The 57671-nt window shown below is 73.4% G+C and carries 38 protein-coding genes and 1 pseudogene (2 of these 39 running past the window's edge); 17 read left to right on the top strand and 22 right to left on the bottom strand.

The features are described 5' to 3' along the window. The 3 genes from IF09_RS0120510 to IF09_RS0120500 all read left to right on the top strand — a co-directional run. Nucleotides 1–372 carry the end of a SpoIIE family protein phosphatase gene (locus IF09_RS0120510; protein ID WP_030297755.1) on the top strand. Its footprint begins 2295 nt before the window's first position, so the window shows 372 of its 2667 coding nt (coding positions 2296–2667); the start codon falls outside the window, past its left edge; its stop codon occupies nucleotides 370–372. Nucleotides 373–494: 122 nt separating this feature from the next. Next, nucleotides 495–1640, top strand: a complete 1146-nt coding sequence (locus IF09_RS0120505) for an ABC transporter substrate-binding protein (RefSeq protein WP_030297752.1) — start codon at nucleotides 495–497, stop codon at nucleotides 1638–1640. A 94-nt stretch (nucleotides 1641–1734) separates the two neighbouring features. Then, complete coding sequence (locus IF09_RS0120500; protein WP_051832687.1) at nucleotides 1735–4203, top strand: SpoIIE family protein phosphatase; 2469 nt, start codon at nucleotides 1735–1737, stop codon at nucleotides 4201–4203. Nucleotides 4204–4218: 15 nt separating this feature from the next. On the opposite strand, the gene fusA is transcribed toward IF09_RS0120500, so the two are convergent. From fusA to IF09_RS46380, 5 genes are all read right to left on the bottom strand, one after another. After that, the gene (fusA, locus tag IF09_RS0120495) at nucleotides 4219–6309 is read right to left on the bottom strand and encodes an elongation factor G (protein ID WP_030297748.1); all 2091 of its coding nucleotides are present in this window, start codon (nucleotides 6307–6309) and stop codon (nucleotides 4219–4221) included. A gap of 385 nt (nucleotides 6310–6694) precedes the next feature. Further along, nucleotides 6695–7231: a hypothetical protein gene (locus tag IF09_RS40425; protein ID WP_051832685.1), complete on the bottom strand. Its 537-nt coding sequence runs from the start codon at nucleotides 7229–7231 to the stop codon at nucleotides 6695–6697. A gap of 70 nt (nucleotides 7232–7301) precedes the next feature. Beyond that, on the bottom strand, nucleotides 7302–8333 hold the full coding sequence (locus IF09_RS0120485) for an SCO0930 family lipoprotein (RefSeq protein ID WP_030297745.1): 1032 nt from the start codon (nucleotides 8331–8333) through the stop codon (nucleotides 7302–7304). 154 nt (nucleotides 8334–8487) lie between these two features. After that, nucleotides 8488–9936, bottom strand: a complete 1449-nt coding sequence (locus tag IF09_RS0120480) for an NADH-quinone oxidoreductase subunit NuoF family protein (RefSeq protein WP_030297742.1) — start codon at nucleotides 9934–9936, stop codon at nucleotides 8488–8490. Beyond that, nucleotides 9933–10994, bottom strand: a complete 1062-nt coding sequence (locus tag IF09_RS46380) for a hypothetical protein (RefSeq protein WP_199920457.1) — start codon at nucleotides 10992–10994, stop codon at nucleotides 9933–9935. Before IF09_RS46380 ends, IF09_RS0120480 begins: the two co-directional genes overlap by 4 nt. A 531-nt stretch (nucleotides 10995–11525) precedes the next feature. Here IF09_RS46380 and IF09_RS0120470 point away from each other — a divergent pair. After that, nucleotides 11526–12812 carry a PucR family transcriptional regulator gene (locus IF09_RS0120470; RefSeq protein WP_030297737.1) on the top strand — a complete coding sequence of 429 codons (1287 nt, stop codon included), beginning with the start codon at nucleotides 11526–11528 and terminating at the stop codon, nucleotides 12810–12812. A gap of 181 nt (nucleotides 12813–12993) precedes the next feature. On the opposite strand, the gene IF09_RS0120465 is transcribed toward IF09_RS0120470, so the two are convergent. From IF09_RS0120465 to IF09_RS0120450, 4 genes are all read right to left on the bottom strand, one after another. After that, nucleotides 12994–13812: an RNA polymerase sigma factor gene (locus IF09_RS0120465; protein ID WP_051832683.1), complete on the bottom strand. Its 819-nt coding sequence runs from the start codon at nucleotides 13810–13812 to the stop codon at nucleotides 12994–12996. Between the two features lie 149 nt (nucleotides 13813–13961). Beyond that, entirely contained in the window at nucleotides 13962–15377 is a 1416-nt protein-coding gene (locus tag IF09_RS0120460; RefSeq protein WP_030297733.1) for a DUF1996 domain-containing protein, read from the bottom strand. A gap of 9 nt (nucleotides 15378–15386) precedes the next feature. Continuing rightward, entirely contained in the window at nucleotides 15387–16052 is a 666-nt protein-coding gene (locus tag IF09_RS0120455) for a DUF4142 domain-containing protein (RefSeq protein ID WP_234321089.1), read from the bottom strand. A 246-nt stretch (nucleotides 16053–16298) separates the two neighbouring features. Continuing rightward, a complete protein-coding gene (locus tag IF09_RS0120450; RefSeq protein WP_030297729.1) occupies nucleotides 16299–18395 on the bottom strand; it encodes a SpoIIE family protein phosphatase in 2097 nt (698 codons plus the stop codon). 207 nt (nucleotides 18396–18602) lie between these two features. Between IF09_RS0120450 and IF09_RS0120445 the strand changes: the two genes are divergently transcribed. Then, a complete protein-coding gene (locus IF09_RS0120445; RefSeq protein ID WP_030297727.1) occupies nucleotides 18603–19724 on the top strand; it encodes a PP2C family protein-serine/threonine phosphatase in 1122 nt (373 codons plus the stop codon). A 239-nt stretch (nucleotides 19725–19963) separates the two neighbouring features. Further along, entirely contained in the window at nucleotides 19964–21517 is a 1554-nt protein-coding gene (locus IF09_RS0120435) for an alpha/beta hydrolase (RefSeq protein ID WP_030297725.1), read from the top strand. A gap of 115 nt (nucleotides 21518–21632) precedes the next feature. Here IF09_RS0120435 and IF09_RS0120430 read toward each other — a convergent pair whose 3' ends face one another. The 3 genes from IF09_RS0120430 to IF09_RS0120420 are packed head-to-tail and all read right to left on the bottom strand — an operon-like array spanning nucleotide 21633 to nucleotide 25421. Continuing rightward, on the bottom strand, nucleotides 21633–22931 hold the full coding sequence (locus IF09_RS0120430; protein WP_051832682.1) for an MFS transporter: 1299 nt from the start codon (nucleotides 22929–22931) through the stop codon (nucleotides 21633–21635). A 6-nt stretch (nucleotides 22932–22937) separates the two neighbouring features. Continuing rightward, nucleotides 22938–23351, bottom strand: a complete 414-nt coding sequence (locus tag IF09_RS0120425; protein ID WP_030297722.1) for a PaaI family thioesterase — start codon at nucleotides 23349–23351, stop codon at nucleotides 22938–22940. A 45-nt stretch (nucleotides 23352–23396) separates the two neighbouring features. Next, nucleotides 23397–25421, bottom strand: a complete 2025-nt coding sequence (locus IF09_RS0120420; protein WP_030297720.1) for an NADPH-dependent 2,4-dienoyl-CoA reductase — start codon at nucleotides 25419–25421, stop codon at nucleotides 23397–23399. A 246-nt stretch (nucleotides 25422–25667) separates the two neighbouring features. Between IF09_RS0120420 and IF09_RS0120415 the strand changes: the two genes are divergently transcribed. Then, nucleotides 25668–26393: an alpha/beta fold hydrolase gene (locus tag IF09_RS0120415; RefSeq protein ID WP_030297718.1), complete on the top strand. Its 726-nt coding sequence runs from the start codon at nucleotides 25668–25670 to the stop codon at nucleotides 26391–26393. Beyond that, nucleotides 26390–27160, top strand: a complete 771-nt coding sequence (locus IF09_RS0120410) for a hypothetical protein (RefSeq protein ID WP_030297716.1) — start codon at nucleotides 26390–26392, stop codon at nucleotides 27158–27160. The genes IF09_RS0120415 and IF09_RS0120410 overlap by 4 nt, the downstream gene beginning before the upstream one ends. A 22-nt stretch (nucleotides 27161–27182) precedes the next feature. Here the strand turns inward: IF09_RS0120410 and IF09_RS0120405 are convergent, their stop codons facing one another. The 5 genes from IF09_RS0120405 to IF09_RS0120385 form a co-directional block, all read right to left on the bottom strand. Beyond that, complete coding sequence (locus IF09_RS0120405) at nucleotides 27183–30206, bottom strand: alpha-mannosidase (protein WP_030297714.1); 3024 nt, start codon at nucleotides 30204–30206, stop codon at nucleotides 27183–27185. Nucleotides 30207–30268: 62 nt separating this feature from the next. After that, nucleotides 30269–31120 carry a carbohydrate ABC transporter permease gene (locus IF09_RS0120400; RefSeq protein WP_030297712.1) on the bottom strand — a complete coding sequence of 284 codons (852 nt, stop codon included), beginning with the start codon at nucleotides 31118–31120 and terminating at the stop codon, nucleotides 30269–30271. Beyond that, the gene (locus IF09_RS0120395; RefSeq protein ID WP_418953063.1) at nucleotides 31117–32052 is read right to left on the bottom strand and encodes a carbohydrate ABC transporter permease; all 936 of its coding nucleotides are present in this window, start codon (nucleotides 32050–32052) and stop codon (nucleotides 31117–31119) included. Before IF09_RS0120395 ends, IF09_RS0120400 begins: the two co-directional genes overlap by 4 nt. After that, nucleotides 32049–33383 carry an ABC transporter substrate-binding protein gene (locus IF09_RS0120390; RefSeq protein WP_051832680.1) on the bottom strand — a complete coding sequence of 445 codons (1335 nt, stop codon included), beginning with the start codon at nucleotides 33381–33383 and terminating at the stop codon, nucleotides 32049–32051. The genes IF09_RS0120395 and IF09_RS0120390 overlap by 4 nt, the downstream gene beginning before the upstream one ends. Nucleotides 33384–33738: 355 nt before the next feature. Further along, the gene (locus tag IF09_RS0120385; protein ID WP_030297706.1) at nucleotides 33739–34104 is read right to left on the bottom strand and encodes a hypothetical protein; all 366 of its coding nucleotides are present in this window, start codon (nucleotides 34102–34104) and stop codon (nucleotides 33739–33741) included. A 167-nt stretch (nucleotides 34105–34271) separates the two neighbouring features. Between IF09_RS0120385 and IF09_RS48500 the strand changes: the two are divergent. Continuing rightward, nucleotides 34272–34595: pseudogene (locus IF09_RS48500) on the top strand (universal stress protein); the annotation flags it as partial. Between the two features lie 51 nt (nucleotides 34596–34646). On the opposite strand, the gene IF09_RS0120380 reads toward IF09_RS48500, so the two are convergent. Then, entirely contained in the window at nucleotides 34647–35582 is a 936-nt protein-coding gene (locus IF09_RS0120380; protein WP_030297704.1) for a serine/threonine dehydratase, read from the bottom strand. Beyond that, the gene (locus tag IF09_RS0120375) at nucleotides 35531–36241 is read right to left on the bottom strand and encodes a TetR/AcrR family transcriptional regulator (protein ID WP_037635470.1); all 711 of its coding nucleotides are present in this window, start codon (nucleotides 36239–36241) and stop codon (nucleotides 35531–35533) included. The genes IF09_RS0120380 and IF09_RS0120375 overlap by 52 nt, the downstream gene beginning before the upstream one ends. 177 nt (nucleotides 36242–36418) lie before the next feature. Between IF09_RS0120375 and IF09_RS0120370 the strand changes: the two genes are divergently transcribed. The 6 genes from IF09_RS0120370 (at nucleotide 36419) to IF09_RS0120345 (ending at nucleotide 44115) form a co-directional block, all read left to right on the top strand. Continuing rightward, the gene (locus tag IF09_RS0120370; RefSeq protein WP_234321083.1) at nucleotides 36419–38101 is read left to right on the top strand and encodes an alpha-galactosidase; all 1683 of its coding nucleotides are present in this window, start codon (nucleotides 36419–36421) and stop codon (nucleotides 38099–38101) included. Between the two features lie 490 nt (nucleotides 38102–38591). After that, on the top strand, nucleotides 38592–38975 hold the full coding sequence (locus tag IF09_RS0120365) for a hypothetical protein (RefSeq protein ID WP_199920456.1): 384 nt from the start codon (nucleotides 38592–38594) through the stop codon (nucleotides 38973–38975). Continuing rightward, entirely contained in the window at nucleotides 38968–40002 is a 1035-nt protein-coding gene (locus tag IF09_RS0120360; protein ID WP_030297697.1) for a polyprenyl synthetase family protein, read from the top strand. Before IF09_RS0120365 ends, IF09_RS0120360 begins: the two co-directional genes overlap by 8 nt. 34 nt (nucleotides 40003–40036) lie before the next feature. Beyond that, nucleotides 40037–41218: an oxygenase MpaB family protein gene (locus IF09_RS0120355; protein WP_030297694.1), complete on the top strand. Its 1182-nt coding sequence runs from the start codon at nucleotides 40037–40039 to the stop codon at nucleotides 41216–41218. Between the two features lie 160 nt (nucleotides 41219–41378). Further along, complete coding sequence (locus IF09_RS0120350; RefSeq protein WP_030297693.1) at nucleotides 41379–42983, top strand: molybdopterin-dependent oxidoreductase; 1605 nt, start codon at nucleotides 41379–41381, stop codon at nucleotides 42981–42983. Between the two features lie 61 nt (nucleotides 42984–43044). Continuing rightward, nucleotides 43045–44115, top strand: a complete 1071-nt coding sequence (locus IF09_RS0120345; RefSeq protein ID WP_030297691.1) for an alpha/beta hydrolase — start codon at nucleotides 43045–43047, stop codon at nucleotides 44113–44115. Here IF09_RS0120345 and IF09_RS0120340 read toward each other — a convergent pair whose 3' ends face one another. The 3 genes from IF09_RS0120340 to IF09_RS0120330 form a co-directional block, all read right to left on the bottom strand. Continuing rightward, nucleotides 44116–45366: a cytochrome P450 family protein gene (locus IF09_RS0120340; protein ID WP_030297688.1), complete on the bottom strand. Its 1251-nt coding sequence runs from the start codon at nucleotides 45364–45366 to the stop codon at nucleotides 44116–44118. Nucleotides 45367–45455: 89 nt separating this feature from the next. Further along, the gene (locus tag IF09_RS47100; RefSeq protein WP_051832678.1) at nucleotides 45456–46742 is read right to left on the bottom strand and encodes an Ig domain-containing protein; all 1287 of its coding nucleotides are present in this window, start codon (nucleotides 46740–46742) and stop codon (nucleotides 45456–45458) included. Nucleotides 46743–46853: 111 nt separating this feature from the next. Continuing rightward, nucleotides 46854–47747, bottom strand: a complete 894-nt coding sequence (locus IF09_RS0120330; protein WP_030297684.1) for a LysR family transcriptional regulator — start codon at nucleotides 47745–47747, stop codon at nucleotides 46854–46856. A 638-nt stretch (nucleotides 47748–48385) separates the two neighbouring features. On the opposite strand from IF09_RS0120330, the gene IF09_RS0120325 reads away from it, so the two are divergent. Beyond that, nucleotides 48386–55576: a type I polyketide synthase gene (locus tag IF09_RS0120325; RefSeq protein ID WP_063607403.1), complete on the top strand. Its 7191-nt coding sequence runs from the start codon at nucleotides 48386–48388 to the stop codon at nucleotides 55574–55576. Next, nucleotides 55569–57671 carry the beginning of a type I polyketide synthase gene (locus IF09_RS0120320; protein ID WP_063607402.1) on the top strand. Its footprint extends 2532 nt past the window's final position, so only the first 2103 of its 4635 coding nucleotides appear in the window; the start codon lies at nucleotides 55569–55571; its stop codon lies beyond the right edge, outside the window. Before IF09_RS0120325 ends, IF09_RS0120320 begins: the two co-directional genes overlap by 8 nt.

Here is a 57671-nt window from a genome sequence, read left to right as displayed (position 1 = left end):
GCCCGCCGGCTGGTGGACTGGGGCCTCGAGGACATCGTGTTCACCACGGAACTCATCCTCAGCGAGCTGATGACGAACGCGATCCGCTACGGCACCGAGCCCATCCGGGTGAGGCTGCTGTACGACCGGTGCCTGGTCTGCGAGGTCTCCGACGGGTCCAGCACGTCCCCGCACCTGCGCCGGGCCGCGGACACCGACGAGGGCGGCCGCGGCCTGTTCCTCGTCGCGCAGTTCGCCGAGCGCTGGGGCACCCGCTACACCGCCCGCGGCAAGATCATCTGGAGTGAGCAGGCCCTCCACGACGGGCCTGCGCCGCCCGGGGCGGATCTCGGGAACGCGCTCCTGGAGGGGTGGGACGACGAGGGGGTCTGAGGACGCGCCGGTACGGCAGCCGCACGCAAGACGGCGGACACCACCGTCTGGGACTGCGCCGCCGAGGCCGCCGCCCGTACGCTGGCCTCGATCAGTACGCGACCGCCCGTTATGGAGCCTCTGTGCCCGCACCCCGTCTCCGTACCGCCTCCGTCGCCGCCTGCCTGGCCCTCACGGCGGCGCCCCTCGGTGGCTGCGGGGACGAGCCCGCCGCCGTGCCCAGAACGCCCGCGGTGGCCACTTCCGCGGCAGACGCCGGCGGCATGGCGGCACTGACCGCAGCAGCGAAGAAGGAGGGCGCACTCAACACGATCGCGCTCCCGAGGGACTGGGCCAACTACGGCGCGCTGATCGACGGCTTCGAGAGGAAGTACGGGATCAAGGTCACGGCGGAGAACCCGGAGGGCACCAGCCAGGACGAGGTCAACGCCCTGAAGGAGCACAGGGGCGAAGGCCGCGCCCCCGACGTGATCGACGTGGGGGGCTCGTTCGCGCAGTCCGCGGCTCGGCAGGGCCTGCTCGCTCCGTACAAGGTCGCCGCGTACGACCAGATCCCCGAGGAACAGAAGGACCCGCAGGCCCGCTGGTACAACAACTACGGCGGCTACATCTCGATCGGCTGTGATGCCAAGCGCGTCAAGACCTGCCCCTCGACCTTCGCCGATCTGCGCAAGCCCGAGTACAAGGGCCAGGTCGCGCTCAACGGCAATCCCACCAGGTCCGCCTCCGCCTTCGCCGGAGTGTATGCGGCGGCCCTGGCGAACGGGGGGTCCTTCGACGACATCCAGCCCGGTATCGACTTCTTCGCCGAGCTCAGCAAGAACGGCAACTTCATCCCCGTCGAATCGTCACCGGCCGCCATCGCGGAGGGCCGGACCCCGATCAGCATCGACTGGGACTTCCTCAACCTCGGATACGCCGACGCGTTCCGCGAGAAGGGCACGGACGTCGACTGGCGGACCGCCATCCCCTTCGACGGCAGCTTCGCCGAGTACTACGCCAACGGGGTGAACGAAGACGCCCCGCACCCCGCGGCGGCACGTCTGTGGCAGGAGTACGTCTTCAGCCCGGAAGGCCAGAACATCCGGCTCGGCGCCTATGCCCGCCCCGTCCTGATGGACGCGATGAAGAAGGACGGCACCCTCGACAAGGCCGCTGCGGAGAAACTGCCGACGGTCGAAGGCACCCCGGCGTTTCCGACGGAGGCACAGACGGAGAAGGCGAGGGACACCGTCAACCGCGGCTGGGCCAAGGCCGTCTCGGGCTGAGGTCCCGACCCACGCTGCACAAGCGGTGACGCAGAGCGATAATTGCACGGGTAGGGCAGGAGTCGTTCCGCAGATCCGGAAGTGGGGCGCAGCGATGCACGACCCGGTGTTCCGCGATGCCTCCGGCGTGTTTTCGGATGCGGACGAAGACACCTACGCCCTCCTCGACGCGCGCGGCGTGGTCATCGGCTGGGGCCCGGGGGCGGAGCGGCTGCTCGGGTACACCGCCCGGGAGGTGCACGGGTGGCGCGGGTCGGATCTGCTGGTCAGGCGGACGGAGCTCGGGCACGCCGTCCTGCGGCACCGCAGCGGGCGCGGGGTCGAGGTGGCGCTGCACGCGCGTCCCATGGTGTCCACCACCGGTGACCGGCAGTGGCTGATCCAGGCGACCGACACCGACGCCACGCGCCGGCAGGAGCTCAGCGAGGCCCTGATCAGGGGGCTGTTCACCGAGTCCCCTTTCCTCATCGACATCTTCGACACGCAGCTGCGCTTCATCGCGCAGAACGACGCCCTGCGGCGCGGCGGGGGGTTCGCGAACGAGGAGTTCGTCGGGCGGACCATGTCCGAGGTGGCGCCGCCCGATCTGCTGGACATGGCGGCCCTCGAGGCGCGGCAGCGCCATGTCCTGGAGACCGGTGAGGCTCTGGTCCAGACCGAGGTACGGGGCCTGCTGCGGGGTGATCCCGACCGGCAGCACGTCTGGTCCGAGACCATCCTGCCGCTGCGCAGCAGCTCCGGCGAGCTGATCGCGCTCGCGCACGCCGTGGCCGACGTGACCGAACGGGCCCGGGCCCGTGAGCGGTTGGCGCTGATCAACGACGCGAGCACGCGCATCGGCACCACGCTGGACGTCCTGCACACCGCGCAGGAGCTCGTCGACGTGGCGGTCCCGGAGTTCGCGGACCACGCCTACGTCAACCTCCCCGCCCAGGTCTTCGGCGGCGTGGAGCCGCTCGTCGGCCCGGTGGGCGAGGCCGAGACGCTGCTGCGCGCGGCGACTTCCTCCGCACCCGGGATCCCGGTGAAGGCGGCGGTCGCAACGGGCGATCCCGACCCTTTCACCACCGGGCCGGGCTCCCTGTTCACCCGGGCCATGGCCAGCGGCGAGCCGCTGCTGCTGACGGGCGAGGAGCTGATCGCGGAACTCACCCCCGTCGACCCCCGGCAGGCCGGGCGGGTCCGTGCGTACGGAGTCCACTCCTGGCTGCTCGTACCGATGTCCGCCCGCGGGGCGGTGCTCGGCGCCGCCGTCTTCGTACGCCACGCCCGCGCCCACGGGTTCGAGCCGGACGACGTGCTGCTGGCCGAGGAGATCGCGGCCCGCGCGGCGGTGTGCATCGACAACGCGAGCCGCTACACGCGGGAGCGGACGGCCGCCCTGGCCCTGCGGCGCAGCCTGCTGCCCCAGCGGCTGCCCGTCCTCGGCGCCCTGGAGGCGGTGACCCGCTACCTGCCGGCGCACGGCCACGCGGAGCTGGGCGGGGCCTGGTACGACGTGATCCCGTTGTCGGGCGCCCGGGTGGCGCTGGTGGTGGGCGACGCGCAGGGGCACGGCCTGAACGCCGCGGTGACCATGGGCCGGCTGCGTACCGCCGTACGGACCCTCGCGGACCTCGACCTCTCCCCCGACGAGCTGCTCTCGTACATGGACGACCAGATCCACCGGTTCGTGGACGAGCACGGCCAGGACGAGTTCAGCGGCCCGCGCCCCGGCGGGGCGGCCGGGACGACCTGTGTGTACGCGGTCTTCGATCCGATCTCGCGGCAGTGCGCCGTGGCCCGCGCGGGACATCCGCCGCCGGTGCTCGCGCCGGTGGGCGGGGAGCCCGCCCTCGTCGCCCTGCCCGCCGGGCCTCCCCTGGGCTTCGGTGGATCGCCGTTCGAGAGCACCGAGCTGACGCTGGACGACGGGGACGTACTGGTGCTGTACACGCACGGCCTGGTCGCGGCGCCCGACCGGAGCGTCGACCTCGGCCTCGAACGGATCCCGGAGGCGCTGGCGGGCATCCCGCTCGCCGCGCCGTCCGGACCCGGTCGCCGTGGGAACGGACTGGACGAGGCCTGCGACGCGGTGATCGGCCGGCTGCTGCCGGTGCTCCCGCAGGACGACGTGGCGGTGCTGATGGTGCGCCTCCACGAACTGGACGCGGGCCACCACGTCACATGGGACCTGCCCGCCGAGCCCGAGGTCGTCGGCCGCGCCCGCACGCTCGCGACGCGCCAGCTGACCGTATGGGGGCTGGAGGAGCTGGAGTTCACCACCGAGCTGGTGGTCAGCGAGCTGGTCACCAACGCGATCCGCTACGGGAGTCCGCCGATCCAGCTGCGCATGATCCGCGACCGCGAGCTGATCTGCGAGGTCTCGGACGGCAGCAGCACCTCCCCCCACGTACGGCGAGCGGAGGAGACCGACGAGGGAGGGCGCGGGCTGTTCATGGTGGCGCAGCTCGCCCAGCTCTGGGGCACCCGCTACCACGCCCGCGGCAAGACCATCTGGGCCGAACAGCCCTTCCCCGCGGGGTTCCTGGAGGAGGCGGATGCCTCCTCCAGGAATGGTTGAGCGTCGTGCCGCGTACTAGCCGGACAGGGCCTGCTGGTACGCCGCCGCCGGGACGGGGGCGTAGCCCGTGGGGCGGGCGGTGAACGTGCCCCGGCCCTGGGTGCGGCTGCGCAACCGGGACGCGTAGCCGAACAGTTCGGCCAGCGGCACGGTGGCGGTGACCGCCGTGGTCCCCGTCCTCGCCGCCGAGCCCGAGACCCGTCCGCGCCGCGCGGCCAGATCGCCCAGCACCCCGCCGACGGCGTCGTCGGGCACGGTCACCACGACCTCGACCACCGGCTCCAGCAGCTCCATCTCGGCGGCGCGCAGGGCCTCGCGCAGCGCGAACCTGCCCGCCGCCCGGAACGCCATCTCCGAGGAGTCCTTGGGATGGGTGGCCCCGTCGGTCAGGGTGACCCGCAGCCCGGTCACCGGATGGCCGCCGAGGGGGCCCTCGGCGAGCGCGTCCCGGCAGCCCGACTCCACCGCGCGGACGTACTCCTGCGGTACCCGCCCGCCGACGACGGCCGACCGGAACTCGAACGCGCCGTCACCGCCGGCCCCGCCGCTGCCGGCGTCCCCGTCCTCCAGGGGCTCGACGTCGAGGACCACATGGGCGAACTGACCGGCGCCGCCGTCCTGCTTGACGTGCCGGTACACCAGACCCGTCACGCCGCGCGCCACCGTCTCCCGGTACGCCACGCGCGGGCGGCCCACCGCGATGTGCAGCCCGTGGCTGCGGCGGATCTTCTCCACCGCCACCTCCAGGTGCAGCTCGCCCATGCCCGACAGGACCGTCTGGCCCGTCTCGGGATCAGTCCGGACCACGAGCGAGGGGTCCTCCTCGACCAGTCCGGCCAGTGCCGAGGACAGACGCGCCGTCTCGGTGCTGTTGCCCGCCTCCACCGCCACGGACACCACCGGTGCGGCGGCCTTCGGCGGTTCGAGGACGAGCGGAGCGTCCGGTGCGCACAGCGTGGAGCCGGCGCGGGTGCCCTTGAGGCCGACCACGGCGACGATGTCTCCGGCCACGGCCCGGTCCGCCTCGGCGTGCCGGTCGGCCTGCACGTGCAGGATCCGTCCGATCCGCTCGGTCCGGCCGGTGCCCGCGTCGAGCACGGTGTCCCCCTTCCTCATCGTTCCCGAATAGACCCGCAGGCAGGTCAGCCGGCCGGTCGCCGTCGCGCTCACCTTGAAGGCCAGCGCGGCGAAGGGTGCCGACGGATCGGCGGCCCGTTCCTCCACCGCCGCGCCGCTGGTCCCCCGTACCGGAGGCATGTCGGCCGGCGAGGGGAGGTAGGACACGACGGCGTCGAGCAGCGGCTCGATCCCGCGGTTGCGGTACGCCGAGCCGCACAGCACGACGACGCCTTCACCGCTGCGGGTCAGGTCGCGCAGCGCGGCGGTCAGCGTGGAGGCGGAGAGCGCCGACGTGGCGCAGTATTCCTCCAGGGCGGCCGGATGGAGCTCCGCCACCCGCTCCTCCAGCAGCCGTCGCCGGCGGCGTGCCTCGTCGTAGAGGGCCTCGGGTACGGCGCCCGTCACGAACGGTTCGGGCCCCTCACCCCAGACCAGCGCACGCATGTGGACGAGGTCCACCGCCCCGGTGAAGCCGTCCTCCTGCCCGATGGGCAGCTGGACGACCAGCGGGACCACGTGCAGCCGCTCCCGTACGGACGCGACCGCCTGGTCGAGATCGGCGCCGACACGGTCCATCTTGTTGACGAACACGATGCGCGGCACGCCGTGGCGGTCGGCCTGCCGCCACACCGACTCGCTCTGCGGTTCGACTCCGGCGACGGCGTCGAACACCGCGACCGCCCCGTCCAGTACGCGCAGCGAGCGTTCCACTTCGTCGGAGAAGTCGACGTGTCCCGGTGTGTCGATCAGGTTGATGCGGTGGCCGTCCCAGGTACAGCTGACGGCGGCGGCGAAGATGGTGATGCCACGGTCGCGCTCCTGGGGGTCGTAGTCGGTGACGGTCGTGCCCTTGTGGACCTCGCCGCGTTTGTGGGTGGCCCCGGTGGCGTAGAGGATCCGCTCGGTGACGGTGGTCTTCCCGGCGTCGACGTGCGCGAGGATGCCGAGGTTGCGGACGGTGGTCGAGGTGTTCTGGTCGGTGCGCATGGCCCGAGGTCTTTCTGCCGGATCGAGAAGAGGGCAGCGCGATTTCCGGACGAAGGAAGGACGAGGACGTACGTACCGGGACAGGGCCTGACCACGGCCCGGGCAAGCCCGGGCACACGGGGCCGGCATGCCTGCCGATCAAAGGGTCGTGTCATCCGTCGCGGACATCCGATGGCGGCCGCGCAGCCGTCATCGGGAAGGCGAAGACACCAGGATCACGTCGTACCGGGACCGGGGAACGAAGACGGCGATGCGGTGACACACGGCCCGGCTCCCCTCGATCGACGAATCGCACACCACATCCCGTGGCGGCATGAGAGCGAGTGTAGGGACACGGCAGCGGCCCGGCACCGCAATTAACCGCGGTGCCGGGCCGGACGCCCCCTCAGGAGGCGGCGGGACGCGGGGAGTCGTGCCCGCCGGTGTGGGAGGAGCCGTGGGGGGCGTCGTGTGGGGCATCGGGGGACGCGCCGGGACCGGCACCGGGGCCGGCCGCGGCGGCACCGTGGCCCGGAGCGGTCTCGATGGTTCCGCCGAGGCGGCTGCGGGCGGGGGCCAGGGCCTCGGCGGATGCCGCCGTGACGACCCAGGTGGGCCCGACGAGGTAGGTGCCGCCGTACATCTGCGCCTCCGTCAGCCAGGTCTGCCGGCCCTGCTCGGTGGTGAAGGTGGCCATCCGGAAGCCCTCCTGGCCCGCTCCGCACGCCCCCTCCCGGAGTTCCTCCGCGTCGACCGTGATCTCGGGCGTGCAGCCGAGGGCGGCGGCGATCTCCTGGAGCGGGGCGGGGCGGGCGGACGAGGCCGGGGCGGACGAGCTCGCGGCGGGATCCTGCGGACCGGCGGCCACCCGGGCGGCGCAGCCGCCGCACAGCAGCGTCGCGAGCAGCGCGGCGGCAGCGGCGATACGGGGTGAACGGGGCATGGCTGGCTGCCTCACAGGGGTCGGGGCGGGATCGGGGCCTGCGGCGCGGGACACGACGGCCCGGGGCTCGTCACGCCGTCGGGGGCACCTTCTTGCCCTCGGGGGTGACAGCGAACCAGAGCCCCTGCTTGTTGTGCCCGTTCGTCTGGCCGGGCTCGGTGTCGCCGGTGAACGTGTAGACCGGCCAGCAGTCGATCGTCAGCTGCTCGCTGCCGTCGGGCCGCTTCACCGATCCGACCAGCTTTCCGGCAATTCCCTCGGCCTTCGCCTTGTCCACGGCGGGGGCGGGCTTCCACGTGTCCAGGCAGGCACCGAGGCAGCCGAACTTCATGGGCCACGCGCTGTCCTTGTCGAATCGGTAGAGCGTGCGCCATTTCCCGTCCACCAGGATCTTGCCGAGTTTCTCGTTGTCGGCCACGGAGAGTTCCGTGCCCGCCTTCATATCCATCCCCCCCGTTCCGCCGCCGCCGTCCGTCTTCTGTTTCTTGTCGATCGCCTTCTTGCCGTCCGGTGCCAGTGCGTGCCAGGTGCCGCCGACGCCTTCGCCCTTCGCCTCGCCCGCCTTGGTGTCCTTCGCGTAGCGGTACACGGGCCAGCCGCCGAGGGTCAGCTGCTTGCTGCCGTCGGCCCGGGCGACGGAGCCGAGGAGGGCGGCGTCTATCCCGGCGGCGGCCGACGCGTCGTCGGCCGGGACGGCGGGCCATGTGGTGGCGCAGTCCCCCTCGCAGTTGGACTTGGGGGGCTGGGGCGTGTCCTTGTCGAAGCGGTAGAGGGCCATTCCGGCGCTGTCGGTGACCACGCTGCCCACGCTCGCGATGTCGCGTACGGACAGCTGTCCCGCCGGCCCGGCCTTGCCGGAGCCGGTGCCCGAGCCTGCACCCGAGCCCGAGCCGACGTCCGAGCCCGACCCGGAGCCGGCGGCGGCGTCCGCCCCGTAGCCGCCCGCGCCGCCGTAGCCCGTGTCGTATGCGCCTCCGAGGGGCTTGCCGGCCCCCGCCGGCTGTACGGAGTTCGAGTTGCGCGCAGTATTGTCGCCGCTTCCGCAACCCGCCGCCAGCAACAGAACCGCGGCCACCGATCCGACAGTTGTCAAACGACGCATCTTGTTCACGATCACTCCTTCGGGTTGAACCCGGGGGGTTCGTCTACTGCCTTATTCATAAGGCCTGAGAAGGGCGCCGAATTCGAATGAACGGGAATTTGTCAGATGACGCTAACGCTTGAACTCCCGCCACCGGCAGTCGTTTACCGCGGGCTCATTCCTGAATGCGCAGGGCGAGCGCGGGACAGCGCCGCACCGCGCGGAGGGCCTTCGGCCGCAGCCTTCCGGGGACCGTCATGACGGCCTCGGCCGGGTAGCCGTCCCGGTCGAGGCGCACCACGTCGGGCAGCACGTCCACGCAGAGCCCGTGGCCCTTGCACAGCGTCCAGTCCACGACGAGCCGTTCGGGGTTCTCGTCCTCGGGCAGGGGCAGCGCCCCGAGGACACGGCGCCCGCAGCCGCTGCCGAGGGCATGGTCGCGCATCTCGTCGGGGAAGACCGCGAGCGCGGAGGCCATGAAGGCCGAGGTGCCGTCGGGATGGCTGCACGCACCGCGGCGCAGCACCCCCCGCATCCGCACCTCGACCGCCTCCAGGGCGGCCCGGCCTCCCCCGGCCACCAGGGCCTCCACGGCGTCGGCGAGCGAGGGCAGCCCTCTGACGCACGGACCGCACTGGCCGGCGGTCTCGTCCGCCATCCAGCGCATCACGCGGGCCACTTCGCCGGCCGGGCAGGTGTCCTCGGGCAGCGGCAGGACCGCGCCCGCCCCCAGCGTGGCCTTGTACGAGGTCAGGGACTCCCGGGAGAGCAGTGCCGTCCGCGCCGCCGCCGCCGTCAGCCATTTGCCGTGGTACCCGCCGACCAGGACTCCCTGGCCGGGGGACGAGCCGCACAGGTCCAGGACGTACGCCAGGGACGTCCCGAGCGGCGCCTCGACGACCGTCGAACCGCTGATCGTCAGCATGACGGTACCCGGCTCGCCCGGCAGGCCGACCGAGCGGAATCCCGGCACCCCGAGCCGGGCCGCGACGGCGAGTTGGGCGTACGTCTCGGTGTTGGAGAGCAGGGTCGGCAGGCCGCTCAGGCCCCGCTCGCTGGTCCGGACCTTCTGCCCGTTCGGAACGGCGGCCCCCCCGTTGAGGCCGTTCACGAGGGAGGTCCCCTCTCCGGTGACGAAGCGCTCGGGGAGCCTGCCGACGCGGACGCGGCTGCCGGCGAGGCCGCGCTCGGCGACGGCGGCCCGCAGTGACCGCTCCACGTCGTCCCTGGTCACTCCGATGGCCACTTCCTCGGCCCCGATCGCGTCGGCCGCCAGCAGCGCGCCGTCGAGCACGAGGTGCGGGGAGTGCAGCAGCATGGCGGCGTCCTTGAGGCAACTCGGCTCGCCCTCCGTGCCGTTCACGACGACGGCGGTCCGCCCCTCCTTCGTCCGGGCGGACCGGATGACGGCTTTGAGCTTGCGGGCGAACGGAAAGCCCGCTCCCCCGCGGCCCCGCAGGTCTATGCCCTCGGCGAGCTCCACGAGATCGTCCGCGTTGTACTGCGCCACCGGGCCGTGCACCACCAGGTGGTTGGCGCGATCGAGCCGCGGCAGCGCGTCGAGTCCTGCCAGCAGCCTGGGCTGGCCGACGCACCCGAGGGCGGGATCGACGATAGAGGTCACTGCCGGCCCCGCATCCCGTCGAGCGGCTCACCGAACCGGTCCGTGGCCGGCCCGGCCCCGATGCCGCTAGGGATGAACACCGTGTCGTACGGATCGGCGCCGTACGCCGCGCCGTACGGCGCCGATCCGTACGGCGGGAGGATCTCGGTCGTGGCCTCCAGGGACTGCCGGGGCGAGGGCACGGGGCCGAGGCCCGCCGGGGCGCGGACCGGGTCCGGCTCCCGTCCGACGGCCCGTCGGCCCGACTGCCGGGCGAGGCGCGCCGTCAGCCGTTCGGCGGCCCATTCGGCGGGCTGCCGGACGAACCGCTGCGGCGCCGTCCTGGGCCGGGGCGGCGCCGCCGGGGGGGCGGGCGCCGGTGCGGCGGCCGGGCGCGGCGGCGCCGCGCGCAGCCTGGCCCGGAGCCGGATGGCGAGCACGCCGGCGACCCCGATCAGGCAGAGGGCGTACGCCACGGTCACCCATCCGCTGGCGGCGCGGCCGGACTTCAGCCCGTGTACGAGGGACGCTCCCCACGCCGGGTACGCGCCCACGTGCAGGGCGCGCCACCACACGGAGCGGCCCTTGGTGGCGAAGGCGCTGCGGACCGCGCCGGAGACCGCCGTGGAGACGAAGACGTATCCGGCCAGGGTGCCGAGGCCGATGAGGACCGGCCGGTCCTCATCGGTGAACGGTATGAAGGCGGAGGCGACGCCCGTCTGCGCCTCCGCGACCTTGACCCAGATGTGCAGGAGGAGGAAGCCCAGCCCCGCGACGGCGAGGCCGCGGTGGGCCCCCTGGGCGACGAGCCGGTGCCCGGAGGTGAGCACCGTACGGTCCGTGGCCGCGAGGCCCCACAGGACGGCGGAGGTGAGCGAGACGAGCGAGAGGACGCCCGCGCCGAAGTCGAGGAAGTCCCAGAGGTTGGTCAGGGTGACGCCGGCCCGGGCCGCCACGGCCAGGGCGAGCAGGCCCGCGAGGGCGGCGGTGACGAGGGTGGCGGGGCGCACGCCTCCGGCCGGGGACAGCAGGGGCGGCCTCCGGACGGCCCGCCGGCCGGCGGCCGCGGCAGCGGCCACGCCCGCATGGCGTCTGGTGCGGCTGGCCCGGTGTGAGCGGGGCGTACGGGCTGGGGACAGGGGCATCTAGTTCTCCCATACGCCCAGGCCCGAGGCACTCCACCGCGCACTCGGCGCCCGGGGTAGTCGACGGAACTGCTCCGCGGTGGGCGGGAGATGAGGTCTCAGGTCTCACCGACCGGGAGCGGGGGCCGGAGTGCAGAAGCATCGTGGAGCTTCGCAACGCCTCCACAGTATTTATCTAATCGTGACAAGTTCTTGCGCGCGTGGCATCGTCACACCGAACGTCCGCGGAAGATTCCCTTCCAACCGGTGCGGTGGCACCCCCTAGACGTTTCGTCCGCCACCACACCTCCCCGACGGCAAAATGAAAGCAAAGCCGCGGGACTGCAAGTGGATGGCACTCTCCTGGAGGGTGTACGAGACGCTCAACTCACCCGTCCGCACTGGCGCCGACGGGGAGGGAGGCGGCTCGGCAGGCTTGTCACCCTCCCACGGGGCAGGCCGTACCCCGGCATGAACGAGGTAACAATGTGCGAACTTCTGAACCGCATCTGGGCCCGTCCCCGAGGCGAATGGACCCGGGTCCTGCGCAGGGAACTCCCCGCGCTGGCCGCAGGGATGGTGGAGGAGCTGAGGGAGGAGCTCCCCGGGTTCTCCGCCTTGGTCGACGACCTCGACGAGGAGGTGGTCAGACAGCGGCTCGAGGTGGCCCTGCTCACCGCCCTCGGGTACCGCGAGCCCGCGCCGCAGAAACAGGCGCGGCCGGCGGCCCCGCATCCCGGCCCCCGTCCTGACTGCGATCTGGGCTCCGGTCCGGATCCCGACCTCGACTCCGACTCGGACCCGGTCCGGGACGAGGAGGAGGACGAGCACGACTACGCAGCCGAGCTCGACCACCCCGACGACGAGGTGGAAGAGGAGGAAGAGGAGCACCGCGGCCCGCCCCGGCTCCGCGACCCGGGCCGGCGAAGGCAGTTGGCCCCCCTGAAGGTCGTCCCTCCCGAAGGGTTCGCAACCCCCTCCGAACGCGCTCGGCGTGAGCTGTTCTCCGCTCTTACAAGTGACATGCCCATGGCTGAAATAGCCCTCTCCGAGCTGGCCGCCGCGGCCGACTGGCCCCTCCCGGCCGAGATACGCGCCATCGCCCTGGCCACACCGGGCGAGACCCAGCAGCTCGCGGCCGTCCTGGACGACGGACTCGCCGGCATGGTCGGCGGCCAGCCGTGCCTGCTGGTCCCGAGTCCTGACCCGGAGACCCGCGCCGCCCTGGAGGCCCTGCTCCGCGGCCGGTTCGCCGCCGTGGGCCACCCCGTCGCCCCCCGGGACACCGCTTCCTCCCTGCGGTGGGCCCTGCGGCTGCTGTCCCTGACCCCGAACCGCGCCGGCCTGGAGGCGCGGGCCCTGTTCGTCGACGACCACCTCTCGACCCTCCTGCTGCTCCAGGACGAGCCCCTGGCGCACGCACTGGCCGCACGCTGGCTGCGGCCGCTGGCCAACCTGACCCCCCGCCAGAGCGAACGGCTCGAAGTGACCCTGCTGGCCTGGCTGGAGGGCGGCGGCGCCCCCGAGGCCGCGAAGGCGCTGAGCGTGCACCCCCAGACCGTGCGCTACCGCATGCGGCAGCTCGAGAAGCTCTTCGGTCCCGGGCTGCGGGACCCGCGTACGCGCTTCGAGCTCGAGATGGCCCTGCGCAGCCGGCGCCTGATGGCCCAGGTACGCCGCCAGAACTCCCGGGTGAGCCGCAAGGTACGGGTCGCCACGACGGACTTCCGGCCGCTGGGCGTGGGCCGCATGGCCCGCGTCAACGGCCTGTAACCCCCCGACCTCCCCACCCTCGAACCCCCGAACCCTCAACCCCTCAAACCCCTCGACCCTCGACTCCCCGGAACCCCCGGAACCCCCGGAACCCCCGGAACCCCCGGAACCCCCGCAGCAAGCATCCGGCCCCGGTCCCCTCCCCGCCCACGCGGAGCAGGAGGACCGGGGCCGCCGCGTGTCACGGGCCGACGAGCACCCCCGACGCCCCCGCCCGCAGCGCGGCATTGAGGTCGAGGAGTTCGGCGTACGCGCGGGAACAGGACCGGCAGCCCGCCAGATGACGGGCGAGGCCGCGGCCCCGAGGCGCTCCGCGGCGCCTGATCACCGCCCCGAGCACCCGGCCGTAGTGCCGGCACCGCTCGTCGGCAGCCGTGTCCAGATGCGCGCGCAGGTACGCCTCGCGCAGCCCTTCGCGGGCCCGGAAGGCCAGCGAGGTCACGGCGCTGGGGGTGATGCCGAGCAGCAGGGGGACGTGGTGCGGGCAGTCGTCCTCGACGAGGGTGTGCCAGAGGACGGCCTTCCAGCGTTCGGGCAGGGCCTGGAAGGAGCGGGCGACGAGCCGGCGGTCCTCGCTGTCCAGGAGCCGGCGCTGCGGGTCGTCCCCGTCGGGTCCGGGGCTGCACCAGGCCTCGACGTCGGGCGTCAGGAGGGTCCGGCCGGCGCCGTCCCGCCACTCGACGGCCGTGTGGCGGACCACCGACAGGAGGTACGGGCGCCAGTGGTCGCGGGGCCCGGCGCCGGATCGGACGGCCTGCAGGGTGCGGATGAACGCCTCCGAGACGAGGTCCTCGGCGTCCTGCGGAGTGCGGCAGCAGCGGCGCGCACATGCAAAAGCGGCGGCACTGTGCCGCCGGTACAGGAGCTCGCAGACGGCCGGATCCCCGTCGCCCGCCGCGTACGCCGTTCTGAGCTGCTGTATGAGGTCGTGGTCGGAGGGCGCTGGCTCGGGCCCGGACTCGCGTTGCGGACCGGGCGTGGTGTGACGAGAGCCGGACATGGCACTCCTCGTGTGGGTCTCAGGGCCGCGGGCCCCTTCGGGCAGTGGCACAAGCGCGAACGCGGTGCCGGCCCGAAGTCGGCTTCGGTCCGGCACCGCTCTCGGGGCGACGCTGGGGAGGTGGGAGGGGGAGCGTCACCCCGAGGGACTCAGCGGCAGGCGCGCCCGTCGTTGATGCAGCGCACCGCACCGGCCATCAGGCCGTTCGACATGACGTTGATGAAGTCTCCGTGGTCGGTCGCCGGCTTGTGGAGCTGCTCGGGGAAGCTGTCCACGGCGAACCGGGAGCCGGGCGGAACGCTGTACACGATCCGCTGCACCAGCTGCGGGATGGCCTTGAAGCCCTTCTTGCAGTTGCCGTTGGCATCGGCGAAGGCCACGTGGGTGCGGTGGTTGGCGCTGTCGATGTTCTTGCCGTCCCAGCAGCTCTGGAAGTTGAACGTCCGTACGACGTCACTGCCCTTGGGGCACACCGGGTACTTGTCCTTCAGCTGGCGGTTCTCGAAGCCGGTGCAGCTCCACGACGCGTTCGCGTTGGCGTTGCCGTTGGTGAGGGCCTTGGCGTCGCCGGTGATGATCCGCATGAAGCGGGGCATCGCCGCGACCTTGCTCACGGGGCTGCCCTTGAACTCGATGGTCACCTGCTTCGGCTTCAGGATCGTGCCGACGTTCGCGTCCTGGCCGCCGCCGGGCGCCTTGGCGTCCTTCTCCGCCTTGCCGTCGCGCAGGCGCAGCACCGGCCAGTAGTACGTCGACTGGTCGCCGTTGGTGCAGGTGGTCCCGGACTGGGCGAGGCTGTTGTTGGTGGAGAAGGCGTCGGTGGTCTTGTTGCCCACGTAGTCGTGCATGTGGTGGGCGCCGTTGCTCACACCCGGCGCGACGATGACGTTGTCCGGGTTGAAGTGGCCGTTCTCGTTGCGCCCGCACTGCACGGCGAAGGATCCGGTGGAGGCGCCCCCGCGGGCGGCGGGCTTGCGCACGTTGGGCTTCACGTTGCCGATGGCCACGAAGTCGCTGCGGGCCGGTCCGCCCTTGGCCTGCTGTTGCTGCTGTTGCTGTTGCTGCTGCTGTTGCGGTGCGCTCTGCTTCGCGGCGTCCTGGCCACCGTTGTCGGCGGCCGGCTCGTCCGCCGGGTCGGCGGCCGCCGCCTCCTTCATCACGCACCCGCTGAGCCCCTGCAGTCCGGCGGGCTTCTGGCCCGCCTTCCCGAGCGTGTCGGACAGGTTGGTGATGGTCTTGTCGCGCTGCTGCTTCAGTCCGCCGAGCAGCGCCTTGCGATTGGCCTGGCCGGAGGAGAGCTGCTTGTAGGCGTCGGCGACCTGGGTGTCGAGCTGCGCCAGGTTCGCGTCCACCTCGTTGCGGGCCGGGTCGGGAACGTTGTCGAGCTTGTCGCCCACGTCCGGGCAGTCGATGGTGGCGGTCACGGGCGCGTTACGGGAATCCTGCCCTGCGAAGGCGCCCTGCGAGACGAACACGACCCCACCACCGCCCAGGACCAGGGCGGACATCGCGGCGAGGATCTTGTGCTTCGGCCGCAGACGGCGTTTGTGGCCCTTTTGACTCATGCGATCACTTCACTTCGTCGGTCGGGAATTGGGGGAGAAGGCGGGGGGCGGCGCGGAGGGGGTGCCCGGCGGGGCGTCCGCGAGGCCGTCGAAGTCGACCAGCCCGCTGGCCTCGAGGACCGAAATGTGGTCCAGGACGGTGTTGTTGGCGTCCGTGGCCAGGGCCCGGACCATGGAATTGCGGGTTTGTGCCCGGATCTGGGCCACGACGGTGAACACCTTGCCGTGGGCCCTGCGCAGCAGCTGGACGAACAGCTGCTCGTACTGGGGTCCTTGGGCCTGGTCCATCTGGTCGAGCCAGCCCTGCTGCTGTGCGCTGGGTCTGCTGGGGAGTTCCATGCCGAGGGCCTGCCCCACCTCCAGGACCCTGCGGTCCAGTTCGGTGTGGCCGTCGACGAGGTGCTCCCCGGCGGTGCGGATCGCGGGCCGGGTGCCGCGCTGCAGGGCTTGGCGCCCTGCGGGCAGCTCCCACAGGCCGGCGAGCCGCACCTTGCGGACGAAGTCCCGGTCCTGGGGGGTGAGCGGCCCGAAGGCCGTGCTCTGGATACCGGCGCCGTCGTCCTCGGCCGCCGGAGCCGTGGCGGCCGCGGCGTTCCTCCCGCCGAACTTCTGCACGGGGATCAGCAACGCGATCAGGGTGAAGGCGAGGGCGCCGATGACGACGCCCGTAGCCATCACGTGTCTCGAAGCTACCGACATGCTGCCGACGGCCGACCGACGGAAAGACAGCACTGTGCCTCCTTGCTGCGTGGACCGGGAGGGGCTGCGGCCGCTCGGGCTCCGGCAGTTGACCGTGCCGTGGCACCCGCGCTCCCCGGGTGCCACGGGACGCTAGTGCCAGTTGTGGTGCCTGTTTGGAAGGACCATCACGAATGGACAAACATCCGGGCAACGCCTCGAAAGGCTGGTACCGTGCGGGCGCTACTCCCCCGGCGCCTCGGACAGCGGGCGGGTCCGGGCGATGAGCAGGGCCACGTCGTCGCGGTCGTCCGGCTGCCGCAGTTCACTCAGCAGCAGGTCACAGGTCTCCTCGAGGGGACGGACCGGGTCGCCGAGCAGCGAAGTGAGCGCCTCCAGGCGAGTGTCGATGTCCTGGTCGCGGGTCTCGACGAGCCCGTCGGTGTACAGGACGAGCTCGTCGCCGACGCCCAGGTCGAGGGCGGTGGCCTCGAAGGGTACGCCGCCGACGCCCAGAGGCGCCCCGGTCGGCAGGTCGAGGAGCTCGGTCGGGCGCCCGGGGCTCGTGCGTACGGGCGGCAGGTGGCCGGCGGTCGCGATGCGGCACCGGTTGCGGTGGGGGTCGTAGACGACGATCACGCAGGTGGCCATGGTGTGCCCGAGCCCGGTGGTGGTGTGGTCGAGCCGGGCCAGGACGGTGGCCGGGTCGAGGTCGAGCTCGGCCAGTGTGCGGGCGGCCGTGCGCAGTTGGCCCATGGTGGCGGCGGCGTTGATGCCGCTCCCCATGACGTCCCCGACCACGAGGGCGGTCTTGTCGTCGGGCAGCGGGATGACGTCGAACCAGTCGCCGCCGACTTCGCCGGCGGCCCCGGCGGGCTGGTAGCGGTAGGCGATCTCCAGGCCCGGGGTGGGAGTGGGGTGGTGGGGCAGCAGATGGCGCTGGAGGGTCAGGGCGGTCCGGCGCTGCTTCTGGTACCAGCGGGCGTTGTCGATGCAGACGGCGGCGCGGGCCGCCAGTTCACTGGCGAGCAGGACGTCGTCCTGGTCGAACGGCAGCGGGTTGTCGGTGCGTTGGAGGCCGAGGGCCCCGATGACCTCGCCGCGGGCGATCAGCGGCACCGCGAGGTACGAGTGGAGCCCGGCCTCGGCGAGCAGGGTGGCGGCCGCGGCGTCCCGGGCGACGCTGGGGAGGTCGCCCTTCGTGAGGTCCGCCAGGAGCACGGGGCGGGCGGACTGTACGCACTGGGTGACCACCCGGGTGGCGTCGTAGCGGGCGATCGAGCCGACCGGGTCGGCCGCGAGGGTGGCGGGGGTGGGGCGCGAGGCCTTGACGGCGAGGGCGCGGAAGCGCACGGTCTCGTCCGTCGGGTCCCCGGGCGGGTGGTCTCCCGTGAGCACGGCGTCGAGGACGTCGACCGTCGCCAGGTCGGCCAGGTGCGGCACGGCGATGTCGCCGAGCTCGCGCGCCGTGACCCAAAGGTCGAGGGTGGTGCCGATGCGCACGGAGGCGTCGGCGATCAGGGCGAGCCGCTGGCGGGCCAGGGCGACGGCCACCGAGGTCTTGTGCTGCTCGGTGACGTCGACGACGGACGCGGCGACCCCGATCGGCCGCCCGGCCGGGTCGTCGAGCCGGTAGAGGGAGACGGACCAGGCGTGGTCCTGGTCGGGATCCGCGGGGGTACGGCCGACGGTGAACCGATCCAGCTGGGGCCTGCCGGTGGACAGGACCGACCGCATCGATTCCTCGATGGACGCTGCGTCCAAACGGGGCAGCACCTCATGGACCTGGCGGCCGATGTGCTCGGCGGCGGACAGGCCGTTGATGCTCTCCAGGGCCGGATTGACCAGGACGTAGCGCAGGTCGGAGTCCAGGACGGCCAGGCCGATCGGGGACTGGGCGACCAGCCGCATCGACAGGGCCAGGTCGCGCTCCACACGCCGCAGGGTGGCCTGGTCGGAGGCGATGCCGAGGGCGTAGAGCCGGCCTTGGCCGTCCTCGAGCCGCATGTTGCGGAATTCCGCCACCCGGCTGCTGCCGTCCTTGTGCACGACGGGGAACGCCCCGGCCCAGGGCTCTCCGCCGGCCATCACGTTCTCGAAGAGGGAGAGGACCAGCCCCAGGTGCTCGTCGTCGACGAGCAGCTGCGCCGCGAACCGGCCGAGCGCCTCGTCGGCGGTGTAGCCGAACAGCTCCTCGGCCTGCGGGCTCCAGAGCGTGATCCGCCCCTCCGCGTCGAGGACCACCGCCGCGACTCCGAGCACGTCGAGCAGGCCCGGCCCGGTGGAGGGGCCGATGTGCGCCGGTTCCGCATCGGCCGGGAAGGCGTCCGCCGTACTCATGCCGGCCGCTCCTTCCCGTCCGCTGCCCAGGGGCGGTACATCGGCCCGCTCGCTCTCCGCGCCCGGGGTCCGCGCCCCGGGGTGTCTCCCATCCTCTCTCCACTCCCCCGCACCGGCAGCACAGCCGCACCCCGATGGGGCCGTACGACGGAGCGAGCGGCCGGACGACGGAGCGCGGGAAGAGGGGGCGCGGTGTATGCAGGAGTCATGGACCCCCGGCCGCCGCATCCGAGTCTCCGCCAGGTCGGCGAACCGGGCCTGCCCCTGCTGGCGGTTCCCTTCGCGCTGATCGCGGTCGTCACGGTGGTCGACGTCCTCGCGCCGCCCGATGTCCATCTGGGTCCCTTCCTGGTCGCGGCCCCGGCCCTCACCGCCTCCTTCGCCGGGCCGCGGATGACGGGATTCGTCGGCGCGGTGGCCGTCCTGGCCCAGGTGACGGTCGCCGTGACGCGGACCACCGTGACCGATCTGAACCACACCTTCCAGATCATTGCCCTGGTCCTGATCTCGGTCTTCGTGACCCTCTTCGCACATTTGCGCGAGGCCCACGAGAAACAGCTGATCCAGCTGCGCTCGGTCGCCGAGGCCGCCCAGGAGGTGGTCCTGCGGCCGCTCCGCGACCGGATGGGTCCACTGCGGCTGGCCTCCGTCTACCTGGCCGCGGAGGCCGAGGCCCAGATCGGCGGGGACCTGTACGCCGCCACCCGCACCCCGCACGGCACCCGGCTGATCATCGGCGACGTCCGCGGCAAGGGCCTGGAGGCGGTCGGGGACGCCGCGCTGGTCCTCGGCGCGTTCCGGGCCGCCGCCCACCAGGAGGCGGACCTGCCCACCCTCGTCGCCCACCTGGAGGCCGCCGTGGCGGCGGACCCGGACGGCACGGGCGAGCCGGCCGACGACCCCGGCGAGGCGTTCACCACGGCGGCGGTCCTGGACATCCCCGATCAGGAGATGACCGTACGGCTCATCAGCTGCGGGCACCCGCCGCCGCTTCTGCTGCGCGGTGGCCGGATCGTCCCCCTCGAGGTGGACCACCCGGCGCCGCCACTGGGCCTGACGCAGTACGTGGACACCGGCTTCGCCGCCCAGTCCTTCTCCTTCGAGCCGGGCGACGTCATCCTCCTGTACACGGACGGCGTCATCGAGGCCCGCGACGCCGCCGGCGAGTTCTACCCCCTGCCGGAGCGCGCCGCGCACTGGCAGGGCGACGGCCCGGACGCCCTACTGGGCCACCTGTGCGCGGACCTGCTGGCCCACTCCCCCGGCGGCAGCCTGGGCGACGACGCGGCGATGGTCGCCATCGAACGCGTCAGCGGCCGCTCCTCCTGACCCGGCAGCCCTCCCGCGCCCGGTTCTGCTCCCGCTGCTCCGCTGCTCCCGCCCGCCGCGCGCTGCCCGCGGACGGGCCCACCGACATCGACTCCTTCCGCGTGTCGGCCAGTTGTCCGGATGTGAGCTCGTTCGTGAGGAGCATACGGACCGACCCTTCGGGATGATTCGCCCGGAGCCCGCGTGCAACAAGGTGATGAGGCCATCGAATTCACGGAAGGAAACGGCTCTTCGTGAACATGAAACGCCTCGCACCGGTACTCGCCGCAGCCGGTCTGATCGCGACCACGATCCCCCTGCTCTCCGCGACCGGGGCGGTCGCCGCCACGACCGCCGAGTACACCCCGCAGAAGCCCGCGTGGCAGCGCTGCAGCACCGACCAGCCGGCCTCGTACGAGTGCGCGACCATCAAGGTCCCGCTCGACTACCGGCGCCCCCAGGGCGCCACGATCGACCTCGCGATATCGCGGATGAAGAGCGAGAACCCGGCCGCGCGGCACGGTGCCATGCTGCTGAACCCGGGCGGGCCGGGCGGTTCAGGGCTCGACCTGCCGCTGATGATGAACGAGCTGATGCCCAAGGACGGGCGCGACCAGTACGACCTGATCGGCTTCGACCCGCGCGGCGTCGGCGCCTCCAGCCCGATCACCTGCGGGCTGACCGACGCCGAGCAGAACATCGACCGGCCATACAAGGAGGAGACGTTCCAGGCGGACGTGACCTGGGCGCGTACGGTCGCCGAGAAGTGCCGCGAGAAGGCGGGCTCGGTGCTGCCGTTCATCACCACCCGCAACACCGCACGCGACATGGACGCGATCCGCGCCGCGCTGGGTGAGAAGAAGATCTCGTACGTCGGATACTCGTACGGCACGTACCTGGGCGCGGTGTACACGCAGATGTTCCCGAACCGCAGCGACCGCTTCGTGCTCGACAGCGGCGTGGACCCGCAGCGCGCGTGGCGCGGCATGATCCAGGTGTGGGCGACCGAGGCGGAGCCGGCGTTCCAGCGGTGGACGCAGTGGACGGCCGAGCGGGCGGCCGAGTTCCAGCTCGGCGACACCCCGGACGCGGTCTCCAAGACCTTCTGGGACCTGGTGGCCCGGGCGGACAAGCAGCCGATCGAGTTCGACGGCATCAAGCTCACGGGCGACGACATCCGCACCGCGCGCGGAGCGTTCTTCTACCCCTCGCAGGCGGCGCCGCTCGTCAAGGCGCTCAAGGACGCTGCGGACGGAAAGCCCGTCAAGCCGACGGCGCCCCAGCGAAAGTGGCTGAAGCCCGCCGCGGAGCCGGCGTCGGACAACGGCACGGCCGTGTTCCTGGCCGTGGTGTGCGGGGACACGGAATGGCCCCGCTACCCGGAGCAGTACGCACGGGAGGCCGCCAAGGACAAGGTCAAGTACCCGCTCTACGGGGACTTCGCCTCCAACATCAAGCCCTGCTCCGACTGGCGGCGGCCGATCGAGCCCGCGACGCCGATGAAGACGAAGACCGACGTGCTGACGGTGCAGAACGAGTGGGACTCCCAGACCCCGCTGGTCAGCGGCCAGGGCCTGCACAAGGCGCTCAAGGGTTCACGGATGGTGCTCGCGATGGGCGGGGAGGGCCACGGCGTGTACCTCGTCGACCCGAACTCCTGCGCCAACGCGACGGTCAACTCCTATCTGACGACAGGCAAGCTGCCCGCCCAGGACGTGACCTGCCGGACGACGCCGGGCTCGCCGGAGCGCCGCTCGGAGATCGCCCCGCAGTCGCCGCAGCGCTTCCCGGCCCTCTCCGACCGGAGGTTCTGACCCCGCAGGGCTTCTGACTGCGCAGTGGTTCTGACCCCGCAGGCTTCGGCCGCCGCTCAGGACGCCTCCACGACAGCCTTGATCCGGCGGCCGAAGTCAGGGGGTGTCGTGCCGATCAGGCCGGGCCCGATCGGCACGACACCCCCTCGGCCGGGGATCCCGCGACGGCATCCCCGGCCGGGGCAGCCCCGACCCGGCTCCCCCGCAGCGGGGTCAGCAGCCCCGCGCCGACGATCAGCAGGCAGAAGGCGCCGGCGGCCACGCTGACCGCCGGGACCCCGTGCCGGGCGGCCAGCACCGTGAGGACGGCCGCGCCCACCGGACCCGAGGCGCCGTGCACGGTCCAGAACGCGGAGGTGACCCGCCCCAGCAAGGCATCAGGGGTCACCTCCTGGCGCAGGGTCAGGGAGCAGACCGCGCCGAGGGTGAGCCCGAACATGAACACCGCGGCCGCCACGGTGATCACCGGCAGGCTCCGGCTCACGCCGGTGACCGCCACCGCCCCGCCGACCAGGGCGGTCGAGCCCAGCCAGCAGGCTCCGAAGCCGAGGGTCCGGCGCAGCGGCGCGGCGGCGAGGGCCGCGCCGACGACGCCCAGCCCGCTCAGGGCGATGACGAAGCCGACGGTGGCCTTGCTCTGGCCGAGCTCCTCCCGGACCCGGAAGATCAGCAGGTCGGTGGCGCCCACGGTGACGAAGGTCAGCAGCGTGAGCAGCACGGTCAGCGCCCGCAGCACGGGGTGGGCCCACAGGAAGCGGAAGCCTTCGACGAACATCTCGTGCAGCTTCCCGGGCGCCGGCCCGGAGGCCCGCGCCGCGCCGGCCCCCTCCCGGCCCAAGGCCACCCACCGCAGGCTCACGGCCGAGACCAGGAAGGTCACCCCGTCCACGCCGAGCGCCCAGTCCGGGCCCAGCGCGGCGGCGATGAACCCCGCCGCCGCCGGCCCGCACAGGGTCCCGAAGGCGAAGGCGGCCGTCAGCCGCCCGTTGGCGGCGGTCAGGTGCTCGGCGGGCACCAGGTTCGGCACCGCCGTCACGTACGCCACGTCGAACAGCGTCTTCAGGACGGTGACCAGCGCCGTCAGTACGTACAGCACCCAGATCCGCGGCCCGGCCAGCCAGATCAGCGGGACCGCGCCCAGCAGCAGTGCCCGTACGAGATCGCAGGCGATCATCAGGCGGCGCCGGTCCGTCCGGTCCACCACGTACCCGGCGAACAGGCCGGTCGCGATGGAGGCGGCCCCCGAGATGACCGTGATCAGGCCCATCTGGACCACGGATCCGGTGGCTTCGAGGACCAGCAGGGGCAGCGCGAGCAGCGAGATCGATCCGCCGAGGACGGACAGCGCCTGGCCGAGCCAGAAGATGTTGAAATCGCGGTTGCGCCAGAGCGAGGGGTGGACCGGGGCCGGCACCCCGGCTCAGCCCAGCAGGGCGTAGACCGTCGAAGCCGTGGCGGCCGGCTCCGGCGCGCCCTCGGGGGTCATGGTGATGTCGGCGAACGCCATCCGCTTGCCGAGCTTGGTCACCCGTACCTCGATCCGCACGTCCGTACCGAGGACCGGCCGCTGGAAGCTGGTCGACTGCTGGACGGTGGTCATCGGCCCGTACGCCCCGCGCGCGGCGGAGACCGCGATGACGGTGGCGGTGTCGGCGGCGGCCATCAGGGCCTGCCCGGACAGGCCACCGCCGTCCCGGGCCAGCGCCTCGGACCAGGGCAGCCGCAGTACGGCGTGCCGCTCGCCGGTCTCCTGGACGGTCAGTCCGAGGGCGAGCACCCAGGGCGCGAAGTTGTCGGAAAGGATCTTGTCTGCGTCTGCGGGTGAGATCGTCACCGGGCGATTGTGGCGGTCCGGACGGACCGCCACAATCCCTTTCGGTCAGAGACCGGCGGCCAGTTCGGTGCCCTGGCGGATCGCCCGCTTGGCGTCCAGCTCGGCGGCCACGTCGGCGCCGCCGATCAGGTGCGGCCTGCCGCCGGCCGCGAGCAGCGCCTCGTACAGGTCGCGGCGCGGCTCCTGGCCGGTGCAGAGCACCACCGTGTCGGCGGGGACGAGCCGCTGCTCCCCGCCGACGGTGATGTGCAGGCCCTCGTCGTCGATGCGGTCGTACGTGGCGCCCGCGACCGAGACGACCCCGCGGTGCTTGAGCTCCGCGCGGTGGATCCAGCCGGTGGTGGTGCCGAGACCGGCGCCGACCTTGGTGGTCTTGCGCTGCAGGAGGTGGACCTGGCGCGGGGGCGCGGGCCGCTCGGGGGCGGTGAGGCCGCCCGGGCCGGTGTACGAGGTGTCGACGCCCCAGTGGCGGAAGTACGTCTCGGGGTCCTGGGAGGCGCCCTCTCCGCTGTCGGTGAGGAACTCGGCGACGTCGAAGCCGATGCCGCCGGCGCCGACGACGGCGACGCGCTCGCCGACGGGGGCGCCGTCGCGCAGCACGTCGAGGTAGCTGACGACGTTGGGGTGGTCGACGCCCTCGATGTCGGGGGTGCGCGGGGTGACGCCGGTGGCGATGACGACCTCGTCGTAGCCCTGGAGGGTCTCGACGTCGGCGCGGGTGTTCAGCCGGACGTCGACGGCGCGGGCGGCGAGCTGGGTGCCGAAGTAGCGGATGGTCTCCTCGAACTCCTCCTTGCCGGGGATGCGGCGGGCGATGTCGAGCTGTCCGCCGATGTGGCCGGAGGCCTCGAACAGGGTGACGGCGTGGCCGCGTTCGGCGGCGGAGACGGCGCAGGCGAGTCCGGCTGGCCCGGCGCCGACGACGGCGACGCGCTTCTTCAGCTGCGTGGGCGAGAGCACGAGCTCGGTCTCGTGGCAGGCGCGCGGGTTGACGAGGCAGCTGGTGATCTTGCCGCTGAAGGTGTGGTCGAGGCAGGCCTGGTTGCAGCCGATGCAGGTGTTGATGGTCTCGGAGCGGCCTGCGGCGGCCTTGGCGACGAAGTCGGCGTCGGCGAGGAAGGGGCGGGCCAGCGAGACCAGGTCGGCGCGGCCGTCGGCGAGCAGCTCCTCGGCGATCTCCGGGGTGTTGATGCGGTTGCTGGTGACGAGCGGGATGCTCACCGCGCCCATCAGCCGCTTGGTGACCCAGGTGTAGGCGCCGCGCGGGACGGAGGTGGCGATGGTGGGGATGCGGGCCTCGTGCCAGCCGATGCCGGTGTTGATGATGGTGGCGCCGGCCGCCTCGATCTCCTTGGCGAGGCGGACGACCTCGTCGAGGGTGGAGCCGCCGGGGATCAGGTCGAGCATGGAGAGGCGGTAGATGAGGATGAAGTCCTCTCCCACGGCCGCGCGGGTTCGGCGGACGATCTCCAGCGGGAAGCGCACGCGGTTCTCGTACGCGCCGCCCCAGCGGTCGGTGCGCTTGTTGGTGGCGGCGGCGATGAACTCGTTGATGAGGTAGCCCTCGGAGCCCATGATCTCGACGCCGTCGTAGCCGGCGAGCTTCGCGAGGCGGGCGGCGCGGACGAAGTCCTCGACGGTGCGCTCGACCTGGACGTCGCTCAGCTCGTTCGGGACGAAGGGGCTGATGGGGGCCTGGAGGGCGCTGGGGGCGACCAGGTCCTTGTGGTAGGCGTAGCGGCCGAAGTGGAGGATCTGCATGGCGATCTTCCCGCCCTCGGCGTGCACGGCCTCGGTGATCACCCGGTGCTCGGCGGCCTCCTCCTCGGTGGTGAGGCGCGATCCCCCCTCGAAGGGGCGGCCGGCGTCGTTCGGGGCGATGCCGCCGGTGACGATCAGACCGGCGCCGCCGCGGGCGCGCTCGGCGTAGAAGGCGGCGAGGCGCTCGAAGCCGCCCTCGTGCTCCTCGAGGCCGGTGTGCATCGAGCCCATGATCACGCGGTTCGGCAGGGTGGTGAAGCCGAGGTCCAGGGGGCTCAGCAGGTGCGGGTACCGGCTCTGGGAACTCATGGGGGCGCCTCCTCGCGCGGGGGTGATGAACCTGTTCTAGCGAGGAGGACAGGGTTTTGCAACTAGGTGCATAACCGCGTGGGGGCCTGCGGGGTGCCCGCCGGGCCGGAATCTCCCGGCGGTGGGGGCCCGGCGCGGCGAGGCCTGTGGCGGAGTTCACGCCCGCGACCCCGCACCGCCGAGGGCCTCCGTACGAAGACGACCCCGTCCACGCCGCTGCGCGCGGTCGCCCGTACGCTCGGCCGGATGGCAGAACACCTCACCGTGACGGTGAACGGAGTCCGGCTGGCCTACGAGGCGGCGGGGGCCGGGGCCGCCCCGCCCGTGGTCCTGCTGCGGGCGGCGGGGGCCGGGGCCGCCCCGCCCGTGGTCCTGCTGCACGCGCTCGGGGAGCGCGCCGCGGACTGGGCGCGCGTACGGGACGCACTCGCGCGGGACCGGCGGGTGTACGCGCTCGACCTGCGCGGGCACGGCCTGAGCGACCGGCCGGCGCATTACTCGCCGGAGCTGATGCGGGACGACGTCCTGGGCTTCCTGGACGCCCTGGGGCTGGACCGGGTGGACCTGATCGGGCATTCGCTGGGTGGCGTCGTCGCGTATCTGGTCGCCGCGGAGCAGCCGCACCGAATCGGCCGGCTCGTACTGGAGGACGCCCCCGCGCCGCTCCCCCGCAAATCCGCCGCCCCCGTACGGCCCGAAGGGGAGCCGGACTTCGACTGGGCGATGGTGCTCGCCGTCAGAGCGGAGCTGGACCGGCCCGATCCGGCGTGGCTGGCCGGCCTGGGACGGATCACCGCCCCCACGCTCGTCATCTACGGCGGCCCCACGAGCCACCTCGCGGCCGCCTCTTTCGACGAGATCGCCGCCCGCATCCCCGGCGCCCGCCTGATCACCCTCCCGTACGGACACCTCATCCACGCGGCGGCGCCCGAGGAGTTCACCTCGACCGTCGCCGCCTTCCTCACCGCATGACGCGGGAAGCGGAGCTCGCCCGCCGCTGGCTGGCCGAGGAGGGCCTCACCCAGACCGGCGACGGCGTGTGGACCGATGCCGATTCCCCGGCAGAGCCGCTGGGCTCGGCGCGCATCGCCGAGGACTGGGGATGGCAGATGTTCGGCGACGAACGGCTCGGCCCGGCCGACCGGGTGCGGCTGGCCCTGGGGATGATGGACCTGCTCGGCAGCCACCCCCTGGTCGCCGGCCAGATCCAGCTGACCCACCTCGGGCCCGACGGCCCGCTGCCGCCCCACGCACTCGACGTGCTGTGGAACGGCTTCCGGCGTCGGCTGGAGGCCGTGGGGGAACCCGAGGCGGTCACCGATGCGCTGTGGCTCGACTGGTTCGAGGACCACAGGACCGCCGAAACCGCCTTCAGCGAGATGCTCGGCAAGGACGTCGCGGGGCTGCGCGGTGATGCGCCCGAGCCGCTGCTGCGCCGCGCCCGGCGCGTGCTGGAGTGCTCCGGCCCGGTCCCGTGGCCGGTGAAGGCCGGGGCCTACCGGGCCGCGGCCACCGTGCCCGCTCTGCAGTACGCGCTCTTGCGCGCCGTCCTGACGAGCTATCACGACCTCTACGGAGATCTCGAACCGGCGCCCGCCCTGGCCCTGTTGGAGCAGATCCGGCTGCCGGCGGACACCGAGCACCTGGCCGCGCTGCGCGCCGTGCTGGCTGCCGGGCACGTCAACCACCACCGGAGCCCCCGGGCCTGGGACGAGGCGGCCGGGCCTCGGGCCGGGTGAGCGGACCGGGGCCCGGTGCGGATCAGCGGCGGTGGAGGCGGACCGTGACGATCTGGAACGGGCGCAGGGTCAGGGGGACCGCGCCCGCCCTGGTCGGGGCGCCGACCGCAGTGCCCGACAGGGGGCGTTCCAGGAGGTCGCTCTCGACCGCCGCCGAGAGCGGGAAGTCCGCCGTCAGGACGGCCGTCGCCCGGCCCCCGCAGGACTCGTAGAGACGGACGATCACGTCGCCGCTGCGGTCCTCGGCCAGTTTGACCGCCTCGATCACCACCGCGTCGTCGTCCAGTGTGAGCAGGGGGGCGACCGGGCCCGCCCCGGACACCACCCGCTCCGGCAGGTTGAGCGCATGGCCCTCGCGCACCGCGTCCCCGATCTCCGCCCCCGGCGCGAGCGAGAACCTCAGCGTGTGGGCGCCCTGATCGGTCTCCGGGTCCGGGTAGCGCGGAGCCCGCAGGAGGGAGAGGCGGACCGTGGTGGTCTGGCCGCCGTCCGGCCGCACGTCGCGGGTCACGTCGTGGCCGTACGTGGAGTCGTTGAGGACCGCGGCGCCCCACCCCGGCTCCGCCACGCGGATCCACCGGTGCGCGCAGATCTCGAACTTGGCCGCCTCCCACGAGGTGTTCGTGTGGGTGGCCCGGTACACGTGCCCGAACTGGGTCTCCGAGGCGGACCGTTCGGCCTTCACGTCCAGCGGGAACGCGGCCTTGAGGAACTTCTCCGTCTCGTGCCAGTCCACCTCCGTGACCATGTCCACCGTCTTGGCCCCGGCTCGCAGGGTGATCGACTGGACCGCCTCCGAGCGGCCGAAGGAGCGGGAGACGCGGACCGTCACCGCCTCCGGCCCTGCCTCCACCACCTCCAGCGCGTCCAGCGCCACCAGGTCGGTCACGCTGTTGCGGTAGAACGCGTCGATGTCCCACGCGTCCCACATGTTCGGGAAGTCGGGGTGGATCTGCAGCAGGTTCGCGGCCTGCCCCGGAGCCACCGCCTCCCGCCGCGCCTCCAGGTCGTACGCCGACACGATCAGCCCGCGCCCGTCGATCTCCACCAGCAGCCGCCCGTTGGCGAGGACGTGCCCGCCGCCGTGCCGCTCCTCCACGGTGACGGGCTGCCCCGCCGCCTCCGGCAGACCGGCGCCGCCCGCAGGAATGCCGCGCCGGGTGTGCGGGGCGCAGTTGAAGACGAGCTCCGCGGTGCCCTTCCCCGCCAGGGCCAGCTGCGCCGCCAGGGTGATCCCGCGCAGCTCCTCGCGTACGGCCGCGTATGTGGCGCGCGCCTCCCGGTGCACCCAGGCGATGGACGATCCGGGCAGGATGTCGTGGAACTGGTGGAGCAGCACGGTCTTCCAGATCCGCTCCAGGTCCTCGTAGGGGTACCCGTACCCCGGCACCCGCACCGCTGCGGTGGCCGCCCACAACTCGGCCTCGCGCAGCAGCGATTCGCTGTGCCGGTTGCCCTGCTTGGTCTTGGCCTGCGAGGTGTAGGTGCCGCGGTGCAGCTCCAGGTACAGCTCGCCGGCCCACACGGGCGCGTCCGCGTACTCGGCGTGCGCCTTCTCGAAGAAGGCGTCCGGCCGCTCGATCTCCACGCGCGGGGAGCCTTCGAGATCGCGCTGCCGCTTGGCCCGTGCCAGGTGCTCACGGGTGGGGCCGCCGCCGCCGTCGCCCCAGCCGAAGGGGGCCAGGGAGCGTGAACCACGTCCCTTCTCCCGGTAGTTGCCGGCCGCGTGGGCCAGCTGGGCACCGCCGAGGTCGCTGTTGTAGGTGTCGACGGGTGGGAAGTGGGTGAAGATGCGGGTGCCGTCGATGCCCTCCCACCAGAAGGTGTGGTGCGGGAACTTGTTCACCTGCGACCAGGAGATCTTCTGCGTCAGGAACCACTTCGATCCCGAGAGCTTGACGATCTGCGGCATCGCGGCCGTGTACCCGAAGGAGTCGGGCAGCCAGACGATGCGGGTCTCGATGCCGAACTCGTCCAGGAAGAACTTCTTCCCGTACAGGAACTGACGGGCCATCGCCTCGCTGCCGACCATGTTGGTGTCGGACTCCACCCACATGCCGCCGACCGGTACGAACTGCCCGTCCGCGATCTTCTTCTTGACCCGCTCGAAGAGCTCGGGCCGGTGGGTCTTGATCCAGTCGAGCTGCTGCGCCTGCGACATGGCGAAGACGAACTCGGTGTGCCCGTCCATCAGGTTGACCATGTTGGACGCGGTGCGGGAGACCTTGCGGACCGTCTCGCGCAGCGGCCACAGCCAGGCGGAGTCGATGTGGGCGTGGCCGACCGCGCTGATCCGGTGCGCGGAGGCGTTGGCCGGAGCCGCGAGCACCCCGGCGAGCCGTGCGCGGGCGGCGGCCGCCGTTCCCGGGACGTCGCCCAGGTCCACCGCGTCGAGGGCGGCATCGACGGCGCGCAGGATCTCGTACCGCCGGGCGTCGGCCTCGCCGAGCTGCATCATCAGGTCGTAGAGGACCTCCAGGTCCTGGACGAGTTCCCAGACCTCGGTCTCGAAGACGGCGAGGTCCATCCGGGCGAGCCGGTAGAGGGGCTGGTCGCCGCTGGTCTGCCGGTCTCCCTCGTACGTCACCGAGTGGTCGACCAGGACGGGGTTGGAGGCGGCCTCGACGTACCACTCGACCTGCTCGCCGCCGGCCGCGGAGTCGGTGACGCGCACCCAGTCGTTGTACGGGTTGAGGGCCTTGACCTCGCTCCCGTCGGCCCGGTGGACGAGTCCCTCGCACTGGAAGCCGGGCATCATCCGGTCGAAGCCGAGGTCGAGGACGGCCTCGACCGTACGGCCCGCCCAGTCGGCGGGGACGCAGCCGGTGACCTTGAACCAGGTGGTGCCCCAGGCCGGGCCCCACGTTTCACCGATCGAGCAGGGCCGGTACGGGGCCGCCAGACCCTCGGCGACCGGCACGGGCTCGCCCGGGGCCTCCCAGCGCCCGATCTCCAGCGGGACCGGACGGGAGTGGACGGCGGGCTTGATGCGCTCCTTCAGGACCCGGCGCAGGCGGTGTTCGGTGATGCTGCGGTCGTCGTGCATGACGGCTGCTCCAAGGGAGGGAGGGGTCGTGTGACGGCAGGTCGGTCGCGTGGCGGCGGGAATCAGGTCTTGACGGCTCCCTCGCCCACTCCCTTGAAGAAGAAACGCTGGAGGGCGAAGAAGAGCAGCATCATCGGCAGGAGCGCCGCCATCGCGCCGGCGGCGATGATCCGCTGGTCGTTGGTGGTGCTGGCCCCGGCCAGGGTCTTCAGGCCGAGCTGGAGCGTGTAGTGGTCGCTGTTGGTGAGGACCAGGAGGGGCCAGAGGAAGTCGTCCCAGGCACCCATGAAGCTGGTGATGCAGACGACGGCCAGGGCCCCCTTGGCCGCGGGGAGGAAGAGCCGGGTGAACCGGGTCCACTCGTTGGCGCCGTCCAGGACGGCGGACTCCTCCACCTCCTTGGGCACGGCGAGGAACGCCGAGCGCATGACCATGATGTTGAGGACGGAGACCGCGCCGGGCAGCCACACGCCGACGAGGGTGTCGACCAGGCCCATCTCTCGGACGGTCAGGAACATCGAGATCATCACGGACTCGAAGGGGAACATGAGCGTGGCCACCAGCACCGTGAAGACGCTCTTGCGCCCCTTCCACCCGGCCCGGGAGAGGGCGTACCCGCCCATGGCGGCGAACAGCATGTTCGAGGTGACGGCGAGGGCGGCCACCACGAGGGTGTTGCCGACGTACTGGAGCAGCGGGAACGAGTGGGCGACGAGGACGTAGTTGTCCAGGGTGGGCTGCGAGGGCAGCACGCCGTCGTACACGTTCTCGGTACGGCCGCGGATCGAGGTCAGGAACTGCCAGACGATCGGGCCGAGCATCACGACGAGCATCACGACCAGCGTGGCGTACCGGGCGGCGAGCCCGAGCCGCCGGCGCCTGCGGTCGGCGCCGGGGCCTGCCGGGGTGCTCAACTCTCGTCCCCCTTCGACAGGCGGCGGCCCAGCAGACTGAAGACAAGGGTCAGCAGGAAGAGCAGGATCGAGATGGCGGAGGCGTAGCCCGTCTCGCCGGAGAACCCGAGGCCGACCTGCCGGATGAGGAACGGCAGGGTACGGGCGCCGCCTCCGGGGCCGCCGCTCTCGCCCCCCAGGATGTAGATCTCGGTGAAGACGCGCAGCGCGGAGATGGCCGACAGGGTGGCGACGAGCAGCATCATCGGCTTCACCTGCGGGACGGTGATGCTGAAGAACCGGCGGACGGGGCCGGCCCCGTCGAGTGCGGCCGCTTCGTGGAGCGACGGCGACACGTTCCCGAGGGCGGCGAGGTAGAACACCATGTAGTAGCCGAGGCCCTTCCACACGGTCACGATCATCGCGGAGACGAGCAGCATGGTGCTGTCCGTCAGGAACGGGATGGGCTCCGAGACGGTGCTGAGCTTCCGGAACACGGTGTTGACGAGCCCGTCGCTGCGCAGCACCCACTGCCAGATCAGGCCGACGACCACGGCCGAGGCGATGACCGGGGTGTAGAAGGCGGAGCGGAAGAACCCTATGCCGGGGATCTTCGCCTCGACGAGGACCGCCAGCGCGAGGGGCAGCAGGACCAGGCAGGGTACGACGACGACCAGGTAGAGCACGCTGTTGCCGGTGGCGGTCCAGAAGTCGGGGTCGGCGAACGCACGGGTGTAGTTGTCGAAGCCGACGAAGGTGCCGCCGCGCAGGATCCGGGCGTCGGTGAAGGAGAGGATGACGGTGTTGACGAACGGCCAGAGGCTGAACAGCGCCACCATCAGCAGGCCGGGGGCGAGGAAGAGGTAGGGGGTCCACCACGTGCGGTGGACCAGCCCCGTCTCCACTTCCATGGCCGCGAGGGCCTTGCGGCGCGCCCTGGCGGTGCGCGTCATTTCTGCGCCGACTTGGCGAGCAGCTGGTTCGCCTCCTCCTGGGCCTTGCGCACGGCCGTCTTCGGGTCCTGCTCGCCCTGGATCGCCTTCTGCACCTCTCGGACGACCGCGTCACCGACCTGGTTCGTCCACTGGACCGGGGTGTTGGCGTCGAGTGCCGCGCTCCTCAGCTGCTCGGCGCCGACCGCGCGGGCGACCGTCTCGGCGTCCTTGCCGTCGCCCCGGTCCGCGAAGCGCGGGTCGGCGAGGCCCTGGGCGTTGGACGGGTAGATGGTCGCGTTCTTGGAGAACTCCACCTGGTTGGGGCCGTTGGTCACCCATTTGGCGAACTCGCTCGCCGCATCGAGGTGTCTGGTGTCCTTCTTGATGCCGAGCGACTGGGCGTAGATGCCGATGTGGCCGAGCTTGCCGGTGACGGCCCCCGCGACCTGCGTGCCGGCGTAGATCTGCGGGGCGTTCTGCTTGATGTCCTTGACGAAGCCCGGGGAGCCGGGGCCGAAGACGAGCTTGCCGCCGCCGTAGAGCTGGTTGATGTCGTCGGACTTGAGGAGGGACTCCTTGGGCATGGCGCCCTTGGCGTACAGGTCCTTCATCCGCTCGACCCACTCGACGGCCTTGGGCGTGTCGAACACGAACCCGTCCTGCTTCCCGTTCAGGATCGGCACGCCCATCTTCTGCCAGTCCCCGGGCAGCCGTCCCTTGGGATCGGCCATGAAGGCGGAGTACCGGCCGCCCGAGGCGGCGGCGATCCTGTCGGCGTAGTCGAAGAACTGCTCGACGCTGGTGGGGGGTTGTGCGGGGTCCAGTCCGGACCTCTCGAAGAGGTCCTTGTTGTACGTGAGGATCTCCGGCGTCACGTACCAGGGATACGCGTACACCCCGTCGCCCTTCCCCGGGAGCTTGAACTGCTCCCACGCCCCGGGGACGTACTCCTTGGCGACCTCGGGGTCGAGCTTGGCGACGTCGGCGAGCAGGCCGCGGTCGCCGAGGAGCTGGAAGGAGTCGGTGGAGAGGTTGACCACGTCGGGAAGGGCCCCGGCCTGGGCGTCCGCGACGAGCTTCTCGTTGTAGCCGTCGCCGGGCACGTCCTCCCATCTGACCTTGACCTCGGGGTACTTCTTCTCGAAGGCGTCGATGACGCCCTGGACGTACGCCGTGAACTTGGGCTTGAGCTGGAGGGTGCGGAAGCCTATCTCGCCGGCCACCTTGCCGCTCTTCTTCGCTTCCGGCACATCTGCGGCGCCTCCGCTCACGCCGCAGGCGGAGACCGAGAGGAGCGTGCCGGCCACGAGCGCGGCGATGGCTGTACGGGTCGCGTTCGAACGGGTCATCGTCGCCACCTTCAGGGGGAGTTCCGGCCTCACTGCCGGAGCGCGCAGCCCACGCTGACCCCACATCGCGATCGCGTCAATGCGGCCAATGTCCCGATGGGCGGGTACCCGTAGGTCTGGAATCGTGTCAGCGACCCGGCAGGCAGAGGAAAGTCACGAAGTCAACACCGCAACGACCTGGACTAATGCGCTTTAGTTATTAACCGACCCAAGACGATATCGATTCGATAACGAACCTGCCCCGACGTCAGATGTTGACTTCTTATCGGCGGTTCGAGAGGCGGCGCACTAATGCGGTTTACACGGCCCGCCTCTCACCCGCCTTCGCCCGGCTCCGGTCGGCCGTCGCTCCCCCCTACTTCATCCGGTACTCGACCTTTTCGGCGAGCTTTCCGTCCTTGAAGCAGAAGCGGAACACGGTCTCTTCGCCGCCCTTGCTCTCTGCGGCGGATATGTACCAGGAGCAGACGGAGCCCTCGGGTTCGGCCGGGCCACCCGACTTCAGGGCGCCCTTGATGAAGCTCTCGCCGGACGGCATCTTCGCGCGGACCGCGTCCTCCGGGTCGCCGACGGTCACCGACTGGTAGACGCCGGGTTCGAGCATCGTCTTGCCGGCGGCGTCGACGACCTTCCCGACGCCGAAGACGAGTGCCGCAACGGCCGCGAGGCCGAGCACCGCCACCACTCCGCAGCCGATCAGACAGCCCTTGCGCTGTGCCACGTCCGTTCCTCCGTACCTTGCCGGTCTTCTTGACACCCAGACCTTCGCAAGCCACAGGGGCCGTGCGCTGTCCTCCAAAGTCTTCGGCGTTCACGACGATCGTCGTTCGAGGGTGGGCCGTCGCCCAGGCCAAGGCGACCGGCGGGCGGGCGGGGGGACACGCCATCATGAGCTGGGAGTGGAACACCCATCCGTTCGCCCCGGGCACGGCCGCGGGCGCCGGCGTGGGCACCGGCGCGCAGGCCGATCCGGTCGGCGCCGAGGAGGCGGCCCGCCAGAAGCTCGCGGACACCGTGGCCCCGGCCATCGGCGCCTCGCCGGGCGTCCCCGTCTTCCGCCGGGTCGAACGGGGCTCGCCGGACCAGGAGCTGGTCGACGCCTCCGAGGAGGCGGACCTGACGGTGGCCGGCACCCGGGGCCTACGGCGGCTTCAAGGGCGTCTGCTCGGCCCGGTGAGCCGGCAGATGGTGCGGTACGCGGCGAGCACCGTGGTCGTCGTACGCGAGGGCGCGGACGAAGACCGACGCCCGGCCCGCCGGCCGTCACTCCCCGGGGGCCGTCAGGTCCCCGGGGTCGGTGTTGGCGCCGCACAGGACGACGGCCACCCGCTCGCCCATCGCCTCCGGCGCGTTCCGTACGGCCGCCAGGGCCGTGGCCGCGCCCGCCTCCACCACGATCCGGTGCTCCTCCCACAGCGCGCGCCGGGCCCCGGTGATCGCCGCGTCCGGGACGAGGACGGACCGTACGTTCTTCTCCTGCGCGGCGGCCAGCGCAGCAGCCGAGACCCGGGTGGCGCCCAGCGAGTCCGCGGCGACCGAGTCCACGCCGACGTCGACGAGCCGGCCCGCCTCCAACGCCGCGTTCAGGGCCCGGCAGTTCTCCGGCTCGGCCGCGATCACCCGTACGCCGTGCTCGCGGGCCGCGGCCGCGACCCCCGCGAACAGCCCGCCCCCGCCCACCGCGACGACCACGGTGTCGAGCCCCGGCAGCCCGGCCCGGATCTCGTCCAGCAGGGTCCCCGCGCCCGCCGCGATCAGCGGGTGGTCGTACGCATGGCTGCTCAGGGCGCCACTGGCCGCCGCGAACTCCTCGCACGCGGCCAGCGCTTCGGCGTACCGGTCACCGACGAGCCGCACCTCGGCCCCGTAGCCGCGCAGCCGCTCCACCTTCACGCGGGGCGCGTTGGCGGGCAGGAACACCGTCGCGGGGACGGACTGCGCGCGGGCCGCCCAGGCGCAGGCGAGGCCCGCGTTGCCGCCGGAGGCGATGGTGACGCCCGCGTCCGGGAGGGTGCCGGCCTCGCGGTGGGCGGCCAGGAAGTTGCGGGCGCCGCGGGCCTTGAAGGACCCGGTGTGCTGGAGGTACTCCAGCGCGTACCAGAGGCCCTCGGCGGCGGGTACGACGGCGACCGGGCGGACCGACCCGGCTATCCGGTCGGCGGCGGCGCGTACTGCGGCGTAGTCGAGCTGCTGTTGCATGACGGGGATCCCCTTCGGACGGCGGCGGGCCGGTTGGCCTCGATCAGCTGGCGCAGGGCGCCGTAGTACACCTCGTGGTCGGTCAGTGCGGGCAGTACGTCGGCCAGTCCGCCCGAGAGCACGGGGAACCGCTCCGGATCCAGCGCGGCCAGGGCCGCCCTCGAGGCGGCGGTGGCTCCGGCCGGATCCCGGTGGTCCACGAACGCGGCGCTGCCGAGGGTGAGCAGGTACATGCGGCGGTAGGCGGTCATCGCCTCGGCGGCGGTCATCCCGGCGGCCACACTGTCGGCGAGTGCGGGCTCGACGAGCCGGGCCAGCAGCTGGCGGCCGAGCCAGGGGCGGCCGCCGCGGAGCACCAGCAGCCCGGGGTGGGCGGTGAGCAGCCGGTAGAAGGCGGTGAACCGCAGCTCGGTGGCCTCGGCCCAACCGGTCCCGACCGGGATCTCGGGCAGCTGCCCGGCGAGGTGCTCGGTGCACAGGTCGAGCAGTCCGGCGAGGTCGGTGCACCGGCGCTGGACGGTGGCGTGGGACACCTCGAGCCGGTCGGCGAGGGCACGGAAGCTCAGCGCGTCCGGCCCCTCCTCGTCAAGGAGGTGCAGGGCTGCGACGGCGATCGCCTCGGGCGTCGCGCGGTCCAGGGCGGCTGATCTCCTCGGCATGAGATACACCGTATCAGACGGTGGAACATACGACGTATCGACGCCGCTCCTCCCCGCTCGCGTGACGTCGACTACGGCCATATTGCTGGTCATTGAGCCATAACCATCGACTTATGTTGACAGCGGGTAGTCGCACCGCTGCACTGGGCGCACTGCAGCCCACCTCAAGGAGTCTCCGTGCCGCCTCGCCTGCGTGCGTCGCTCCCCTGCCTGACCGCGGCCGCCCTGCTCGCCCTCTGCCTCGCCCCCGCCCCCGCGGCGGCCGAGCCCTACGCGACCTCGGACAGCCCGCTCGCGCTCACCCCGCCCATGGGCTGGAACAACTGGGCGCACTACATGTGCGACATCGACGAGGCCAAGGTGGTCGCGAACGCCGACGCACTCGTGTCCAGCGGCCTCGCCGCCAAGGGCTACGACACGGTGACCGTCGACGACTGCTGGATGACCAAGAGCAGGGACGCGGACGGCAGCCTGGTCGCCGACACGCAGAAGTTCCCGCACGGCATGGCCTGGCTCGGCGAGTACCTGCACGCCAAGGGGCTGAAGTTCGGCATCTACGAGGACGCCGGCTCCCTCACCTGCGAGCGCTACCCCGGCAGCGGCTCCCCCGACGGCGGCGGCCCGGACCACTATGCCCAGGACGCCCGGCAGTTCGCGTCGTGGAAGGTCGACTACGTCAAGATGGACGGCTGCAACCTGTGGGTGCCGCCCGGGAAGACGAAGGAGCAGGCGTACCGCGACGCGTACGACGCCGTCGCCGAAGGACTGCGCGCGAGCGGCCGGGACATGGTGCTCTCGGCTTCCGCCCCCGCCTACTTCCAGCAGGGCGAATGGGGCGGCTCCGACTGGCACAAGGTCCTCGGCTGGGTCGGCGAGACCGGCCAGCTGTGGCGCGAGGGGAAGGACATCAAGGTCTACAACGCGGCAGCTCCGGCAGCCTCCCGGTGGAGCTCGGTGCTGGGCAACTACGGCTACAACCGCTGGCTCGGCCGGTACGCGAGCCCCGGGAACTGGAACGACCCCGACTTCCTGCTCGCGGGCGCCCCCGGGCTCACCGAGGCCGAGAGCCGCAGCCAGGTGGGCCTGTGGGCGATGATGGCGGCCCCGTTCATCCTGTCCTCCGACGTCTCGAAGCTCACCCCGGCCGGACTGGCCGCCCTGGGCAACACCGATCTGATCGCACTCGACCAGGACCCCATGGGCCGCCAGGGCGCGGTGCTCTCCTCCAACGCCGCCTTCGAGGTGCTCGCCCGGCCGCTGGCGAACGGCGACCGCGCCGTCGCCGTGCTCAACAGGTCCGGCAGCACCCGGGACATCTCCGTACCGCTCTCCGACATCGGCCTGTACTCCTGCACGGTCGACGCCAAGGACCTGTGGAGCGGCAAGACCACCGAGGTCTCGACCTCGCTGACCGGGAAGCTGGCCGCGCACGACACCGCGGTCTGGCGGCTCACCCCGCACGACGGCTGCGGAGCCGCCGCGCCCACCGGGCAGATCACCGGTGACGGCGCCAAGTGCGCCGACGGGGCCAACACCAGCGGAGTCGGCGCGGTGGTCCTGGCTCCGTGCACCGCGGCCGCCGACCAGCGCTGGGTGCTCGGGCCGGAGGCGAGCGTACGCCTGACCGGCAAGTGCCTGTCGGCGGGCGAGGAAGGCCTGGTCGAACTGGCCGGCTGCGCGCCCGGGGAGCCGGGCCGGCGCTGGACGCACCGCCGGGACGGGGCCCTCGTCGAGGACGTGAGCGGGATGTGCCTGACGGCTCCCGCCGCGGCCGCCACCCCGGACGCCCCGGCCGAGCGGCTGCGGCTGACCGAGTGCGGCGACCACCGGGTCGATCAGGCCTGGTCCCTGCCGGTCTGACGACCCGTCGGTGCTGCCCGTCCGGGGACCCACCCGGACGGCGGCCCCGATCAGGCACCGAGCCGCCGGCCCACGACGCAGCATGCAGCACGCAGCACGCAGCACGACCACACCGACGGGACCCGGCGCGGGACGGAGCCCGAGGAGGACCGGGCCCGGCGCACCACCCGGCCCCCGAGCGGGGCGAACGGCCCGAGCGGGGATCCGCACACCCTGGCCACGGCCGTCTCGGCGGACCTGAAGTCCTGGGACCGGGACGCCCGCTGGCCGGCTACACCACGCGGCGCGGCCGCGGTCGGATCATGCGCTGATCATCACCCGCCCGTGGGAATCCCCGTACTCGTGCGAGGGAGAAATCCCCCTGCGGTTCGACGCACGGGACGGGCACTCGGTTGACTGGCCCGGAACGATCAGGGGCGGCCCTCGGAGCATCCGGCGGCCGCCCCTTCGGACGCCGTGACGGCCCGACGCCAGCAGGAGTGCACCGCGCATGTCCCAGACCGGACACGAACGGCCCGGACAGACCGGGCATCCCGCACAGCCCGGGCGACCCGCACCGCAGGCGGAGCCGTCAGCGCCCGGACCGGAGAACCCCGCTCCCGACACCCCGCCCGTGACCCTCGAGCTGCTGACGCTCCTCGCCGCCGGGGTCGCCGATCTGGCCCTCGACCAGTTACGGCAGTCCGCCGAGCGGGCCCAGGGCGTACTGCGCCGCTCCGACCTGCGGGACCTGCTCACCGACGGGGTCGTGGAGTTGCGCAAGCGGGGCGAGCTGGCCACCCGCAGGTCGGGCGCGGGAGCGGAGAACCACCTGGAGACCATGGCCCGGCGGGCCGCCGAGCGGGTCGCCGGCGAGGGCCACCCCCGTGCATGACCACACCGGCTTCAAGGAGCGCATCGACGAGGTGCTGGTCCGGCTGGCCGACGAGGAGGAGCAGGCGCTGCTCGGGCTGCACGTCGAACTCTTCCCGCTGTCCGAGCAGTTGCGCCGCTCGCTGGCGAGCGGCAAGCGGATCCGGGCCGCGTACCTGTACTGGGGGTGGCGGGCGGCGGGACAGCCCGACTGCGAGGGCGCGATCCGGGCCGCGGCCGCGATGGAGCTCGTCCACGCGGCGGCCTGCACCCACGACGACATCATCGACGACAGCCTGATGCGGCACGGCCGGCTCACCGCGCACGCCGCCTTCGCCGCCGCCGGACAGCGCTCCACCGCCCTCGCGATGATCCTCGGCGACCTGCTGATGGGGTACGCCGGACACGTCTTCAGCTCCTGCGGGCTGCCCGGCGCCTATCTGGCCCGGACCGTCCCGCTCTGGTCCACGCTGCTGCGCGAGACGATGGCGGGCGAGTTCCTCGAGGTGCTGCGCACCCGGGCACAGCCGGCCCGGGAGCCGCAGGTGACGGAGTCACTGGAGGTGGCCCGCTTCAAGACGGCCAAGTACACCGTCGAGCGGCCGCTGCACCTGGGCGCCACCCTCGGCGGGGGCTCCCCCGCCCTGCTGGACGCCTTCTCCGCGTACGGGCTGCCGCTCGGCGAGGCCTTCCAGCTGCGCGACGACCTGCTGGGCACCTTCGGCGACCCGGCCAGGACGGGCAAGTCGAATGTCGACGACCTGCGGGACGGCAAACCGACCGCGCTGCTCGCCCTGACCCTCGCGGCGGCCGGCGCCGACGACCGGCGGCTGCTCGCCAAGCTGGTCGGCCGGCCCGACCTCGGCGAGGAAGAGGCCGCCTGCGTACGTGAGTTGATGGACCGCTGCGGTGCCCGCCAGCAGGTCGAGGACATGATCCGGGAGCGCATCGCCCGGGCCGCCGCCGCTCTGGACGCCGTACCGATGCCCGCGGAGGCGCGGTCCGCGCTGTGCGAGCTGGCCGGTACCGCCGCCGAGCGCTCGCTGTAGCGCGCGCTCCCGAACCGACCAGAAGGACAGTGAAGTGACCACCCCCAATAACGCCTCACCATGGCCCCGTTACGACGACGCCGCCCTCGACGCCCTGTCCGTGCAGGGCGATCCGCTCGCCGACGAGACCGTCGCCGCCCTGTTCCACCGGGGTGAGGTGGGCGACTTCAACACGCTCATGCGGTTCTTCACCACCGCCGGGGACCCGCTCCCCGAGCGGCTCCCGGCCTCCGCCCGCGCCTATTTCGAGGCCACCGCCGTGCCCCCGGCGTGGGTCGACTGGGACGTCATGGAACAGGCCCGGCTGTTCTTCATGGACAACGCCGCCCACATCAACACCGGTCTGTCCTTCGCCGCGATGCCCGTCAGCTACGCCGTACCCCGGATGGCCCGGCTGCTCTCCTCGACGCACTCGCTCGCGTACCCCTCCCGGCGGATGGCCAACACCGGCCAGTTCGTCACGTACCTCATGCGGACCGACTCCTTCGCGGAGGGCGGCAAGTTCATCCCGGCCGCGCAGAAGGTCCGGCTGCTGCACGCGGCGGTGCGCCACCACCTGCGCCACGGCGGCCACTGGGACGTCGAGCGGGACGGCCTGCCGATCTGCCAGGAGGACATGATCGCCGGGCAGACGTTCTTCTCGCTGCTGGTGCTCGACGCCATGCACCGGCTCGGCATCCACATGAGCGAGGAGGGCGCGGAGGCGTACCACTACGCCTGGCGGGTCGTGGCCGCCCTGCTGGGCTGCGACATGTCGGCCGTACCGGAGAACCTCGCCGAGGCCCGCGCGTACTGCGACCTCTACCTCCTGCGCCATCTCGGTCCCTCCCCCGAGGGCGCCGGACTGAACGCGCAGCTGCTGCGGCTGTACGAGGACGTGGTCCCCGGCACGCTCTTCGACCCCATGGTCCCGGCCACCGTCCGCTACCTGGTCGGCGACACCATCGGCGACTGGCTGGAGGTCCCGCGCAGCCCCTGGGACTCGGCGGCCAGGGCCGTCCCGGTGTTCCTGGGGCTGCTGGAGACCATCGAGGACAGCAGCCCCTTCGCGGAGTGGGCGCTCGACAAGGCGGGCTCGCTGCTCGCCGGCTTCGAGCTGTCCGCGCTGACCCGGGGCCGGGTCATGCACCACGCCATCCCGGCGGAGCTGAAGGCGGAGTACGGGGTGAAGGCGCCGCGCACCGGGCGCTGGGTGCCGCCGGCGCCGGTGCACTGACCCGAACGGGGCCGAACGGGCGCGGCCGGGCGCAGGCCCGCCCGGGTCGGAGTGACACTGGAACCGGCGGGCGGGGCCCCTCCCGTACCGGCACCCGGCACCCGGCTCCATCCGGTGTCCGGCACCCGGCATCCGGCTTCGCGGCGGACGGTGACTGCACATGACCCGTGTGAAGGCAGACCTGGGGCGGCGGCGCCGCATCCTGGGCGGGGCCGTCTGCGGGCTGGTCGCCGCCGGCGCGGGACTGGCCGTGGCGGAGCTGGCTTCGGCGGCCGTCCGGCCGGAGGCCTCCCCGGTCACCGCGGTCGGCGGAGCCGTCGTCGACCGTACGCCGGTCGGCGTCAAGGAATGGGCGATCCGGGAGTTCGGCATCGCCGACAAACTGCTGCTGGCCCTCGGGATCGTCGTCGTGCTGGCTGCGGTCGCCGCTCTGGCCGGGGTGCTCGCCGTACGGCACCTGCCCGCCGGGATCGCGCTCGCCGGCTGTTTCGGGCTGGTCGGCGCGGTGGCCGCGCTCAGCCGGCCAGAGGCGACCTGGCGCGATGCGCTGCCGTCGCTGGTGGGCGGGCTGGCCGCCGCCGGGGTGCTGTTGCTGCTGGTCCGCGCGCTGACCAGGCCCCGTCCGGTGGGCGCGCCGCCGGGCGGGGCCTGGTCGATGGACCGGCGCGGTTTCGGCCGGCTGGTCGCCGCGGCCCTCGTGGCCTCGGCCGGGATCGGGTACGCCGGGCGCCGGCTCGGCGCGTACGGCTCGGCGGGGGCCACGGCGTCCCGGGCGGACCTGGTCCTGCCGAAGCCGGCCGTGCCCGCGCCGCCCGTCCCGCCGGGCGCGGACCTGCGGGTGCCCGGGATCTCCCGGTTCATCACGCCCAACCGGGACTTCTACCGGGTGGACACCGCCCTGGTCGTCCCCCGGGTGGACGCGGACACCTGGCGGCTGCGCATCCATGGGGACGGCGTCCCCAACCCGCTCGAATTCGGGCTGCGGGAGCTGCTGGCCCGCCCGCTCGCCGAGCACGACATCACCCTGTGCTGCGTGTCGAACGAGGTCGGGGGCCCGTACGCGGGCAATGCCCGCTGGCTCGGCGTACGCCTGGCCGACCTGCTGCGGGAGGCGGGGGTGCGGCCGCCCTCGCAGGGCGGCCCGGCCGACCAGCTGGTGGCGCGGTCGGTGGACGGGATGACGATCGGCACGCCCGTCGAGACGGTCATGGACGGCCGGGACGCGCTGCTCGCCGTCGGGATGAACGGCGAGCCGCTGCCCTTCGCGCACGGCTTCCCGGTACGGATGGTCGTACCCGGCCTGTACGGGTACGTCTCGGCGTGCAAGTGGCTGCGCGACCTGGAGCTGACGACGTTCGCGGCGTACGACGCGTACTGGGTGCGCCGGTCCTGGGCGCAGCAGGCCCCGGTCAAGACGCAGTCCCGGATCGACACCCCGCGCCCGTCCGCCGAGCCGGAGGAGGGGCGGGTGACGGTGGCCGGGGTGGCGTGGGCGCAGCACCGCGGGATCTCGCGGGTCGAGGTACGGGTGGACGCGGGCCCGTGGCAGGAGGCCCGGCTGGGGGCGGCGGACGGCAAGGACACCTGGCGGCAGTGGGTGTGGGTGTGGGAGGCGACGCCGGGCCGGCACACGCTGGAGGTCCGCGCCACGGACGGAACGGGCGCCGTCCAGACGGGCGTGCGCACCGGGACCGTCCCCGACGGGGCGACCGGGTGGCACTCGGTGTCGGTGCGTGTCCGGCCGGGGCCCGGGAGGAAGGCATGATGCGGACATCCTGGGAAACGACGTCCCGGGAAGCCGATCCGCACGTCAGGAGCCGGCCCTCGTGGAGCTGACCAGTACGTCGTTCCTCGTCACTCTGATCACCGTCACCGCGCTCGCCATGCTGGCCGCACTGCTGCTGTGGAACCGGATCCCGGCGCCGGGGTGGGTGCGGTGGCCCGTGCGGGTGCTGATGATCGCGCTGTGCCAGCTGACCTCCATCGCGGTGATCGCGACCTGGATCAACGGCAGCTACGGGCTCTACTCCTCCTGGAACGACCTGCTGGGCACGGAGAACGTGCAGAACTCCTCGGCGATGACCGGGCCGCCGCCGGGCCGGGCCAAGTTCACGCAGGGCGGCGACGGCATGCAGACCACCTACTTCCGCGGCTCGCATTCGAAACTCGCCGGGCAGGTGATCGTGTGGACTCCGCCCGAGTACCGGGCCCGGGGTGCGGAGAAGACCCGGTTCCCGGTGCTGATGCTGCTGCACGGGTATCCGGGCTCACCCCGGACCTGGCTCGACTTGGGCGGCATGCCGGGCGCGCTGGAGCAGCTGGTCCGGCTGGGCGCGGCGCACCCGTTCATCGTCGTGATCCCGGAGATCTACCCGGGCGGGGTGAACACGGACTGCAGCAACACGCCGACGCGGAAGGTGGCCAGCTGGCTCGCGCAGGACGTGACGGACCTGGTCGCGAAGAACTTCCGTGCCCTGCGCGAGCCCAAGGGGTGGGGGGTGATGGGCGTGTCGACCGGGGCGTTCTGCGCGGCCAAGCTGCCGTTGCAGTACCCGAAGGTGTTCCGGGCGGGCGCGGCCCTGGACCCGGATCCGCTGGCCGGGGATCCGGAGGTGCTGGCCGACCCGGCCCTGCGCGAGCGCAACAGCCCCCTGTGGCTGGTCCGGCATGCCAAGGGGGGCGACGTCGGGCTGTTCCTGGCCACCTCGGCGCAGGACAAGGACAGCCCGCCGCAGCAGCTGGAGGTTTTCGGCCGGGCCGCGGCCGGCAGCGGGGTCCGGGTGAGGACCCTCGTCCGCCCGGCCGGCGGCCACAACTTCCAGACCTGGACCGGGATGTACCCGGATGCGCTGGGCTGGCTGAGCACGGAGCTCCCGCCGCCCGGCGACGGCCGGTAGCTACCCCCTGGTCAGGCTGACGGGCAGGGAGTCGACGCTGTTGCCGATGAAACTGCGCTGGTGCGGGAGTTCGGGCTCGGGGACGGCGAGGTCGAGGTCCGGGAAGCGGGTGAAGAGCCGCTCCAGGGCGATGACGGCCTCGAGTCGGGCGAGCGGGGCGCCGACGCAGTAGTGCGCGCCGTGCCCGAAGGAGAGGTTGCGGGCCGCGGTGGCGCGGGTGATGTCGAAGCGGTCGGCGTCCGGGCCGTGGAAGGCCTCGTCGCGGCCGGCCGCGGTGTAGCCGGCGAGGACCGGGGTGCCCTGCGGGATCACGGTCCCGTCGACGGTGAGGTCGCGGACGGGGTACCGGAACGGGAACCAGCTGACCGGCCCGTCCCAGCGCAGGGTCTCGTCCACCACGTCGGACCAGGTGGCCTTCCCCTCCTGCACCAGTGCGAGCTGGTCGCGGTGGGTGCACAGGGCGCGGACGGCGTTGCTGATCAGGTTGAGGGTGGTCTCGTGGCCGGCGACGAGCATCAGGCGCATCGTGCCGATGAGTTCGGCCTCGCTGAGCCGGTCGCCGTCGCCCTCGCGGGCGGCGATCAGCGCGCTGGTCAGGTCGTCGCCCGGCTTCTCGCGGCGGGCGGCGGCTATCGTGCCCATCAGCTCGACGAGCTCCCGTACGGCGGCCATCGCCTCGGCCGGGGTGGTGTCGGTGGCGATGATCACCGTGTGGGACAGGTGGTGCAGCCGGCCCCGGTGCTCGGGGTCCACGCCGAGCAGCTCGCAGATGACGCTCATCGGCAGCGGCAGGGCGAAGTGGGTGCGCAGGTCCGCGACACCGTCGGGGGCCTCGCCCGCCGCACGGCCGAGGTCGTCGAGGAGCCCGGCGGTCAGCTCCTCGATGCGCGGCCGCAGCCGCTCCACCTGGCGGGCGGTGAAGGCGTTGCCGACCAGGGAGCGCAGCCGGCGGTGGTCGGCGCCGTCGGAGGTGTGCATGCCCTGGGCGTTGGCGAACGCCCGCAGCGGCCAGTGCGCGGGGATGGTGCCGTCGTGCAGGGAGGGGAAGTGCCGGGCGTCCTTGGCCGCATCGGGGTGGGCGAGGAACTCCTTCAGCGCTTCGTGTCCGAGGACGACCGCCCCGGGTACCCCGCCGGGCAGGACGACGTTCGCCACGCTGCCCTGGGCGCGCAGCCGGGCGTTGAGGGCGTGCGGGCAGCCGCCGGCGGGGTCGATGACGTACGCGGGCGTGGGTGCGGTGTCGGGTGACAAGCCGGGTCTCCTGACCGTATGGACGAAACTCGGCCAACAGTGCGGCCTGTAGGCGGGGTCGTACAAGTCCGCTCCGTCCGGGTCCGGGGTCAGAACCAGGTGAGGGTGAGGGGGAAGGCGGTGCTCGCGGTGGTTCCGCCGGAGTCGGTGGCGGTCACCGTGACCCGTACGGTGCCGCTGCCCCAGGGCTTGCCGGTGATACGGCCGGAGGCGGCGTCGAGGGCCAGGCCGAACGGCAGGCCGGCGGCGGCGAAGCGGACGGGCGGTCTGCCACCGGTGGCGGTGAGCCGGATGGTGCAGGACTGGTTGAACTTGCAGGTCTGCGGGCCGGGGTCGGCGACCTTCAGATCGCCCGGGGAAGACGTGGGCGTGGGTGTAGGGGTGGGCGTCGGAGTCGGCGTAGGGGTGGGCGTCGGAGTCGGCGTGGGGGTGGGCGCCGGCGTGGTGCCGCAGCCGGGGGTGGCCTCCGGCGGCAGCGGGACGCGCCAGATCTGGGTGTCGTTCTCCGACCCGACGAGCAGGCTGGTGCAGTCCGCGTACGTGACGGTCTCGCCCTGGGACTGGGCGGGCAGGGCGACGTCCGCGAGCTTGGTGCCCGTGGTGTCGTACACGCTCGCGGTGTTGGCGCCGAGCGGCCCGCCGCTGCGCAGGGTGTACGAGGCCCCGGAGGGCGAGAACGCGCCGTCGGTGGCGAAGACCGGACCCGGGCGGACCGCGGTGAGGGTGTTGACCCGACCGGGCAGCGGGGGCAGCGGGGCCTCGTACAACTGACCGGCTGCGCCGATCAGTTTGCTCGCGACGTAGAGCCGGCCGGTGACGGGGTCGGCCAGCAGCGACTCGGCGTCGTGCCTGCCGTCCGCGTAGGCGAAGCGGTACGTCACCGGCGTGACGGTGGCATCGGCGAGCTGGTCGGGCTCGGCGAAGGCGTGCACGGTGATCTCGGCGCGCCCGCTGAAGTTGTCGCCGATGTCGCCGACCAGGACCGCCGGGAGGCCGGCCGCGTCCTTGCCGAGGGCCAGCCCCTCCCAGTCGGTGTTGCCGACGCCGGAGACGGTGTACGTGGCCCGGAGCCGGCCGGTCGCCGTGGTGCAGTCGACGGCGAAGACCTGGTTGGTGTTGCCGCTGTCGTTGACGGCGTAGAACACGCCGGGGTGCTTGCGGCTCATGGCGAGTCCGCTGAGCTCGGCCAGACCGGCGGGGAGCGTGCACTTCTTCTCCGGAGCCAGGGCCGCGGCGGGCGCGGGCCCGGACACGGATGTGGGCGGGCCGGCCGGGGCGGCGGCGGCGCCGGCCATCCAGACGGCCGCCGGGAGGAGCGTGGCGAGGACCGCGGTCGCGAGGGCGGCGGCCCCTGGGGGCGTGAGGAGTCGGGACATGCACACAATGTGATGGGACGTCAGGTGGTGTCGCCAGGGTCGGGGGACACCTTTTGAACATGGTTCAATGCCGAGCGGGCATGGCTGCCGCCACCTGACGGTGGTTTTCGGTCAGCGCGCAGGCTCCCGTACGGGCGAGTTGTGCCGGGCGTGCGCGATGAACGCCCGGGCCGCGCGGCTCAGCGGCCGCCGGGCGTGCGCGAGCCCCACCGGGCGCAGCAGCGGCGGGGAGAAGGAGCGGATCTCCGCGCGGTCGCCGAAGGCGCGCACGGCCACGTCCCGGTACCAGATGACGGAGCCGCGGCCGTCCGTCACGCCCGTCACCCAGGCGAGCCGTTCGTCGGCCTCGAGGGACGGCACCGGGCGCACTCCGAGGCAGCTGAACATGGCCTCCATCTCGGTGCGCCGGCCGGCGCCCGGGGTCGGCAGCACCATGGGAAGGCCGTCGAGGAGCCTGAAGGGCATCGGGTCGGGCAGTCCGCAGCCGATCGGGGAGATGAGCACCACCTCGCGCTCCTGGATGTGGTGCGTGGACAGCTCCTTGTCCACCGGCAGGTCCACCAGGGCCAACTCGGCTCGTCCCGTGGTGATTTCCTGGACGAGGGCCTCCCTGCTGTCGTGCTGCTGGAGCCGGATGTCCACTCCGGTGTGCCGTTCGGTGAAGGCCGGCACGAGGTCCGCGGCCAGGTCCAGGGCCAGGGTGGGGGTGGTGACGAGGGTCAGGACGACCCGGACGCCGCTGCCGTGCGCGGTCCCGATGTCGTCGATCGCCTCCACCGCGTCGAGGACCGTACGGGCGAGCCGCACGGCCCGGGCCCCTTCCGGCGTGAGGTCCACGCCCCTGCCCCGACGGGCGAGGAGTTCGACTCCGAGGTCGCGTTCCATGGCCTGGATGGCCCGCGACAGGGCGGATTGGGCGACGAAGACCGAGGCGGCAGCGCCGGTGATGGAACGGCAGTCCGCGACGGCCACCAAGTAGCGAAGCTGCGCGAGGGTGGGGGTCATGACCGGACGGTAACCTCGCCATGCCGTAGCCGTAAGGGCCGCAGCGGTGAACGAATGCCCACCCCCGTGGCGGATTTCATGCACGGTCGGCGTCAAGGTATGCCGGTGCGGCATGAGCCCGGCCCGGTGCGGTACGTCGGCGGGCGCGCCGGGGCCGACCCCGCGCGGGCGGGATCGGCGCAGGCCACCGGCCCCGGCGGGGCCGCCGTGGGACCGGCCGGGCCGCATTCCGGGGCGGCCGCCGGGGCCGAAGGGGCGAAACGGCGTACTCCGCATGACCGTTGACAGTGCACGACGGCCACCGCACGATGCATCGCGGCATCAGGGAAGTTGACCACTGTTCAAACCCGCCTGTGCAGGTGCTCGGGTCGCCCGGGCGGCCCCAGCACCGCCACCCGGCGGGAGACCCCCGCCCGCGCACGCCCCCCCCCCCACGGCACGACCAGCGCACGCGCCCCGCATTTCCCCGTACTGCCCGGACCCCCCGCACTCCCCCCGTACCGCCGCGTCCGGCCCCTGTGTGCGCCCTCCGTGCGCTCCCCGTGCGCCCCACGGGCGCGCCGAGGTGCGCCAGGGTGCGCCGGAGGGCGCTGCCCCGCATTGCGAGATGTCACACAGCACCGACCAGAGGAGCGCTCGTGACCCCCCAGCCCCCGCGATCCGCCGCCACCCGTGACCTGGTCGTCGCGGTCAGCCCGTTCGAGGAACCGCACCCGCGGATCGTGATCGCCGCCGAACGGGCCGGGGCCCTCGGACTGCTCGACCTCGGCCGGGATCCCGAAGCCGCCCGCCGCGGCTTCGCGGAGCTCGCCCGCCGGCTCGGCGGCCGGCGCCCGTACGGGGTGCGGGTGCCCGCCGGATGCCCGCTCGGGCCCGAGGAACTGCCGGACGAGGTGGACACGGTGCTCCTCGCCGACCCCGCGGAGCACACCCCGGAGCAGATGGCCGCCTGGTCCGAGGGCGGGCGGCGGCGCGCCTGGGCCGAGGTCACCCGCCGGGCGGAGGCCCTGATCGCGGTGGCCGCCGGGGCGGGGGCGCTCGTCGCCAAGGGGCACGAGGCCGGCGGCCGGGTGGGCGGGGCCACCACCTTCGTCCTGCTCCAGCAGCTGCTGGCCGGGCCCGGACTCGGGGTGCCCGTGCTCGCCCGGGGCGGCATCGGGCCGCACACGGCGGCCGCGGCCGTCGCGGGCGGAGCCGCAGGCGTGCTGGTCGACGTACAACTGGCCCTGACCGCCGAGGGCGAGGCTGCGCTGACCGCCGAAGTGGCCGCCGCGCTCCGGGCGATGGACGGCTCGGAGACCCGGCTGCACGACGGGCACCGGGTGTACGCGCGGCCCGATCTGACCCCGCCCGAGGGGCCGGCCGCCGCCCTGCTCGGAGCCCGGGACCTGCGGACCCAGTTGCTGCCCGTCGGGCAGGACGGCGCCTCGGCGGCCCGGCTGGCCGCGCGGTACCGGACGACGGGCGGGGTGCTCCAGGCCGTACGGGCGGCCGTCACCGGGCATCTGGGGGCCGCGGTGCGCACCCGGCCGCTGCTGCGGCCGCACTCCGTCGCCCAGGGGCCCATGACCCGGGTCAGCGACCAGGCCGCCTTCGCCGAGGCGGTGGCCGCCGAGGGCGGGGTCCCGTACCTGGCGCTCGCGGTGATGGACGGTGCGGACGTACGCAAACTGCTCGCCGAGACGGCCGAGCGGCTCGGGGGCCGCCCCTGGGGCGTGGGACTGCTCGGCTTCGCCCCGCCCGGGCTGCGCCGCGAGCAGCTGGCGGCCGTGGCCGAGGTCCGGCCGCCGCACGCGGTCATCGCCGGCGGCACTCCGGCCCAGGCGGCGCCGCTGGAGGCGGCCGGGATCACGACGCATCTGCACGTGCCCTCGCCGGGGCTGCTGGAGCGGTATCTCGCCGAAGGGGCGCGGCGGTTCGTGTTCGAGGGGCTGGAATGCGGCGGCCACGTCGGGCCGCGCACCTCGTTCGCGCTGTGGGAGGAGCAGATCGATCGGCTCCTGGGATGTCCCGAACCGGCTGCCCTGGACGTGCTGTTCGCGGGCGGCATCCACGACGCGCGCTCCGCGGCGATGGCGGTGGCGGCCGCCGCGCCGCTGGCCGAGCGGGGGGCGCGGATCGGGGTGCTGATGGGGACCGCGTACCTGTTCACGGAGGAGGCGGTGGCCGCGGGCGCGGTGCTGCCGGGCTTCCAGCGGGCCGCGGTCGAGTGCACGGAGACGGTCCTGCTGCACACGGCGCCCGGGCACGCCACGCGCTGCGCGGCCACTCCGTACGCCGAGGCCTTCGAGGCGACCCGGCAGCGGCTCGTGGAGGCCGGGACCGAGGCGCGCGTCGTGTGGGAGGAGCTGGAGCGGCTGAACCTGGGGCGGCTGCGGATCGCGAGCAAGGGGCTGCGGCGGGCCGCGGAGGCGCCGGCGCCACTGGAGCGGGTCGACGAACGACAACAGTACGCAGAAGGGCTGTTCATGCTCGGCCAGGCCGCGACCCTGCGGACCGGGACCACCACGGTCGCCGCCCTGCACGCCCAGGTCACCGAGGGGGCGACCGAGCTGCTGGAGCGGCGCGCCGCCGAGCTGGCGGCCGCCGGGCAGGGGGGCACGGCTGCCGGGGAGCCCGCCGCCGATCCGCTGGACATCGCGATCGTCGGCATGGCCTGCGCCTACCCGGGCGCCCCGGATCTCGCCGCCTACTGGGCCCGGATCCTCGCCGGGAAGGACGCGGTGACCGAGGTGCCGCCCGAGCGCTGGGACCCGGCGCTGTACTACGACGCCGACCCGGCGCGGGCCGGCGAGCGCACCCCCTCGCGCTGGGGCGGCTTCCTCGACCCGGTGCCGTTCGACGCCCTCGCGCACGGCATCCCGCCGGCCTCCCTCGCCGCCGTCGAGCCGGTCCAGCTGCTGGCCCTGGAGATCTCCGCGCGGGCCCTCGGGGACGCGGGGTACGGCCGGGACCGGGAGTTCGACCGCTCCCGGACCTCGGTGGTCTTCGGCGCCGAGGCCGGTACCGAGCTGGCCGGGGCGTACGGGCTGCGCGCGCTGCACCCCGCCTACCTGGGCGAGCTGCCGCCCGGGCTGGACGAGCAGCTGCCCCGGCTCACCGAGGACTCCTTCCCCGGCATCCTCGCCAACGTGATCGCGGGCCGCGTCGCCAACCGGCTGGACCTCGGCGGCGCCAACTGCACCGTCGACGCCGCCTGTGCCTCCTCGCTGGCCGCGCTCGACCTGGCCTGCCGCCAACTGCGCGACGGTGACAGCGACATGGTGCTGTGCGGCGGCGCCGACGTACACAACGGGATCAACGACTACCTGATGTTCTCCTCGGTGCGGGCGCTGTCCCCGAGCGGGCGCTGCCGGCCCTTCGACGCGTCTGCCGACGGGATCGCGCTCGGCGAGGGCGTGGGCGCACTGGTCCTCAAGCGGCTCGCCGACGCGGAGCGGGACGGCGACCGCGTCTACGCGGTGATCAAGGCGGTCGGGGCGGCCAGCGACGGGCGCTCCCTCGGCCTGACCGCGCCCCGGCCGGAGGGCCAGCGGCGGGCCCTGGAGCGGGCCTACGCCCGGGCGGGCATCACCCCCGGCGAGGTGGGGCTGATCGAGGCGCACGGCACCGGCACGGTGGTCGGAGACAGCACCGAACTGACCGTGCTGACCGAGCTGTTCGCCGCATCCGGTGCCGCCCCGGGATCGTGTGCACTGGGTTCGGTGAAATCACAGCTCGGGCACACCAAGTGCGCGGCCGGGCTGGCCGGGCTGATCAAGGCCGCCCGGGCCGTCCAGACGGGTGTCCGGCCGCCGACCCTGCACATCGACACGCCGAACCCGGCCTGGCAGGCGGACAGCAGCCCCTTCGCCTTCCCCACCGAGGCACGGCCGTGGGCGGTCCCCGCCGAGCGGCGGATCGCAGGGGTCAGCGCCTTCGGCTTCGGCGGCACCAATTACCACGCGGTGCTGGCCGGTTACGGGGGCGCCGAGGAGGCCGCGCACGGGATGGAGGAGTGGCCCGCCGAGTTGTTCTGCTTCCGCGGCGGGGACCGGCGGGCGGCGGGGCGGGCGATGGCCCGGCTCGCGGCCCGGCTGGAGGAGAACGAGGCGGCCGGGCGGCCGTGGGCCCTGCGCGACCTCGCGGCGGAAGCCGCCGCCGAGGGGCAGGGCTCGGGCCCGGTGCGGGTGGCGGTCGTGGCCGGGGACCTGGACGAGCTCGTGGCCCGGCTGGAGCGGGCCCGGGGCTTCACCGCGGGCGAGGGGGTCCACGTACGGGAGGATGCGGCCGATCCCGGAAAGGTGGCGTTCCTGTTCCCCGGACAGGGCAGCCAACGCCCCGGGATGCTGGGCGAGTTGTTCATCGCCTTCCCGGCGCTGCGGGAGCTGCTGGAGACGGCTCCGCGGTCCGTGGTCTCGGCGGTGTTCCCGCCGGGCGCCTTCGGCGCCGCGGAGCGGGCGGCGCAGCGGGCGGCGGTCACCGACACCCGGGTCGCCCAGCCGGCCCTCGGGCTGGCCGGGGCGGCGGCGCACCTGCTGCTCGGGGAGCTCGGGGTACGGCCGGACTGCGTGGCCGGGCACTCGTACGGGGAGCTCACCGCGCTGTGGGCGGCCGGCGTGTACGACACGGAGAGCCTGCTGCGGCTGAGCGCGCGCCGGGCCGAGGCGATCCTGGCGGCCGCGGGGGCGGATCCGGGGTCCATGGCGGCGGTCACGGCCGCACCCGAGGAGGTACGGGAGATCGCGGAGCGGTCCGGGTGCGTGGTCGCGAACCACAACGCGCCGCGGCAGTGCGCGGTCTCGGGCCCGGCGGACTGCGTGGCCGAGGCGGTGGCGGCGCTGCGGGCGGCAGGGCTCTCGGCGGAGCCGATCGAGGTGGCGTGCGCGTTCCACAGCCCGGTGGTCGCGGGGGCGGCCGCCGCGCTGGCCGAAGAGCTGGCCGGGACGGCGGTTGCCGACGCCGCCTTCCCGGTCTGGTCGAACACCACCGCAGGTCCGTACCCCGCCGGCGCCGATGCGGTACGAAGCCTTGCCGCGCGCCAGGTCGCGGAGCCGGTCCGGTTCGTGGAGCAGGTGGAGGCCATGTACGCGTCCGGTGTCCGGACGTTCGTGGAAGCGGGGCCCGGGCGGGTCCTTTCCAGCCTCCTGGGCCGGATCCTGCGCGACCGGCCGCACACGGTGGTCCCGCTGGACGTGCCGGGCGAGCACGGCCTGTCCCGGCTGGTCACCGCGCTGGCGGAACTGGCCGCAGCGGGCGTGCCGGTGGCCCCCGAGGCCCTGTTCCGCGGCCGCGGCACGCGCCTGCCGGAGCGGGCCCCGCGGCGGCCGGGCTGGCTGGTCGACGGCCATCTGGTCCGCACCGCGGACGGTACCCCGGTGCCGGGTGGGCTGCAGCCGGCCCGTCGGGTGGCCCCGGCGGCGCCGGCCCCGGCCCCGGCGGACCGCCGCGAGGAGGCGGTCCTCGCGTACCTGCGCGGCTCCCAGGAACTGATCGAGGCCCAACGGGACGTCCTGCTGGGCTTCCTGGGCGTCGGCTCGCCTGCGGCACGGCCGTCGGCCGAGGCTCCCGGGCGCCCGTGGCCGGCCGCGGTGGACGCGCTTCCCGCGCACGGCACGGGGTTGCCCGGCCGGGCCGCCCCAGGGCTCCGGGCCGACGCGGGCGCAGCTCCGGTACCGGCGGCCAACGGCTGGGCCGCCGCGGGCGGACAGCCTCCCCACGACGCCGGACCGGATGCCGGACCCAGGTCCGCCGACGAGGTGATGGACGTGGTCCTGGACATCGTGCACACCCGCACCGGCTACCCGCACGACATGCTCGGCCCCGAGCTGGATCTGGAGGCGGACCTGTCCATCGACTCCATCAAGCGCGTCGAGATCATCGGCGCCCTGGCCGACCGGATCGGACTCCCCCAGGACCCCGACGGCTCCGCCGGGTCCGCCTTCGAGGAACTCTCCCGCCTCAAGACCCTGAGCGGCATCGTCGACTGGGTCACGTCCCGCACGGCAGCCCCGGCCGGCGGCCTCACGGCGGGTGCAGCCGGCCCGGCGGGCGCACGCGAGCCCGCGGCGGATCCGGCCTGCGGCCGCGCGGGCAGTGCCGCCGGCCGGGCGGGCGTGGACGGCGGCGGCCACTCGCCGACGGCATCCGAACCGGCCGGGTCCACAGCCGGCGCCCTCTCCGGCGCGGCCGAGCCCGCCGGTTCGGCGGCGGCCCACGCCATGGTGGGTGCACCGGGATCCGACGAGCCCCTGGCGGGTGGCGCCCACGCACCCGCAGGGTCCGCCGCCCACGGGCAGCCCGGGGTCGGCACGGCCGGTTCCGGGGGGTCGGCCGCTCGCGGGATCGTGGCCGGGGTGAGCGGGCCGGTGGCGGGCAGGGGGCTCGGCCACGGGCACCCGGGGGACGGGGCCGCCGTGGGCCTCGCGGCGGGCGCGGTGCGGCGGTTGCGGGTGGAGGACGTGAGCGTGGCCGGTGTGGTCGTGGAGCCGGAGGCGCTGCGGGGGTTGCGGGTCGGGGTGGTCGACGACGGGCAGGGGGTGTCGGCCGCGCTCGGCACGGCATTGCGGGGGCACGGCGCCGAGGTGCGCGTCCTCGCCGAGGCGGACGCCGAGGGCGCTGCCGGGCTCGACGGGATCGTCGACCTCTCCGGGCTGCGGGCCGGCGCCGAGCCGGTGCTGCCCGGCGCGTTCCCCGCACTGCAGCGCGCCCTGACCGGCGGGGTCCGCCGGCTCCTGCTCGCCACCACGCCCGGCGGAACCCCCGGCGCCGGTCTGCACGGCTTCGCCCGCAGCGCGGCGCTCGAGTTCCCGGGCAGCCTGATCCGCGCCGTGGAGGTCGACGCCAAGGAGGACCCCGAGCGGGTCGCCGCGCAGCTCCTGGCCGAGCTGGGCGACGTGCACGGCGAAGGCTCCTCCGTGGGCTACACCGCCGACGGGGTCCGGATCACCCGCCGCCCGGTGCCCGCTCCCCTGGCCGCCGCCGACGGGACGCCACCGCTCGACGCCCGGTCCGTGGTCCTGCTGACCGGCGGGGCCCGCGGGATCACCGCCCGGACCGCCCTCGCACTGGCCCGCGCCACCGGATGCCACGTCGAGCTGGTCGGACGTACACCGCTGCCCGCCGCCGGGGCGGACCGCTTCGCCCGGGCGACCGACCGCGTCGCACTGCGCGCCGCCCTCATCGCCGACGGCCTCCGCAAGCCCGCCGAGATCGAGGCCGCGGCCTCGCGGATCCTCGCCGAGCGCGAGGTACGGGCCACCCTGTCCGCGCTCGACGCCGTGGCGGCCTCCGTCCGCTACCACCGCGCCGACGTCACCGACGAGCAGGCCGTACGGGCCGTCGTGGCCGACGTACGGGAGCGGCACGGCCGGCTCGACGGCATCGTGCACGGCGCCGGGGTGCTGCACGACGGGCTCCTGCGCGACAAGCGACCGGCCGCCTTCGCCGAGGTGTTCACCACGAAGGTGACCGGCGCCCGCAACCTCGCGGCCGTGGCCGCCGAGCACGGACCGGGGCCCGCGCCGCGGTTCCTGGCCCTGTTCGGCAGCGTCTGCGGGGTGTACGGCAACCGCGGCCAGACGGACTACGCCGCAGCCAACGACGCCCTCGACTCGCTGGCGCACGCCTGGTCGGCGTTCCTGCCGGGCCGGGTGCTGTCCGTCGACTGGGGTCCCTGGGCCGCGGAGGCGGGCGGGATGGTCACGCCGGAGCTGGAGCGCGCGTACGCCCGGCGCGGGGTCCCGCTGCTCTCCGCGGAGGCCGCCACCGCCGCGTTCCTCGCCGAGCTGGCGTACGGAACCGACGTCCAGGTGGTCCTGACGGCCCGGGAGGGCGAGGGCGATGAGTGAGCGCGTGCACGGGGCGGGGCGGGGCCCGCGGCCGACCGACGCGGCGATCGTCGGGATGGGCGCGGTGTTCCCGGGGGCACCGGACCTGGCCGCGTACCGCCGCAATCTGCTGGCCGGTACGGATGCCATCGGCGAGGTGCCGCCCGGGCGCTGGGATCCGGAGGTGTACTACGACCCGGGCAGCTCGGCCGGGCCCGCGGCCGGCGACCGGTTCTACTGCCGGCGGGGCGGTTTCATCGACGGCCTGGCCGCCTTCGACCCGACCCGGTTCGGGATCATGCCGGCCGCCGTGGAGGGGGCCGAGCCGGACCAGATGCTGGCCCTGCACGCGACGGCCGAGGCGATCGCCGACGCGGGCGGCGAGGACCGGCTGCCCGCCGACCGCTCGCGGATCGGGGTGGTGCTGGGGCGCGGCGGGTTCATGGGCGTGGCCACGGCCCGGCTGGACCAACGGGTCCGCACCGCCCACCAGTTGGCGCAGACCCTGCGCGAGCTGGCGCCCGAGCTGGGCGAGCAGCGGATCGCCGCGGTGCGCGCCGCCTTCCAGGATGCGCTGGGGCCGGAGCGCCCCGACGCCTCGATCGGGCTCGTGCCGAGCTTCACCGCAGCCCGGACGGCGAACCGGCTCGACTTCAGCGGCCCCGCCTACACGCTCGACGCGGCCTGCGCCTCCTCGCTGCTGGCGGTGGACCAGGCGGTGGGGCTGCTGGCCGGCGGGCGCTGCGACGCGGTGGTCGCGGGGGCCGTGCACCACTGCCACATCGCCACGCTGTGGAGCGTGTTCACCCAGCTGCGGGCGCTCAGCCCGAGTGAGCGGATCCGTCCGTTCGACCGGCTGGCCGACGGGACCCTGCTCTCCGAGGGGACCGGGGTGGTGCTGCTGAAGCGGCTGGCGGACGCGGAACGGGACGGCGACCGGATCTACGCGGTGATCCGTGGTACGGGCGTGGCCGGCGACGGCCGGGCCGCGAGCCTGATGAGCCCGCTGGTCGCCGGCCAGGTACGGGCCCTGGAGCGGGCCTGGCGCGAGGCCGGTCTGGACCCGCGGGCGCCCGATGCGCTGGGCCTGCTGGAGGCGCACGGCACGGGGACCCCGGTCGGTGATGCCGCCGAACTGGACACCCTGGCCCAGGTGTTCGGTCCGCCCGAGGTCGCCGGGCCGGGCGGCATCGGGTTCGGCTCGGTGAAGTCGATGCTCGGGCACACGATGCAGGCCTCCGGCATGGCCGGGCTCATCAAGGCGGCGCTCGCGGTGTACGAGGGGACGCTGCCGCCGACCCTGCACCTGACGGATCCGCACCCGGACCTGGCCCGGACCCGGATGCGTCCGATCACGCAGGCGGAGCCGTGGGAGAGCGGGCCGGCGCCGCGCCGGGCGGGGGTCAACGCGTTCGGCTTCGGCGGTATCAACGCGCACGTGGTGCTGGAGGAGGCTCCGGGAGCCGCCCGCCCGGCGCCACCGGTACGCCGCTTCCTGCCGCTGGGCGCCGCGGGCCCGCCGGTGGTCGCCCCAGGCGGGCGGGACGACGTACTCCTGCTCGCGGCGGAGAGTCCGGCGGAGCTGGCGGAGCTGCTCGCCGCGGGGGCGGGAGCCGCGGGTGCAGGAGCCGGACCCGCGGGTGACGGGCCGTGCCGGCTGGCCGTGGTCGGGCCGACACCGCAGCGGCTCGCGCTGGCCGGGAAGGCGGTGGCGCGCGGCCGGGCCTGGCGGGGCTGCGGGGACGTCTGGTTCACACCGGAGCCCCTGGGCGGCCGGGTGGCCTTCCTGTTCCCGGGTCTGGAACCGGAGTTCGCACCGGTCGTGGACGATGTCGCGGAGCGGCTCGGCTTCCCCGCGCCACGGCTGAACCGGGGCGGGGAGCTGATGGAGCGCGCCCTCGACGCGATCGCCGCGGGACGGTTCTTCGCCCGGGTCCTGGCGGAACTGGGCATCGAGGCCGATGTGCTGGCGGGCCACAGCCTGGGCGAGTGGGCGGCGATGGTCAGTGCCGGCATGTATCCGCAGGACGCGGCGGACTCCTTCCTCGATTCGCTGCGGCCGGATTCGCTCAAGGTCCCCGACCTCGTCTACGCGGCGCTCGGGTGTGGGGCGGCC

Origin of the sequence: Streptomyces katrae, from assembly GCF_000717655.1 — a bacterium.
Lineage (GTDB): Bacteria > Actinomycetota > Actinomycetes > Streptomycetales > Streptomycetaceae > Streptomyces > Streptomyces katrae_B.
Note: the sequence above shows the minus strand (reverse complement) of the source record. Positions and strands in the feature narration are given on the sequence as shown.

What these genes read in the sequence shown, in the direction of transcription:
- IF09_RS0120485 (WP_030297745.1), bottom strand. Translation starts at nt 8,333, where the DNA reads ATGCGTCGTTTGACAACTGTCGGATCGGTGGCCGCGGTTCTGTTGCTG.
- IF09_RS0120365 (WP_199920456.1), top strand. Translation starts at nt 38,592, where the DNA reads ATGTCCCAGACCGGACACGAACGGCCCGGACAGACCGGGCATCCCGCA.
- IF09_RS0120390 (WP_051832680.1), bottom strand. Translation starts at nt 33,383, where the DNA reads ATGACCCGTTCGAACGCGACCCGTACAGCCATCGCCGCGCTCGTGGCC.
- IF09_RS0120410 (WP_030297716.1), top strand. Translation starts at nt 26,390, where the DNA reads ATGACGCGGGAAGCGGAGCTCGCCCGCCGCTGGCTGGCCGAGGAGGGC.
- IF09_RS0120350 (WP_030297693.1), top strand. Translation starts at nt 41,379, where the DNA reads ATGACCCGTGTGAAGGCAGACCTGGGGCGGCGGCGCCGCATCCTGGGC.
- fusA (WP_030297748.1), bottom strand. Translation starts at nt 6,309, where the DNA reads ATGCGCACCGACCAGAACACCTCGACCACCGTCCGCAACCTCGGCATC.
- IF09_RS0120465 (WP_051832683.1), bottom strand. Translation starts at nt 13,812, where the DNA reads ATGTCCGGCTCTCGTCACACCACGCCCGGTCCGCAACGCGAGTCCGGG.
- IF09_RS0120500 (WP_051832687.1), top strand. Translation starts at nt 1,735, where the DNA reads ATGCACGACCCGGTGTTCCGCGATGCCTCCGGCGTGTTTTCGGATGCG.
- IF09_RS0120405 (WP_030297714.1), bottom strand. Translation starts at nt 30,206, where the DNA reads ATGCACGACGACCGCAGCATCACCGAACACCGCCTGCGCCGGGTCCTG.
- IF09_RS47100 (WP_051832678.1), bottom strand. Translation starts at nt 46,742, where the DNA reads ATGTCCCGACTCCTCACGCCCCCAGGGGCCGCCGCCCTCGCGACCGCG.
- IF09_RS40425 (WP_051832685.1), bottom strand. Translation starts at nt 7,231, where the DNA reads ATGCCCCGTTCACCCCGTATCGCCGCTGCCGCCGCGCTGCTCGCGACG.
- IF09_RS0120445 (WP_030297727.1), top strand. Translation starts at nt 18,603, where the DNA reads ATGGACCCCCGGCCGCCGCATCCGAGTCTCCGCCAGGTCGGCGAACCG.
- IF09_RS0120415 (WP_030297718.1), top strand. Translation starts at nt 25,668, where the DNA reads ATGGCAGAACACCTCACCGTGACGGTGAACGGAGTCCGGCTGGCCTAC.
- IF09_RS0120455 (WP_234321089.1), bottom strand. Translation starts at nt 16,052, where the DNA reads ATGGCTACGGGCGTCGTCATCGGCGCCCTCGCCTTCACCCTGATCGCG.
- IF09_RS0120330 (WP_030297684.1), bottom strand. Translation starts at nt 47,747, where the DNA reads ATGACCCCCACCCTCGCGCAGCTTCGCTACTTGGTGGCCGTCGCGGAC.
- IF09_RS0120375 (WP_037635470.1), bottom strand. Translation starts at nt 36,241, where the DNA reads ATGCCGAGGAGATCAGCCGCCCTGGACCGCGCGACGCCCGAGGCGATC.
- IF09_RS0120420 (WP_030297720.1), bottom strand. Translation starts at nt 25,421, where the DNA reads ATGAGTTCCCAGAGCCGGTACCCGCACCTGCTGAGCCCCCTGGACCTC.
- IF09_RS0120395 (WP_418953063.1), bottom strand. Translation starts at nt 32,052, where the DNA reads ATGACGCGCACCGCCAGGGCGCGCCGCAAGGCCCTCGCGGCCATGGAA.
- IF09_RS0120450 (WP_030297729.1), bottom strand. Translation starts at nt 18,395, where the DNA reads ATGAGTACGGCGGACGCCTTCCCGGCCGATGCGGAACCGGCGCACATC.
- IF09_RS0120460 (WP_030297733.1), bottom strand. Translation starts at nt 15,377, where the DNA reads ATGAGTCAAAAGGGCCACAAACGCCGTCTGCGGCCGAAGCACAAGATC.
- IF09_RS0120470 (WP_030297737.1), top strand. Translation starts at nt 11,526, where the DNA reads ATGTGCGAACTTCTGAACCGCATCTGGGCCCGTCCCCGAGGCGAATGG.
- IF09_RS0120380 (WP_030297704.1), bottom strand. Translation starts at nt 35,582, where the DNA reads ATGCAACAGCAGCTCGACTACGCCGCAGTACGCGCCGCCGCCGACCGG.
- IF09_RS0120435 (WP_030297725.1), top strand. Translation starts at nt 19,964, where the DNA reads ATGAAACGCCTCGCACCGGTACTCGCCGCAGCCGGTCTGATCGCGACC.